46 protein-coding genes and 2 pseudogenes (1 of these 48 cut by a window edge) are annotated in these 57,671 nt (G+C 31.2%); 29 read left to right on the plus strand and 19 right to left on the minus strand.

All coding sequences use genetic code 11. The features are described 5' to 3' along the window. The first annotated feature begins 119 nt into the window (after positions 1-119). The 6 genes from QM746_RS09550 to QM746_RS09575 all read left to right on the plus strand — a co-directional run bounded on the left by QM746_RS09550 (position 120) and on the right by QM746_RS09575 (position 4,473). The gene (locus tag QM746_RS09550; RefSeq protein ID WP_414984013.1) at positions 120-896 is read left to right on the plus strand and encodes an endonuclease; all 777 of its coding nucleotides are present in this window, start codon (positions 120-122) and stop codon (positions 894-896) included. 7 nt (positions 897-903) lie between these two features. Beyond that, positions 904-1,137: a transposase gene (locus QM746_RS09555; RefSeq protein WP_414985141.1), complete on the plus strand. Its 234-nt coding sequence runs from the start codon at positions 904-906 to the stop codon at positions 1,135-1,137. Between the two features lie 77 nt (positions 1,138-1,214). Continuing rightward, the gene (locus tag QM746_RS09560; RefSeq protein ID WP_414984014.1) at positions 1,215-1,685 is read left to right on the plus strand and encodes a T9SS type A sorting domain-containing protein; all 471 of its coding nucleotides are present in this window, start codon (positions 1,215-1,217) and stop codon (positions 1,683-1,685) included. A gap of 332 nt (positions 1,686-2,017) precedes the next feature. After that, positions 2,018-2,824: a hypothetical protein gene (locus QM746_RS09565; RefSeq protein ID WP_414984015.1), complete on the plus strand. Its 807-nt coding sequence runs from the start codon at positions 2,018-2,020 to the stop codon at positions 2,822-2,824. Positions 2,825-2,833: 9 nt separating this feature from the next. Beyond that, the gene (locus QM746_RS09570) at positions 2,834-3,670 is read left to right on the plus strand and encodes a hypothetical protein (protein ID WP_414984016.1); all 837 of its coding nucleotides are present in this window, start codon (positions 2,834-2,836) and stop codon (positions 3,668-3,670) included. 5 nt (positions 3,671-3,675) lie between these two features. Further along, positions 3,676-4,473: a hypothetical protein gene (locus QM746_RS09575; RefSeq protein ID WP_414984017.1), complete on the plus strand. Its 798-nt coding sequence runs from the start codon at positions 3,676-3,678 to the stop codon at positions 4,471-4,473. Here QM746_RS09575 and QM746_RS09580 read toward each other — a convergent pair. The 3 genes from QM746_RS09580 to QM746_RS09590 form a co-directional block, all read right to left on the minus strand. Then, positions 4,470-5,405, minus strand: a complete 936-nt coding sequence (locus QM746_RS09580) for a hypothetical protein (protein WP_414984018.1) — start codon at positions 5,403-5,405, stop codon at positions 4,470-4,472. The genes QM746_RS09575 and QM746_RS09580 overlap by 4 nt on opposite strands. Beyond that, entirely contained in the window at positions 5,362-5,814 is a 453-nt protein-coding gene (locus QM746_RS09585) for a ComEA family DNA-binding protein (protein ID WP_414984019.1), read from the minus strand. Before QM746_RS09585 ends, QM746_RS09580 begins: the two co-directional genes overlap by 44 nt. A 65-nt stretch (positions 5,815-5,879) precedes the next feature. Continuing rightward, entirely contained in the window at positions 5,880-6,224 is a 345-nt protein-coding gene (locus QM746_RS09590; protein ID WP_374363321.1) for a MerR family transcriptional regulator, read from the minus strand. A gap of 80 nt (positions 6,225-6,304) precedes the next feature. Between QM746_RS09590 and QM746_RS09595 the strand changes: the two genes are divergently transcribed. After that, positions 6,305-7,204 carry an SMP-30/gluconolactonase/LRE family protein gene (locus QM746_RS09595; RefSeq protein WP_414984020.1) on the plus strand — a complete coding sequence of 300 codons (900 nt, stop codon included), beginning with the start codon at positions 6,305-6,307 and terminating at the stop codon, positions 7,202-7,204. Between the two features lie 40 nt (positions 7,205-7,244). Here QM746_RS09595 and QM746_RS09600 read toward each other — a convergent pair whose 3' ends face one another. Continuing rightward, complete coding sequence (locus QM746_RS09600) at positions 7,245-8,552, minus strand: DEAD/DEAH box helicase (protein ID WP_414984021.1); 1,308 nt, start codon at positions 8,550-8,552, stop codon at positions 7,245-7,247. Positions 8,553-8,823: 271 nt separating this feature from the next. Here QM746_RS09600 and rpsA point away from each other — a divergent pair, with 271 nt between their 5' ends. From rpsA to rplS, 3 genes are all read left to right on the plus strand, one after another. Next, positions 8,824-10,602, plus strand: a complete 1,779-nt coding sequence (rpsA, locus tag QM746_RS09605) for a 30S ribosomal protein S1 (protein ID WP_414984022.1) — start codon at positions 8,824-8,826, stop codon at positions 10,600-10,602. Between the two features lie 77 nt (positions 10,603-10,679). Continuing rightward, complete coding sequence (locus QM746_RS09610) at positions 10,680-11,669, plus strand: alpha/beta fold hydrolase (RefSeq protein WP_414984023.1); 990 nt, start codon at positions 10,680-10,682, stop codon at positions 11,667-11,669. 125 nt (positions 11,670-11,794) lie between these two features. Further along, positions 11,795-12,148, plus strand: coding sequence for a 50S ribosomal protein L19 (gene rplS / locus QM746_RS09615; protein ID WP_374363309.1), 354 nt, complete (start codon positions 11,795-11,797; stop codon positions 12,146-12,148). Positions 12,149-12,285: 137 nt separating this feature from the next. Here the strand turns inward: rplS and QM746_RS09620 are convergent, their stop codons facing one another. Beyond that, positions 12,286-12,816, minus strand: coding sequence for a helix-turn-helix domain-containing protein (locus QM746_RS09620; protein ID WP_414984024.1), 531 nt, complete (start codon positions 12,814-12,816; stop codon positions 12,286-12,288). Positions 12,817-13,053: 237 nt separating this feature from the next. After that, on the minus strand, positions 13,054-14,142 hold the full coding sequence (locus QM746_RS09625) for a TerC/Alx family metal homeostasis membrane protein (protein WP_414984025.1): 1,089 nt from the start codon (positions 14,140-14,142) through the stop codon (positions 13,054-13,056). Between the two features lie 358 nt (positions 14,143-14,500). Between QM746_RS09625 and QM746_RS09630 the strand changes: the two are divergent. From QM746_RS09630 to QM746_RS09640, 3 genes and pseudogenes are all read left to right on the plus strand, one after another. Continuing rightward, positions 14,501-15,606, plus strand: a pseudogene (locus QM746_RS09630) (M14 family zinc carboxypeptidase). 279 nt (positions 15,607-15,885) lie between these two features. Further along, positions 15,886-18,423, plus strand: a complete 2,538-nt coding sequence (locus tag QM746_RS09635; RefSeq protein WP_414984026.1) for an adenosylcobalamin-dependent ribonucleoside-diphosphate reductase — start codon at positions 15,886-15,888, stop codon at positions 18,421-18,423. A 176-nt stretch (positions 18,424-18,599) separates the two neighbouring features. Beyond that, on the plus strand, positions 18,600-20,009 hold the full coding sequence (locus QM746_RS09640; protein WP_414984027.1) for an APC family permease: 1,410 nt from the start codon (positions 18,600-18,602) through the stop codon (positions 20,007-20,009). Between the two features lie 233 nt (positions 20,010-20,242). Here QM746_RS09640 and QM746_RS09645 read toward each other — a convergent pair whose 3' ends face one another. After that, positions 20,243-21,793 (minus strand): hypothetical protein, encoded by a 1,551-nt coding sequence (locus QM746_RS09645; protein WP_414984028.1) that lies wholly within the window; start codon positions 21,791-21,793, stop codon positions 20,243-20,245. Between the two features lie 107 nt (positions 21,794-21,900). On the opposite strand from QM746_RS09645, the gene QM746_RS09650 reads away from it, so the two are divergent. Next, positions 21,901-22,827, plus strand: coding sequence for a cation diffusion facilitator family transporter (locus QM746_RS09650; protein ID WP_414984029.1), 927 nt, complete (start codon positions 21,901-21,903; stop codon positions 22,825-22,827). A gap of 87 nt (positions 22,828-22,914) precedes the next feature. Here the strand turns inward: QM746_RS09650 and QM746_RS09655 are convergent, their stop codons facing one another. The 4 genes from QM746_RS09655 to QM746_RS09670 all read right to left on the minus strand — a co-directional run bounded on the left by QM746_RS09655 (position 22,915) and on the right by QM746_RS09670 (position 27,200). Further along, positions 22,915-24,321, minus strand: a complete 1,407-nt coding sequence (locus QM746_RS09655; protein WP_414984030.1) for an NAD(P)(+) transhydrogenase (Re/Si-specific) subunit beta — start codon at positions 24,319-24,321, stop codon at positions 22,915-22,917. A gap of 87 nt (positions 24,322-24,408) precedes the next feature. Beyond that, complete coding sequence (locus tag QM746_RS09660) at positions 24,409-24,717, minus strand: NAD(P) transhydrogenase subunit alpha (RefSeq protein ID WP_213189056.1); 309 nt, start codon at positions 24,715-24,717, stop codon at positions 24,409-24,411. Between the two features lie 11 nt (positions 24,718-24,728). After that, positions 24,729-25,865 carry a Re/Si-specific NAD(P)(+) transhydrogenase subunit alpha gene (locus QM746_RS09665; protein ID WP_414984031.1) on the minus strand — a complete coding sequence of 379 codons (1,137 nt, stop codon included), beginning with the start codon at positions 25,863-25,865 and terminating at the stop codon, positions 24,729-24,731. Between the two features lie 189 nt (positions 25,866-26,054). Continuing rightward, positions 26,055-27,200, minus strand: a complete 1,146-nt coding sequence (locus QM746_RS09670; RefSeq protein WP_414984032.1) for a porin — start codon at positions 27,198-27,200, stop codon at positions 26,055-26,057. Between the two features lie 204 nt (positions 27,201-27,404). Here QM746_RS09670 and QM746_RS09675 point away from each other — a divergent pair, with 204 nt between their 5' ends. Both QM746_RS09675 and menA read left to right on the plus strand, forming a co-directional pair. Next, positions 27,405-28,244, plus strand: a complete 840-nt coding sequence (locus QM746_RS09675) for a 1,4-dihydroxy-2-naphthoyl-CoA synthase (protein ID WP_414984033.1) — start codon at positions 27,405-27,407, stop codon at positions 28,242-28,244. Positions 28,245-28,327: 83 nt separating this feature from the next. Beyond that, on the plus strand, positions 28,328-29,257 hold the full coding sequence (gene menA, locus QM746_RS09680) for a 1,4-dihydroxy-2-naphthoate octaprenyltransferase (protein ID WP_414984034.1): 930 nt from the start codon (positions 28,328-28,330) through the stop codon (positions 29,255-29,257). A 23-nt stretch (positions 29,258-29,280) separates the two neighbouring features. Here the strand turns inward: menA and QM746_RS09685 are convergent, their stop codons facing one another. The 3 genes from QM746_RS09685 to pta form a co-directional block, all read right to left on the minus strand. Beyond that, the gene (locus QM746_RS09685; protein ID WP_414984035.1) at positions 29,281-29,469 is read right to left on the minus strand and encodes a hypothetical protein; all 189 of its coding nucleotides are present in this window, start codon (positions 29,467-29,469) and stop codon (positions 29,281-29,283) included. A gap of 93 nt (positions 29,470-29,562) precedes the next feature. Further along, positions 29,563-30,741, minus strand: a complete 1,179-nt coding sequence (locus QM746_RS09690; RefSeq protein WP_374363831.1) for an acetate/propionate family kinase — start codon at positions 30,739-30,741, stop codon at positions 29,563-29,565. A 5-nt stretch (positions 30,742-30,746) separates the two neighbouring features. Then, positions 30,747-32,840, minus strand: a complete 2,094-nt coding sequence (gene pta / locus QM746_RS09695) for a phosphate acetyltransferase (RefSeq protein ID WP_374363832.1) — start codon at positions 32,838-32,840, stop codon at positions 30,747-30,749. Between the two features lie 846 nt (positions 32,841-33,686). On the opposite strand from pta, the gene QM746_RS09700 reads away from it, so the two are divergent. The 3 genes from QM746_RS09700 to QM746_RS09710 are packed head-to-tail and all read left to right on the plus strand — an operon-like array spanning position 33,687 to position 41,623. Continuing rightward, a complete protein-coding gene (locus tag QM746_RS09700; protein ID WP_414984036.1) occupies positions 33,687-40,865 on the plus strand; it encodes a T9SS type B sorting domain-containing protein in 7,179 nt (2,392 codons plus the stop codon). A gap of 2 nt (positions 40,866-40,867) precedes the next feature. Beyond that, positions 40,868-41,260, plus strand: coding sequence for a hypothetical protein (locus tag QM746_RS09705; RefSeq protein WP_414984037.1), 393 nt, complete (start codon positions 40,868-40,870; stop codon positions 41,258-41,260). 15 nt (positions 41,261-41,275) lie between these two features. Continuing rightward, positions 41,276-41,623 carry a phage holin family protein gene (locus QM746_RS09710; RefSeq protein WP_414984038.1) on the plus strand — a complete coding sequence of 116 codons (348 nt, stop codon included), beginning with the start codon at positions 41,276-41,278 and terminating at the stop codon, positions 41,621-41,623. A 69-nt stretch (positions 41,624-41,692) separates the two neighbouring features. On the opposite strand, the gene QM746_RS09715 is transcribed toward QM746_RS09710, so the two are convergent. Further along, positions 41,693-43,462, minus strand: a complete 1,770-nt coding sequence (locus tag QM746_RS09715) for an AMP-dependent synthetase/ligase (protein WP_414984039.1) — start codon at positions 43,460-43,462, stop codon at positions 41,693-41,695. 122 nt (positions 43,463-43,584) lie between these two features. Between QM746_RS09715 and QM746_RS09720 the strand changes: the two genes are divergently transcribed. The 3 genes from QM746_RS09720 to QM746_RS09730 all read left to right on the plus strand — a co-directional run bounded on the left by QM746_RS09720 (position 43,585) and on the right by QM746_RS09730 (position 46,679). Continuing rightward, positions 43,585-44,727 (plus strand): acyl-CoA dehydrogenase, encoded by a 1,143-nt coding sequence (locus QM746_RS09720; protein WP_414984040.1) that lies wholly within the window; start codon positions 43,585-43,587, stop codon positions 44,725-44,727. Positions 44,728-44,924: 197 nt separating this feature from the next. Further along, positions 44,925-45,530, plus strand: a complete 606-nt coding sequence (gene pncA, locus QM746_RS09725; RefSeq protein ID WP_414984041.1) for a bifunctional nicotinamidase/pyrazinamidase — start codon at positions 44,925-44,927, stop codon at positions 45,528-45,530. An 84-nt stretch (positions 45,531-45,614) separates the two neighbouring features. Next, positions 45,615-46,679, plus strand: coding sequence for a DUF2891 domain-containing protein (locus QM746_RS09730; RefSeq protein ID WP_414984042.1), 1,065 nt, complete (start codon positions 45,615-45,617; stop codon positions 46,677-46,679). A gap of 283 nt (positions 46,680-46,962) precedes the next feature. Here the strand turns inward: QM746_RS09730 and QM746_RS09735 are convergent, their stop codons facing one another. Both QM746_RS09735 and QM746_RS09740 read right to left on the minus strand, forming a co-directional pair. After that, a complete protein-coding gene (locus QM746_RS09735) occupies positions 46,963-48,138 on the minus strand; it encodes a DUF4349 domain-containing protein (RefSeq protein WP_414984043.1) in 1,176 nt (391 codons plus the stop codon). A gap of 168 nt (positions 48,139-48,306) precedes the next feature. After that, entirely contained in the window at positions 48,307-49,902 is a 1,596-nt protein-coding gene (locus QM746_RS09740) for a peptide chain release factor 3 (protein WP_414984044.1), read from the minus strand. 301 nt (positions 49,903-50,203) lie between these two features. Here QM746_RS09740 and QM746_RS09745 point away from each other — a divergent pair, with 301 nt between their 5' ends. The 4 genes and pseudogenes from QM746_RS09745 (at position 50,204) to QM746_RS09760 (ending at position 53,667) form a co-directional block, all read left to right on the plus strand. Then, on the plus strand, positions 50,204-51,028 hold the full coding sequence (locus QM746_RS09745) for a lysostaphin resistance A-like protein (protein WP_414984045.1): 825 nt from the start codon (positions 50,204-50,206) through the stop codon (positions 51,026-51,028). 196 nt (positions 51,029-51,224) lie between these two features. Then, positions 51,225-51,793, plus strand: a pseudogene (gene rdgB, locus QM746_RS09750) (RdgB/HAM1 family non-canonical purine NTP pyrophosphatase). A 123-nt stretch (positions 51,794-51,916) separates the two neighbouring features. Continuing rightward, a complete protein-coding gene (locus tag QM746_RS09755) occupies positions 51,917-52,831 on the plus strand; it encodes a ribonuclease Z (protein ID WP_414984046.1) in 915 nt (304 codons plus the stop codon). 71 nt (positions 52,832-52,902) lie between these two features. Continuing rightward, positions 52,903-53,667, plus strand: a complete 765-nt coding sequence (locus QM746_RS09760) for a TIGR02757 family protein (RefSeq protein WP_414984047.1) — start codon at positions 52,903-52,905, stop codon at positions 53,665-53,667. Between the two features lie 28 nt (positions 53,668-53,695). On the opposite strand, the gene QM746_RS09765 is transcribed toward QM746_RS09760, so the two are convergent. Beyond that, the gene (locus tag QM746_RS09765) at positions 53,696-54,625 is read right to left on the minus strand and encodes a magnesium transporter CorA family protein (RefSeq protein WP_414984048.1); all 930 of its coding nucleotides are present in this window, start codon (positions 54,623-54,625) and stop codon (positions 53,696-53,698) included. A gap of 218 nt (positions 54,626-54,843) precedes the next feature. Here QM746_RS09765 and QM746_RS09770 point away from each other — a divergent pair, with 218 nt between their 5' ends. Beyond that, on the plus strand, positions 54,844-55,401 hold the full coding sequence (locus QM746_RS09770; protein WP_374363846.1) for a coiled-coil domain-containing protein: 558 nt from the start codon (positions 54,844-54,846) through the stop codon (positions 55,399-55,401). Here QM746_RS09770 and rsmA read toward each other — a convergent pair. After that, the gene (gene rsmA / locus QM746_RS09775; protein WP_414984049.1) at positions 55,398-56,168 is read right to left on the minus strand and encodes a 16S rRNA (adenine(1518)-N(6)/adenine(1519)-N(6))-dimethyltransferase RsmA; all 771 of its coding nucleotides are present in this window, start codon (positions 56,166-56,168) and stop codon (positions 55,398-55,400) included. The two genes, QM746_RS09770 and rsmA, sit on opposite strands and share 4 nt — an antisense overlap. 356 nt (positions 56,169-56,524) lie before the next feature. Here rsmA and QM746_RS09780 point away from each other — a divergent pair, with 356 nt between their 5' ends. Together QM746_RS09780 and QM746_RS09785 are read left to right on the plus strand one after the other, a co-directional pair. Further along, on the plus strand, positions 56,525-57,424 hold the full coding sequence (locus QM746_RS09780; protein WP_374363848.1) for a cell division protein FtsX: 900 nt from the start codon (positions 56,525-56,527) through the stop codon (positions 57,422-57,424). A gap of 15 nt (positions 57,425-57,439) precedes the next feature. Beyond that, positions 57,440-57,671: the 5' portion of a DUF3098 domain-containing protein gene (locus tag QM746_RS09785; protein WP_414984050.1), read on the plus strand. It continues 47 nt past the right edge of the window; only the first 232 of its 279 coding nucleotides appear in the window; its start codon is at positions 57,440-57,442; its stop codon lies beyond the right edge, outside the window.

Consider the following 57,671-nt stretch of genomic DNA (forward strand, 5'->3'; position numbering starts at 1 on the left):
AAAAATTCATTAGTTTAGGAAGTATTAAATAAAATTCATAATAAAACTTTCAATAATTTGAAATTTATAATGGATAGTATTATTTTTAATTTATAATTTTGCTTCAAGACTTACTATAAATGAAGAAATTACTATTTTTTGCAATTTTGCCATTGGTAAATTTTGCACAAATTCCCTCAGGTTATTATGATGGAACTACCGGTTTAACGGGGTACGCTCTTAAATCTAAAGTTCACGATATTATATCAAAAAAAGTGTATTCTTATACTTATGACGACCTAAAAACGTTACACGGAATTACAGATTTGGATAAATATTATGAAAATGATAATACATTATTAGATATTTATTCTGAAAAACCAAATGCAGCAGATGCTTATAACTATGATTTGTCTAATATTATAAGTTCTGCTTCCGCAGAAGGGCTTGGATGGAATAGAGAACATGGGATGCCTCAAAGTACTTTTTATGGTATATATCCAATGTATTCGGATATGCATTGTATTATCCCTGCTGATGCAAGAATCAATCAATTAAGAAGTAATTATCCTTACGCAAGAAATAATGGAGCTGCTAATGATTGTAATAGTCCTAATACAACTCCTTGTACTGCAACCAATGGAAGTAAATTGGGTAAATCTACCACTCCAGGTTATACCACTCCAGTTTATGAGCCATTAGACGAATTTAAAGGAGATGTTGCAAGATATCTTTTGTATTATGTGGTGAGATATGAAGGACATCTGGGGAATAATAATTATTTATTAGCTACTTCGCCTTTAGATGGAAACGAGGAAAGAGGATTTGAAGATTGGTATATCAATTTATTCGAAGAGAATACCTCGAGGTCAATGAGGAAAAGTTTGAAAAACGGATGGTTTTTCATAGCACTATGAAAAAAAAATCAGTGAAATTTGTATGAAAGTAAAAAGTATAACAGCGAAGGAAATATTTAGGAGATTTCCTGAAGTCAAGTTAAAATTATGGGGTGGGAATTTTTGGACAAGTGGTTATTATGCAAATACGGTTGGACAATATGGAAACAAAGATGTTATCAAGAAATACATTGAGAATCAAGGAAAAGAAGTGAAATATCAAAAAGTGTACGATGGACAACTTACACTTTTTGACGACTAATACTTCGGGGCTCTGCCCCGGGGTAGTTTATTACAAATTCTCCGCCACTTACTTATACGGGAAGTCAATATGTAGAATTGGCTTACGGACAAAAATATTTAAAAACAATTTCTACTAATAATTATGATATGGGCTTTGAAACGGTAGATGGTGTTGGTTTACCCGATGTGAGTAATTCTAATGGAAATATGTCTTTATATAGAAATACCAATGTTAAAGACCCTAATTTAAGTTTTACCATGACAGAGTGGACTGGCTATCCTTCTAATTACACAATAGGTTTAGGAACTTTTTTAGCGACAAGCGAATCAATTGTTAAAGGATTAAATTTATCTATATATCCTAATCCTACATCTAATTTGATATATGTGAAAGGAGAAAATTTAAATAGAATTTCAAAAGCAGAAGTTTACGATTTTACAGGTAAATTAATTATGAAATTAGATAAGCCTTTTACTGTTGATAATTACATAGATGTTTCTTCATTGAGCTACGGTAATTATATTTTGAAAGTAGACGAAGAATCTTTTAAATTTATTAAGAAATAATTTAAATATATAATTTCTATTTATATATTTGTATTAAATTGAATTTAAAATACGTAATATTGCGTATTGAAATAGAAAAGAAAATTTTAGAAATTTGGTTAAATAATTAAACTCAAATTATTTAATTGTAAAATATACATCTTTATTTCTTTACATTTAAAAGAGAATAGAAGATTGTTTTTATTGGTTTTGATTTTGAATAGCTGCTTTTCGCAGCTATTCTTTTTATTTATTAAATTACGTAAAAATACGTATTGTGTTACAAAATAAAAATTTTGTACCTTTGTGGCAAGATTTTTGATTAAGTCTTAAAAACACAAAAAAACACACAAATGATGAATAAACTATACTCTGGTATAGCAAGTCTTGTATTTGCTATGTCAAGTGCACAACATGTTGGTATAGGAGCACAAATTTTTGATGATTCAGAAGTTTTAAAAGTTGCTTCTAACGACAAAGGAGTATTAATTCCTAATATTGATATTCCAAATCTAAATGCAGGTACTCCTGTTAATTCTCCTGCTAATTCTCTTTTAGTTTATAATACTAATGTTTCTTCTGGAAAAGGCTTTTATTATTGGAAAGATAATAAATGGAATCCTTTGGTAGATTCTTCTAATATTTACAAGTTACTCGGTATTACACGTTCGGAAAGTGTAGTTTCTACAAGTGGTATTACGGATAATTCATATAATGGAGCTCAAACTTATTCTATAGGAGAAAGCCCTTCTTCACATGATTGGCAATTAATACCAGGTCTTACAAAATCATTTAATATTTCATCAGCAAACAATAGCGTAAGTGTTGCTTCTAGTGGAATTTTGCAAGTGAATTCTTCTGGAAATTCTCTTACCTATATTTCTTATTCTATAGGAGTGTTTTTGGATGGTAAACTTGCTGGGCAAAAAAATTTCATCATTAATGGTACTGCAAATTGTCTGTTTAATGATTATAATGTTTTCTTAACACTTACAAATCTTAGTTCTGGTGATCATACAATAGCAGTTTATGAAACCAGTAGAGTAAATTTTGGTAGCTCTTCCGAAACGATTACTTATGGTGGAAAGGTTTCTAGTTGCAGTAATATTAGCAACAGTATGGATAAGTCTATTCTTAACATTCAAATAACTGAAAAATAGTAAAGTGTTATGAAAAAGCAATTTTTTTTATTGATGATATTCTTTACTGTTAGTTATTTTTCTCAAGTAGGAATTAATACAGATTCGCCGCATTCTTCCGCAGCTTTGGAAGTATATAGTGATGATATGGGCGTTACATTTCCTAATGTAAGTTTGTCAGATTATACAGATGTATCTACCATTCATAATCCTAAAGAATCTCTTATTGTTTACAATACAAATAATAACTTATATGGCAAGAAAGGTTACTATTTTTGGAATGGTACAAAATGGGATTATTTTATAAATGAAGTTAATCAATCGAATATAACAAACCACACTAGATATTATTCTGGTTTATCTCAAGAGAAATTTACTTTTTATAAATCTTCAAATCAATTTTATGGAGAAGTAAATCATTCAATAGGAGAGGTTATTACAGCAAATCCTACTTGGACAGTAGTTTCTGGTCTTACGAAGAATATTACAATTGATAGAGCTAACAATCAGTCTCTTGTTACAATTACTGGGATGATTCAAGCTAACAATTCTAATGCAAGTGGAAGATTAACAACTAGTTTTGGTTTTTTTGTTGATGATAAACTCGTAGATATAAAGCCTGTTTTTATGGATTTTGACCAGGCGTGTGCTTTTAGAGAATTTACCATTTATGCAATTGTGAACAATCTTTCGGTTGGGAACCATGTTGTTAAATTCGCTATTAGAAATAGAGCTTTAACTTCATCTCAAAATGATTTGAGCGTTACTTTCGGAGGAAAGAATCCTTCTTCTTCTTGTTCTAACGTTTCAGATGATGAAGCTAAGCTAAGTTCGACAATTTATATTAATCAACCTTATCAATTCTAAACACAATGAAAACTAAAATTTCTATATTATTAACAAGTATTTTATTTAACTTATCAATAGCTCAGGTATTAATTACTACCAATGCAGAGTTGTATAATAAACCAGATGATTCTTCAATATTACAGATTGCGGATAATAATAAAGGTTTTTTGTTGCCAAGATTAACATCAAGTTCTAAAATCTCTTCACCTGTAGAAAGTGTAGTTTTTTATAATCTTGCTTCCGGAAAATTTAATTTTTGGTCTCAAAGCAATTGGAATAGAATGTTTGAAACACAAGATGCTGCAAGTATAATAGATGTTACCAGAAATTTTGTGGGCAAATCTAATTCTAAAACTACTATTACAAGCTTTCCTAATACAATGCCAAGCTTTACTTTAGGCTCTGGAACAACTGGCTGGACGGACCTTAATGTTTCTACAACTATAACGGTTAATAAAACTTCAAATACTAATTTGGTAACTGTAGAAGGAATGTCTCAAATTAATAACACCGAAAATGCTTCGTCATTTCAGTTTGCAATAGGGATTTTTGTTGATAATGAATTAAAAGTTGTTAGAAAATTTAATTCTTTTTCATCTAATTCAACTTGTGTTTGGAAGAAATTTAACGTTTCAGGAGTTTTTGAAAACCTTTCTGTAGGAAATCATTCGGTGAAGGTTTATGCTTACAATTTACCTAAAATGTCGAATAATTATTCCAATATTACATACGGAGGAGCAGCCTCAAATAGTTGTGATAATCTGAACGAAGACATGGCAAGAATATTCATTACGGCTCAAGTTGCAGAAACGGGTAATTAATAATTTTGGAGATAAAGCTTCATTTTAGCTTCATCTTCAGGTTTAGCTTTAAGTTTTTTGAAAATTTCTTTCTCACTAGGAAAAGAAACTCTTAAAAATAAAATTTTATTGGCGTAGTATTTAAAATAGGGGTGGTTTTTTAACCATTCCTCCGAAACATTCAAAAGGTTGTATTTGTGAATGTTATCATTAGTTAGCGGAGAGGTTGTAATCAATTTTTCCGCTATATTTTTGTCTATATTATACGTTTCTAAAATCTGATTTTTGTTAACAAAACCTCCTAATTTATTTCTAAAACCAATATAACTTGCTGCCGCTTTTTCGTCAAAGCCAAATTCAATTAATTGTGCAAAAGTAATTTTGTTGAGGTCTGTTTTGCTAAAATCAGTTTTTGAAATTGCTGTTTTTGTTGAATTTGAAGATGTATTTTGTATATTATTTTGAGGAATTATAAGTTTAATATAAGGTTTCAGTTCATTGAATTTTTCAGCAGAAATCACAAAACATTTTTCAATGTCTTCTAAAGATTTGAAGCTTCCTTTCAAGTTTTTGTCTCTATAATTAACAATTACATTTGCTTGTTTTTCGCTGAAGCCTAGTTTTTGCCAACCAATAGCATTTAATTCATTTGGATTGAACTCAAAATAATTTATTTTTGTTTTTTCTGAAACAAATTTTCTTTTATTTTCTTCAAAATTTTCAGGAGTTTTTTCGGGTAAAATAAGGTAAGAATGCAATTTTGAATAGTTTTCGTCACTTATAATGAAGCATTCTTTAAATTTTTCTTTGCTTACGAAGCTTCCGCCCAAATAGTTTTTGTATTTTACAATTGCAGCAGCTTGTTTTTCAGAAAATCCCATGTTTTGCCAATCGGATTCTGAGTATAAATCAGCGATTGAATTTTCTGGAAATTTTAAGTTCTTTTTTCTCAAATTTCGAATAATAATTGTCAGAAAAACCTTTTCGAGATGAGGTTTCTGGTAATAGAATGTAGGATTCTATTTGTTCGAATTTTTCTTCTGAAATTGCATAGCACTTTCTAAGTTGTTCTTTAGATTCAAAGTTTCCGCCAACAATATTTTTGTACTTTAAAATGGTTTTTACTTGTTTTTCAGAAAAACCTAATTTTTGCCATTGTTTTGCATCTAATTCGTTTGGATTGAATTCTGATAAGAGTACAGAATTTTCTGTAGGCGAAGTAAATTCTAATTTTGGGAAATCATTTACTTTTTTAGACTTGTAAAGGTCATAAAATATTTGAAAAATTATTACAAAACCAGCAAATAGAGCTAAGGAAATGTATTGTCTTTTTCTAATTTGGTGAGGAAGTTTTGGTTTCATTTGGTTATAGTTTTATAACCAAAAATACAAATTTTTAGGAATATTGAATCAAAAATCTAAAGAAATTATGCTTCTTCTTTATCTGTTAATGAATTTTTAAGCTTAATTAACTCCGATTTTACGTATTCTAAACGGTCTATCATTTCTACCGCTTCATTTATTTTTTTGTTGGTAGTAAGAGCAATTCTGGCACCATCTAAAGTGTAACCTTTCTCTTTTACCAAGTGATAAATCATTTTTAGGTTTTTGATGTCTTCAGGCGTAAAGTATCGGTTCCCTTTTTTGTTTTTTTTAGGTTTGATAATAGGGAATTCTTGTTCCCAATATCTTATTAATGAAGCATTTACATCAAATGCTTTAGAAACTTCTCCAATAGAATAATAAAGTTTGTCTGGTAAGTTGAGTTTCATTGTGAAATAAAATAGAAATTCAAAGATAAAAAATTTTTTGTTCTTTTGGTCAAATCGTAACTTGCCAAAAAAATTTTATGATGTTTGACAAAATTAAAATCCTATTATTTTCTTCACTTTTAGTGATGAGTTGCACTTCTCAAAAATCGGTTAAATCTCAATCTATAGTAAGTAATAGTGCTGAAATACAGTTGGTTTCAGATAAATTTTCTTTTACAGAAGGTCCAGCTGCAGATAGTTATGGAAATGTGTATTTTACAGACCAACCTAATGATAAAATTTATTTTTGGAATTGGAAAACGAATAAAGTTGAAGAATTTTTAGAAAAAACAGGACGTGCAAACGGAACTTACTTTGACGAAAAAGACAATCTAATTACTTGTTCTGACGAAAGTGGAGAAATCTGGAAAATTAATGAAAACGGTGTTGCAGAAATTCTTACCACAAATTTTGAAGGTAAAAGATTAAACGGTCCAAATGATCTTTGGCTAGATAATGAAGGTGGAATTTATTTTACAGACCCTTTGTATGTGAGAGATTATTGGAAAAATTTTAAGCAAGAAATTTTTGATAAAAATCTATATTACAGAGATTCTGAAGGCAAAATTACAAAATTAGATACTTTTACTCAGCCAAACGGAATTGTAGGAAGTTTGAAATTCAAAAAACTGTATGTTTCTGATATTGATGCCAATAAAACCTTTGTTTATGACATTTTAGGTGAAGGAAAATTGGGAAATAAAAAGCTATTTTGTAATTTGGGTTCAGACGGAATGACGCTAGATAATATTGGTAATCTTTATATTACAGGAAATGGGGTGACGGTTTTTAATAGCAAAGGAGAACAAATTCATCATATTGCTGTGCCTGAAAAATGGACAGCAAATGTAACTTTTGGAGGAGAAAATTTTTCTACTTTATTTATAACCGCTTCAAAATCTGTTTATACTTTGAAAATGAATGTTTCTAAAGTGAAATAAAACTAAAAAGTGCCAAAGAAATTAATCTTTGGCATTTGTTTTAATAAGCGATTTCCATTTTTATTTTCTTGCCTTTTAGTTTTTCGTTGGCGAGTTTTTTCAGGACATCTTTCACTTTATTTCGGGCAACCGCTACGTAAGAAGTATTGTCTTTTACTTCAATAATACCAACGTCTTCTTTGGTTAATTCCCCTTTTTTTATGAGATAACCAACAATGTCAACCTTGTTTACTTTGTCTTTTTTTCCCGCGCTTATATAAATCGTTTGGAAAGGCGTTTTAGCTGGAATTCTATATTTTTCTGTAATGTTTTCTTCAGGAGTATTGCTTTTGATGAAAGGAAAGTTTTCTTCCTCAGTCAAAATTAAATAGGCAAAACCTTTGGCATGCATTCTGGCGGTTCGTCCGTTTCTGTGGATAAAAGCATCTTCTTTTGGTGGCAATTGATAATGTACAATAGATTCTACTTCTGGAATGTCTAAACCTCTGGAAGCCAAATCTGTAGTTATAAGAATTCTAGTAGAATCATTTCTGAATTTTAGCAAAGCACGTTCTCTTTCATCTTGTTCCATACCACCGTGAAAGGTTTCTCTATCAATTCCTTTTTCCTTTAAAAGTTCAGAAATTCTATCTACAGCATCTCTGTGATTGCAAAAAATAAGCGTTCTTTTGTTACCGATTTTGCAGACAAGGTTGAAAAGTGTATCCAATTTTTCTTCGGGAATTGTCATCACTTTTTTTAGTTGAATATTAGGTTTTGCTTCGCCTAATTTTAAAAAATTGATGGTTTTTTCGTTGTCTAATCCTACAAATTTTGGGATATTATCCATTGCAGTAGCAGAAGTAAGGAAACGCTGCGAAATATTTTTTAAAGAATTGATAATGTAGCTCATATCTTCTTCAAATCCTAATTCTAAAGCTTTGTCGAATTCATCTAAAACCAAAGTTTTGATGGTTTTTGTATCGAAATTATTATTTTTGAGATGATAAGCAACTCTTCCTGGTGTTCCTATTAAAACTGCTGGAGCTTGAGTAAGATTATTGATTTCAATTTTTTTATCGTGTCCACCGTAGCAGATAGTTACCTTGAAATCGGTTCCCATATTTTTGAAAACTTGTTCTATTTGTAACGCCAATTCTCTAGCCGGTACTAGAATAATGGCTTGAATGCCAGAAACTTCTTTTTGTAAATTTCTAAGTACAGGAAACAGAAAAGCAAGAGTTTTTCCAGAGCCTGTTGGAGAAAGTAAGATGATATCTTGTTCGTTTTCAGAAGCTTGGTAAGTAGATTTCTGCATTTGATTCATTTCCTGAATTTGCAGTTTTTCGTAGATTGGTTGTAATTCCATTTTGCAAATTTAAGCTAAAGGATTGAGGTAATCTAAAGTGTATTCATTTTAGATGGTAAGAATTGCTGCTATCTTGTTAATTTTAAGCCAATTAATTATTATAAAATAAGAAAAATAATCTATTGTTTATTTAATAAAATTTTGTAATTTTGCACCACTTTTTGTGGGAGTAATTTTGGCGAAGTAAAACATTAATAATTAACATCTTCCGTATTTTTTAGAGTCCACATAATGCCAAAGCTAAAAAAGAAGGAATACAAATTTTATTTTTATGTCTGAATTGACAAACCAAGAAGCGTTATATAACGCAAACGTAGCACCAGAACAATTTGATTGGGATTCTTTCGAATCAGGTCTTGACGCTGATGCAAGAAAAGAAAAATCTGATTTAGAAGAAATCTACAAAGGTTCTCTTAATGATCTTGCAGAATCTGACGTAATCGTTGGTAAAGTAGTAAGATTAACTGATAAAGAAGCGATTGTAGATATCAATTTCAAATCAGAAGGTGTTATTTCTCTTAACGAATTCCGTTACAACCAAGGTCTTAAAGTAGGTGATGAAGTAGAAGTAATGGTTGATAGAAGAGAAGACAAAACTGGTCAATTACAATTATCTCACAAAAAAGCAAGAACGCTTAAAGCTTGGGATAGAGTAAATGAATACCACGAGTCTGGAGAAATCGTTAATGGTTTCGTAAAATCTAGAACTAAAGGTGGTATGATTGTAGATGTTTTCGGTATCGAAGCATTTTTACCAGGTTCTCAAATTGATGTTAAACCAATCAAAGATTACGATCAATTCGTAGGTAAAACTATGGAATTCAAAGTTGTGAAAATCAACCCTGAGTTCAAAAACGTAGTAGTATCTCACAAAGCGTTAATCGAAGCTGATATTGAAGGTCAGAAAAAAGAAATCATCGCTCAATTAGAGAAAGGTCAAGTTCTTGAAGGTACTGTTAAGAATATTACTTCTTACGGTGTATTTATCGATCTTGGTGGTGTAGATGGTCTTATCCACATTACAGATCTTTCTTGGTCTAGAGTTAACCATCCATCTGAAATCTTAGCAGACGGACAAACTGTAAAAGTGGTTATCCTTGATTTTGATGATGAAAAAACTAGAATTCAATTAGGTATGAAGCAATTAGAAGCACACCCTTGGGATGCTCTAGATGCTAACCTAAAAGTAGGTGATAAAGTAAAAGGTAAAGTAGTAGTTCTTGCTGATTATGGTGCATTTGTAGAAGTAGCTCCAGGTGTAGAAGGACTTATCCACGTATCTGAAATGTCTTGGTCTACTCACTTAAGAAGTGCTGGTGATTTCGTTAAAATTGGTGACGAAGTAGAAGCTGTAGTACTTACTTTAGATAGAGAAGAAAGAAAAATTTCTTTAGGAATTAAGCAATTAACTCCAGATCCATGGGCTGATATCCAAACTAAATACCCTGTTGGTTCTCAACACGTTGGTACTGTAAGAAACTTCACTAACTTTGGTGTTTTCGTAGAACTAGAAGAAGGAATTGATGGTCTTATCTACATTTCTGATCTTTCTTGGACTAAGAAAATCAAACATCCATCAGAATTCTGTAACGTAGGTGATAAACTAGACGTTGTAGTATTAGAATTGGATACTGAAGCGAGAAGACTTTCTTTAGGTCACAAACAATTAACTGAAAACCCTTGGGATAAATTCGAAACTAAATATGCTGAAGGTACTGTTCACTCAGGAAAAGCTACAGACGTTTTCGATAAAGGTGCTCAAGTTCAGTTCGAAGATGCAGAAGTAGAAGCTTTCGCTCCTTCAAGATTATTAGAAAAAGAAGATGGTTCTAAAATCAAAAAAGGTGAAACTGCAGATTTCAAAGTAATTGAATTTAACAAAGAATTCAAAAGAGTAGTAGTATCTCACACTGGTATCTTCAGGGACGAAGAGAAAAAAGCTGCAAAAGAAGCTAAACCAGCTGCTAGTTCTTCAAACGAAGAAAAATCTACACTTGGTGATATCGATGCTTTAGCAGAACTTAAGAAAAGAATGGAAGAAGGTAAATAATCTTCCGAAATTTTCATAAATTTAAGCCGTTTTGTATTTTACAAAACGGTTTTTATTTGAATTTATATTTAATTATTATGAAAAAGATTCTTGTTTTATTCTTTAACTTACTGATTTTTATGGTTTTATCTCAAGAAAAACTGAAAAACCTAGATGCTACTTTGTCTAATTACGAATATCCTTTTGAAGTGAAATATTTTAATTTTAAGTCTCAAAATCAAGATTTAAAAATGGCTTATATGGATATTTTACCACAAAAAAGCAATGGTAAAAATGTACTTCTTTTACACGGGAAAAACTTTAATGGCGCTTATTGGAAACAAACGGCTACAGAACTTTCAAAATTAGGCTACAGAGTTATTATTCCAGACCAGATTGGCTTCGGAAAGTCTTCTAAACCTTCTCAATATCAATATTCTTTTCATCAATTAGCACAGAATACCAAACAGATTTTAGATGAGCTTAAAATCGATAAAATTAATGTTTTAGGACATTCTATGGGCGGGATGTTGGCGACAAAATTTGCATTGATGTATCCTGAAACTACAGAAAAATTGATTCTAGAAAATCCAATTGGTTTAGAAGATTATAAAACGCTAACTCCTTATGTTTCTGTTGATAAAATGTATCAAAATGAATTGAAGCAAACTGCTGAAGATATTAAAAATTATCAATTAAAATTCTATTATGATAACAAATGGAAACCCGAATATGATGAATGGATGTATCTTCTTGCTGGTTGGACGGTGAATAAAGATTATCCTTTAGTTGCTTGGAATGTTGCACTTACTTATGATATGATTTTTACTCAACCTGTAGTTTATGAATTTCCAAAATTGAAAGTTCCTACTTTGCTCATCATCGGGACAAGAGATAGAACAGCTCTAGGCAAAGCCAATGCTTCTGCGGAAGTACAGAGCAAGATGGGATTGTATCAAAATCTTGGGAAAGAAACTCAGAAGAAAATTCCAAATTCTCAATTGGTAGAAATTGAAAATATAGGACATCTTCCTCATATTGAAGCATTTGACAAATTTATAAAACCTTTAGTTGAGTTTTTGAAATAGTCAAATTTCTGTAAAAGATATTTGTTTGTTTCGAAGAAAATTAATAATTTTACAGCCTGTTAATCAACCTCTGACGAAAGGCGTGTACGTTGTTTAGCTTTGAACATTTTTTTTTAAATTAAACGATGGATTTAATTAAGTACGTACAAGACAAGTACATTACAAAAAAAGAATTCCCTGAATTCAACACTGGTGATACCATTACTGTGTATTACGAAATTAAAGAAGGTAACAAAACTAGAACACAGTTCTTCAAAGGAGTTGTGATTCAGTTGAGAGGAGCTGGAGCTACTAAAACTTTCACTATCCGTAAAATGAGTGGTGATGTAGGTGTAGAAAGAGTTTTCCCAATCAACATGCCAGCTTTACAAAAAATTGAAGTTGATAGAAGAGGTAAAGTTAGAAGATCTAGAATTTTCTACTTCAGAGATCTTAGAGGTAAAAAAGCGAGAATTAAAGACGCTGCTTACAAAAAGTAATCTCTTCTTAAGAAGAAAAAATAAAAGCATTCCAAATTTATTTTTGGAATGCTTTTTTATTTTATAGAATCAAAGAATTTTGATTCTCGAAATATCACACATGAGAAAATCAGCAAATTGTTACATCATCAAATCAATTAAGGTTCAAAAGCTTCAAATTTTCCATTTTCGTAGAAAAAAACAATTCTTTTAATTTTGTTTTCGGTTTCTTTTGGTTTAAGCTCTTCATTTACAGATTGTTGAGTCTTTGAAATGTCGTTGAAAATTTCTAATCGCTGAGAATCGCTTGAAATTTCTTTTCTAGGACTTGGGAAAGAATTATTCAACTCTCGTAAAGTTTCATTTTGAATGTTATCTTGAACAAAAACTTCATTTTTATAATCTTCATCAATTAATGTAAAAAGGTCTGGCGAAGAATTTTCTTCTTTTTCAGAAAATGGCAAAGGAGTAGAACTTTCTTTCATTTCGCCAGTTCCTAAGATTATCCAATTCCAACTCAGTTCTGGAAATTTAGTTTTAACTTTTGTTACAAATTCTAGGGAAGGTTTATTTCTCCCAGACATAATGTGAGAAATGCTAGAACGCTGTACATCTATTTCGTCTGCAAATTCTGAAGCCGACAAACCAGAATATTCTAATATTTTTGTAATTCTTTCATTGATTTCCATAATTACAAATGTAATAAAATTAATTTACAAAAGTAAATACAGATGTAAATTTAAAATTAGCTTTGCATTTTACAAAAGTAAACATTGTATATAAGGTACTATAAATAAACACTTTTATGTATTTACAAACTTAAATTAAATGATAATTTACATCAAAAATAATTGTTTATAAAAGTAAATTCAAAAAAAATACTCTCAAAATAGAGAGTATTGGTATAAATTTATTACAGAATTAATTTAATAATTATCGTCGTCTTCGTTTAGTTTAATAGTTGGCTTTCTATCTTTCTTTTTCTCAGGAAATAGTAAAGATGTAAATATACTTAGCCCTAAAATGCTAATGATGATAATAAGAGAATCTGTGGTTGTAAAGCCCCATTCTTCAAGATAAATATGGAAAAGCATTTTGAGACCGATAAAGGTTAATAATGCTGCTAAACCTATTTTTAAGAATCTAAATTTATCGATAATTCCTGCTAATAAGAAGAACATAGACCTAAGCCCGATAATGGCAAATATATTTGAGAAAAATACCACATAAGCATCTTTAGTTACCGAAAATATTGCCGGGATGCTATCTACAGCAAAAATTAAATCGGTAAATTCTATAATAATAAGTACTAAAAATAGAGGTGTAATCTTCTTAATACCATCAATTGTTATAAAAAATTTATTTCCTACGAAGCTATGATGTACATTAAAGTACTTATTGGCAAATTTTACTACAGGATGGTTTTTGGAGTCAATTTCTTCTTCTTCGTTTCTATTCCAGAACATCTTAATTCCGGTAAAAACCAAAAATCCACCGAATACATACATGATCCAACTGAATTTAGCAATTAATGCAGCTCCTACAAATATAAATACGAATCGCATCAATATAGCTCCTAAAATACCCCAAAAAAGAACTCTGTGATAATTTCTTGGCGCAACACCAAACGCTGTGAAAACCAACACTATTACAAATATATTATCTACAGAAAGTGCATATTCTACTAAATAACCAGTAAGATATTCTAACCCCAGATTATGATTATATAAGGCTATACTACTTTCTAAATCACCTGGAATGATTTTAACTGGATGATGGTGAGCATTGATTACTTTTTGAAGTTTTTCGATACTATCAATGCCGTGGAGTAGGTGACCGTATGAAGTTAATATAAAGTAAAAACCTATAGCCAAACTGACTACAAAAAAGCTCATTAGCCCTGCTTGTTTTAAAGAAATTTTGTCAGATTTTTTGTGTAAAAGACCTAAATCTAAAGCTAAAATAAAACAAATGAAAATTAAAAAAGATAGCAGAAATATTAGTTCGTTGCTCATGATAAAAATTAAAAATTATTCTTCAAAGATAGCCAAAATAATAAAAATTGAAGAATTTACATTTGTTTCACTATTAATTTAAATTTTAGTTATTCACAATCTCAATGTTTAACGGAATAACTTTACAATTGAGAAATAGCACCATTTTTTCACTTAAAGTCAAATTAAAAATATAGTTTAATTAAATTACATAAATTACTCATTTTAAATAATTTATAAATTTTAATTTAATTATATGTAATTAACAATTTTTTCCACAGACAAAATGTCTTTTTCTTGAGTTTAATTAGTTTACAAATGTCAATTAGGTGATTATTTCTTTTTATCGTATTTTTGAATAATTAAATTTATCCACATAATGAATTCTAGTTTTCAATATCAGAAAAACCCTAATTTTCCCAATCGTTATATTTCGCCCGAAAGTCTTTATAATTTTATTTGTGAGAATCTCAGCGATTACGTTTCAGAAATTGGTAAGTCAACTTTAGGGCTTCCTATTTATAAATTTTCCTACGGAACTGGTAGTATTAATATATTAGCTTGGTCTCAAATGCATGGCAATGAGAGTAATTCTACGCATTGTATGCTAGATTTATGGTACTCTTTAGAGTCTCAACCAGAACTTAAAGAAGAAGTTTTTAGTAAAATTTCTCTTGATTTTATATTTATGCTCAATCCAGATGGTTCTAAAGTTTGGACGAGAAGAAATGCGTTGGATGTGGATATGAACAGAGATTATTTGCAAGGTGCAAGTTGTGAAATGCAACTTTTAAAAGAAATAGCTTTTTCTAAAAAGTATGATTATGGCTTTAATCTTCATGAGCAAAGAACACTTTTTTCAACTGATGGTAAGAATCCAGCAACTTTGTCTTTTTTAGCGCCTTCTCAAGATTTCGATAGAACAGTTACAGAAACCAGAAAAAAAAGTATGGCGGTTATTTCTGAAATTTATGAAGCTTTAAAAACTCAAATTCCTAATCAAATTGCAAGATATTCTGATGAATTTTATCCTACTTCTACAGGAGATAATTTAATGAAAGCTGGTATTCCTGTGGTTTTGTTTGAAGGAGGGCATTTTCCTAATGATTATCAAAGATTTGGAACTAGAAAATATTATACTATTGCATTATATACTGCGCTTTCTACGATAGGTAAGTTAGAAAATGATACGCTTGGTTTCGAAAGATCTTTGAAATTCCAGAAAATAAAGAATCTCATTTTGACATTATCTATAGAAATTTAAAACTAAATACCGATTTTGAATGTATTTTAGATGTTGCTGTTCAGTTTAAAGAAGAAATTAGAGAAGGAAATAAAGAAATTTCTTTTGTTCCAATTGTGGTGGAAGTTGGAGATTTACATCGAAAAAAAGGTTGGAAAGAAATAGACTGTACAGGAAAAAGATTTGTTTCTCAGAATAAATTTCCAAAATTAGACGCTGTTCAAAATTTCACAATAGAATAGTAGATTTTTGTAATAAATTTTAAAATATATTTTTAGACCTGACTTTTTTTTGAAAATTAGTCAGGTTTTTTTATAACCAAAAATAATCAATTGATTAATCTTATTATTGATATTAATCATAAAAGTTTACAAATATTTTAATTTAAAATATTGTAATTCAAATATTTAAGTAATTTTATTTATTGAAAAGTTTACAAAAAATAAATTTTGATGTAAAAATTAATATATAGTAATTGTATTTTTATTTATTTTTGATAAGTAAAAAATTAAATTAAAATTATGGAGAAGATAACTAATAATTATGCTTATGAAGAAACTTTAAAATATTTCAAAGGAGACGATTTGGCTGCTAGAGTTTGGGTGACAAAATATGCCTTAAAAGATTCTGATGGAAATATTTATGAAAAAACGCCGGATGATATGCATCACAGAATTGCCTCCGAAATTGCAAGAGTTGAGCAGAAGTATCCAAATCCATTATCTGAAAACGAGATTTTTGATTTAATAAAAAACTTTAAATATATTATTCCGCAAGGAAGCCCAATGACGGGAATTGGGAATAATTTCCAGATTGCTTCACTTTCAAATTGCTTTGTAATTGGCAACGGAACGGATAGTGATTCCTACGGAAGTATAATGAAAATAGACGAAGAACAAGTTCAGCTGATGAAACGAAGAGGCGGAGTTGGGCATGATTTGTCTTATATTCGTCCAAAAGGCTCTGCTGTGAAGAATTCAGCGCTTACTTCAACAGGTTTAGCGCCATTTATGGAGCGTTACTCTAATTCTACAAGAGAGGTGGCGCAAGATGGAAGAAGAGGCGCTTTAATGTTGTCGGTTTCAATTAATCATCCAGATGCTGAAGATTTTATCAATGCCAAATTAGAGCAAGGAAAAGTTACTGGAGCTAATATTTCGGTGAGAATTGATGACGAATTTATGAAAGCTGTAAAATCTGATTCGGAATATGTTCAGAAATATCCTGTTTTTAGCAAAAATCCAAAATTTACCAAAATAATTTATGCTGAAGAACTCTGGAAAAAAATTGTTTATAATGCTTGGAAATCTGCAGAACCGGGAATTTTATTTTGGGATACTATTATCAAAGAATCTTTGCCAGATTGTTATTCAGATTTAGGTTTTGAGACCATTTCTACCAATCCTTGTGGCGAAATTCCGCTTTGTCCTTACGATTCTTGTAGATTAATTGCGATAAATCTTTATTCTTACGTAGAAAATCCATTTACCAAAAAAGCTAAATTCAATTTTGAATTATTTAGAAAACACGCTGCTTATGCGCAAAGGATGATGGATGACATTATTGATTTGGAGATGGAAAAAATTGATGCAATTCTTGCTAAAATTGAAAAAGACCCAGAAAATGAAGAAATAAAACATACCGAAAAACATCTTTGGGAGAAAATTCGTAAAAAAACATTAGAAGGACGTAGAACAGGTGTTGGAATTACTGCAGAAGGCGATATGTTGGCTGCATTAAATTTAACCTATGGAAGCAAAGAAGCAAATGAATTTTCGGTGGAAGTTCACAAAAATTTGGCACTTTCTGCGTATCATTCTTCGGTGGAAATGGCGAAAGAAAGAGGTGCTTTTGAAGTTTATGATGCGGAAAGAGAGAAAAATAATCCTTTTGTTTTGAGGATTAAAGAAGCTGATGAAGATTTGTATCAAGAAATGGTAAAATATGGTAGAAGAAATATTGCGTTATTGACAATTGCACCAACTGGAAGCACAAGTTTAATGTCTCAGACTACATCGGGAATTGAACCTGTATTTTTACCGGTTTACAAGCGCAGAAGAAAAGTAAATCCGAATGATAAAGATGTAAAAGTTGATTTTGTGGACGAAGTTGGCGATTCTTGGGAAGAGTATATTGTTTTTCATCATCATTTTAAAACTTGGATGGAAGCAAATGGTTTTGATACTTCTAAAGATTATTCAAATGAAGAAATTCAGGAATTAATTGCAAAATCTCCTTACTATAAAGCAACTTCTAACGATATTGATTGGCTAAGTAAAGTAGAAATGCAAGGCGCAATTCAAAAATGGGTAGATCATTCTATTTCGGTAACTATTAACATTCCGAATGAAGCAACCGTTGAATTGGTGAATGAATTGTATATCAAAGCTTGGGAAGTTGGTTGTAAAGGTGTTACAGTTTACAGAGATGGTTCTAGAAGTGGAGTTTTGGTAGCTGCGGATGATAAAAAAGAGGAAGAAACTGAAGAAGCACATCAAAATCTTGAAGCTTTTCCTACGAAAAGACCTCAAATTCTAGAAGCTGATGTGGTGAGATTTCAAAATAATAAAGAAAAATGGATTGCTTTTGTTGGATTGATTGACGAAAGACCTTACGAAATTTTTACAGGTTTGGCAGATGACGAAGAGGGAATTATGCTTCCACGTTGGGTAAATGAAGGTTTAATTATCAAAAACAGAGACGAAAGTGGTGTTTCTCGATACGATTTCCAATTTAAGAATTTGAGAGGTTATAAAACCACGATTGAAGGACTTTCTCATAAATTTAATCCAGAATTTTGGAATTATGCTAAATTGATTTCAGGAACTTTAAGACACGGAATGCCAATTGAAAATGTGGTGGAATTAATCAACAGATTAGAATTAGATTCAGAATCTATCAATACATGGAAAGCAGGTGTTGCAAGAGCTTTGAAACGATATATTGCAGACGGAACTGAAGCAGACGGACAAAAATGTAGCAATTGCGGTTCAGACCAAGTAGTTTACCAAGAAGGTTGCTTAATTTGTAAAAATTGTGGAAGCTCGAAATGTGGGTAAAATTTTGGATGTTTACAAAGCAATTGTTCATTTTGATTTTCTATAGGAAGCTAAATGATTTTATATAATTTATAAACAATGAGCCACAGTTTTTTGTGGCTTTTTAATTTTATAATATCTTTGATAGTTTTAAAATTCTAAAAATTTTGAATTTTAACTTTTGAATTAATTAAACTATGAATAAAAAACTAAAACTTTGGGACGCAACCATGTTGGTGATGGGGTCTATGATTGGAAGTGGGATTTTTATTGTCTCCGCAGATATTATGAGAAATCTCGGTTCTGGATATTGGCTCATCGCAGTTTGGGTAATTACAGGAATTATGACGGTGGCAGCAGCTCTCAGTTATGGCGAACTTTCTGCGATGTTTCCAAAAGCGGGCGGACAATACACTTATATCACCGAAATTTTCGGAAAAAAGTTGGGATTTTTGTACGGTTGGGGAATGTTTACCGTAATTCAAACCGGAACAATTGCTGCTGTTGCGGTAGCTTTTGGTAAATTTTCGGCATATCTTTTTCCTGCCCTCAATGATGCGGCGCCAATTTTTCAAAGTGGTGAATTTAAAATTACTTGGATTCAAATACTTGGTATTGCGGTGATTTTATTGCTTACTTACATTAATACTAGAGGTGTAGAAAGTGGAAAATTATTGCAAAATTTATTCACTGGGTCTAAAATTATAGCACTTTTCGGACTGATTTTTTTAGGATTTATTCTGGTTAAAGATTCATTTTTGAGTGATAATTTAAGTTTCGGATGGGATGCTTTTAATAATATTGCTAAAGATGCCAAAGGTAATTTTCTTCAATTAGGTTGGAAAGAAATCTCTGGAGCTACCGTTTTTGGCGGAATTGCAGCAGCAATGGTTGGTTCGGTTTTTAGTTCTGTAGCTTGGGAAAACGTAACTTTTGTTTCTGGAGAAATAGAAAATCCACAAAAAAATGTGGTAAAAGCAATGGTTTTGGGAACCATTTCTGTGATGGTTTTATATTTATTGGTGAATTTTGTTTATCTGAATGCTCTTGACAGAGATTCTATTGCTTTTGCAGCAAATGATAGAGTAGCAGTTGCTGCTTCGGAAAAAATGTTTGGAAGTGTGGGAACGATTATTATGGCAGTTTTGGTGATGATTTCCACTTTTGGTTGTGTGAACGGAATTGTTTTGGCAGGAGCTAGAGTTTTTCAAACGATGGCAAAAGACGGACTTTTCTTAAAATCTGCTATTGAAAACAACAAAAATGGCGTTCCCGAAAAATCTCTTTGGATGCAAGGAATTTGGGCTTCTCTTCTCGCTTTGAGCGGACAATACGGCGATTTATTAGATATGATTTCTTTTGTAATTGTCTTATTTTACATGATTACCGTTTTTGGCGTAATCTACATGAGAATTAAAAAACCAGACGTAGAAAGAAGTTACAAAACGTGGTTGTATCCTGTTACACCCATTATTTATCTGTTGATTGGAACAGCTTTTTGTGTGCTTTTATTTATTTACAAACCGAATTACACTTGGCCAGGATTACTACTTATTTTAATTGGTTTACCAGTGTATTACGTGATTAATAAAAGGAATTCTGATTAGAAAATAAAGAAATTATTGAAAAGAGTCGGGCTTTTGTCCGACTTTTTTATTGGGGAATTTCATTTGGTTCAAGCTGTTTTTTTGCTTTTGGAATCACATCTTCAAAATATTTTGGTAAAAACTTTCACGATTTAGTAAAAAAACATACAAAAATATAAATGAAAAAATTTTTGCACGTATTTTTTATAATTTGAGGGTATTCATTCAATTTTGCAGTTTTAGGTTTAGACTTTTTATTTTCGTATGTATTCTTTTCCTATAATTTTCTTTAGGTTGCTGAAAGTTTCAGCATCGTTTAAATTCTGCCAATGCTTTTCAAATGTTGGTTTGAAACGATTGAAATTATTATCTATTTCTTTGTAAATAATAATCCTGTCTTTGTCGCAAATAGCAAATATTGTTGCTCTCATCATTCTCGCATATGATAAGGCTTGGTTATATGATTTCATTCTTTCTATACTAGAGCTCATGTCATATTTTGCTTCTATCACTAATGGAGCATTTTGAAAATGAATTTCTCCTTTTGGGAAAAAGACAAAATCTGGAATTGCTTTTTCTTTTCTTCCTGCCTTTTGTGATAATTGACGAGTCCAATCATTTTCTGAATATTCTAATTTTGAAAGTAAAGGTATTAGTAAAAATTCTTCTACATCTTTTTCATTTTTAATATTCAATTCAATTTCAAGATTAGGATTATAAAGTTGAGGAAGACATGAAGTATTAAATCCCTTTGATATTAAGATGCGCTGTAGTTCCATATAATCTTTTGCGGAAAATTTGACTCCATTTACACCTTGAAAATTTTTACGAACAATTGGTAAATTTTTGAAATATTCATCATTTCTTAATTCATTAATTGTTATTTCAGGTATAATTACTCCATTTGTTACTTTCGTTCTGCTATTGTAATAATTGAAAGGTGTAAAAACTCCATCAGTATTTGCTCTCCAAATTGATTGAATACAGCTATAAGGAGATAAAACATACATAACTATTATGTCTCCTCGTTTTGTTTTTTCATTACAAGTCCAAACAGATTGAGCATTTTCAGATGGATTTTTTAAAAAAGTTTCATAATCAGACTTGCTTCCACCAGTTAACCAAATATTTGTTGGTTCAGGTAAATCAGAAATATTTTCCAAGTCTTCTGCAAGTAACATTTTAGCAAAATCATAAATGCAAGCGCAGGTTTCAGCTGGTGTTAATTCATTTGTTTTGGCAAAATTGATAATATTTTCGCAGAGATTATTATAAAACATTAACCTTCCTCTTTTATCAATTGTAGTTGGTAATTGTGGAAATTCAATGTTTAACACATCTAATAAATTCATTAATTTATCAAATCTTTCAGAAAAAAGAATTGGTAAAAATGATTCAGGATATTGGAAATATAGAAATAAGGAAATTTCAGTAGTTATAGAACACAAACTTTTATAGTCTTTTTGTTTTATAAATGGTTTCTCACTTAGAACTTTAAATAAGTCTCCAGATTCATTTTCTTCGATTACTGCAATTTCAAAATTGTCAATAAACCTCTCAAAAAAAGAATTTATTTTTTCATTTTCTTTTAAAGACAATTGACTAACAGAAATATTTTCATAAACGCTAAACAGGGTATTTATGAAATCTTCTTTTTCCGAAATATCTCCCATGAATTCACTACAAAAATCATAAATTTTTGTAGTTTTATCAAATAAATCATCATCTTCATTAAAATTAAAAATCTCTATTGCATTTTGACCTCTTTCAGAGTCCTTGTAAAGGCTCCAAATATTTCTATTCATAATCAGTTTTTAGTATTAGTTTTAATAAGTTTGAACGTCAAACAAATATACACAACCAACAACAATTTTCTCAAAAAAAATCCCGAAATTAGCTCAAAATTTCTTTCATGTCGCATTCTCACGATCACAGTCATAGTCACGTTCCAGCATTGGATTTAAACTCTAAAAAACTAAGAAACGCTTTTTACATTGGGATTTTCCTTAATTCAGCTTTTGTGATTATAGAAGCAGGAGTTGGTTGGTCTCAGAATTCATTGGCTTTGCTTTCGGATGCGGGGCATAATCTTAGCGATGTGATAAGTTTGGTTTTATCTTTAATTGCCTTTAAGTTAATGTATTCAAAAGCTACACAATCATATACTTACGGATATAAAAAAGTAACGGTTTTGGTGGCTTTGTTCAATGCTTTACTTCTTTTTGCAGCAGTAGGCGGAATTATCTACGAAGCAATTTTTAGATTTTATAATCCTCAACCTTTACAAGGAAAAACAATGGCAATTGTAGCGTTTGTTGGTATTATTATCAATTCTCTTACTGCTTACTTTTTTATGAAAGACAAAGATGCAGATTTAAACGTGAAAGGTGCTTATCTTCACATGGCAGCAGATGCTTTGGTGAGTTTGGGAGTTGTAATTGCAGGTGTGGTGATTATTTTTACCAATTGGTTTTGGCTAGATGCAGTAATGAGTATTGTAATTGCTTTGGTAATTCTCTATGGAACTTGGAGTTTGTTTACCCAAAGTTTGAAATTGGCTCTTGATGGAGTTCCGGAAGGAGTAGATTTCAATAAATTGAAAGAAGAAATTTTAGGAATTGACGGTGTAAAAGATTTTAAACATTTACATATTTGGGCTTTAAGTACCACTGAAAATGCTCTTACGGCACATCTTCAAGTCGAAAAAAGTCTTTCTCTTGATGAGATTGAAACGTTGAAAGATAAAGTAAAACACGAACTTGAACATTTTAACGTTCAGCATATTACATTAGAAATTTATTTTAACGATAGAGAATTCAAAGAAGAGGAAATGCTGTAAAAGTTATAAATTATAAGTTTTGATTTAATCATAAAAAACTCCTGTTCAGATTCTGAACAGGAGTTTTGTTTTTATAGTTTATGAATTTTACAGATTTTTAATCTCAGAAATTAAGTCTTGCAAAACTTTCTTTGCATCTCCGAAAAGCATTGAGGTTTTTGGTCTATAGAACAATTCGTTTTCAATTCCTGCGTAACCAGGTTTCATGCTTCGTTTGTTTACGATAACATTTTTTGCCAATTCAACTTCCAAGATTGGCATTCCGTAGATAGGAGAAGATGTGCTTTCTTTTGCTGCCGGATTTACTACATCATTTGCACCTAAAATCAACACCACATCAGCCGTTGAAAACTCTTCGTTGGCTTGTTCCATTTCCATTAATTTTTCGTAAGGAACATCGGTTTCAGCTAAGAGTACATTCATGTGTCCGGGCATTCTACCAGCAACGGGATGTATCGCGTAGAAAACATCTACACCTTTGCTTTCTAATAATTTTTCTAATTCGTGACAAGAGTGTTGAGCTTGTGCAACAGCCAATCCGTAACCTGGTACAATCATTACTTTGTTGGCATAAGTCATTAAAACAGCGGTGTCACTCAATGTAACTTCTTTTACTGTTCCTCCGCTTGAAGAAGTTGCGCCTTCCGTTTTTTTATTTCCACCAAAAGAACCAATCAATACATTCAATAAAGAGCGATTCATGGCATTACACATCAAAATGGTTAATAAAGTTCCTGCTGCGCCCACTAAAATTCCTCCGGTTAACATTACTTTGTTGTCATACAAAAATCCTCCACAAGCTGCTGCAACTCCTGTAAATGAATTTAACAAAGAAATTACAACGGGCATATCTGCGCCGCCAATCGGGAATACAAAAAGTAATCCGTAAAGTAGTGATAATATGAAAATTATAAAAAATAAGTTTGAATTTTCTGGAGAGAAATTCAATACTAAAAATATTGATAATCCCAGAATTGCAAGTAAAATTCCGATGTTGACGAATTGTTGTCCCAGAAAAGAGAAATCTTTCTTAATATTTCCGTTCAATTTTCCCCAAGCAATCATGCTTCCGGAAAATGATACAGAACCAATTATTAATCCTAAAAGAATAATTGAAAGCATTCCTAAATTTACAGAACTTTCTGAATTGTGAACCAAATGATTGAATTCAACTAAAGAAATAAGAGCTGCACAAGCGCCACCCATTCCGTTGAAAATACTTACCATTTGTGGCATTGCCGTCATTTTTACTTTTTTGGCTGCGAAAGATCCAATTATTGTTCCGATGAAAATTCCTCCAAAAATCCAAGCATAATTTCCTAATTTTTTGCCTTCATCGTCCTGATAAAGAAAAATTGTTCCTAATATAGCGATGGTCATTCCGGCTGCTGCAATTAAGTTTCCTTTTCTTGCAGTTTTGGGATTCGAAAGCATTTTTAGTCCTAGAATAAAGGTAATAGAACCTATTAAGTAGAGTATTGTAAGTAATTCCATGATTTTGACTTTATTGATTGATGCTGGATGCTGGGAGTGGGATGTAATTTTGAAACACCCATCATCAAGCATCATACATCCTGCATATTATTTTTTCTTTTTACTAAACATTTCTAGCATTCGGTCTGTTACCACAAAGCCTCCAACTACGTTTAATGTTCCTAAAATCACTCCCAAAAAACCTAAAATTAATGCCAGATAATTGTCTGGTTCGGCTTTTCCCATTACAATAATAGCTCCAATTATTACCACACCGTGAATGGCGTTTGCACCACTCATTAATGGTGTGTGTAAAACACTTGGTACGTGTCCTATCACTTCAATTCCTACAAAAATCATCAAAATTACAATGTAAATAATTTGTTGATATTGAGAAATCCACTCTATAATATTCATAAAAATTAAATTTAATTATTCATTGAAGGAGAGAGTATAGATTTTACTCTGTCGTTAGTAATTTCGCCGTTGTGTGTAATGCAAGCGCCTTTTACCAAATCGTCTTCCCAATTTAGATTGAGATTTGCGTCTTTATCAATAATAAGTTGAAGAAAATTGGTAATATTTTTTCCGTACAATTTACTTGCGTCTGAAGGCATTGTAGATTGTAAAGAAGAATTTCCTATAATAGAAACACCGTTATGATTTACGGTTTCATTGTTTTTAGTAAATGGAGTATTTCCACCTGTAGAAGCTGCTAAATCTATAATTACAGAACCGTTTTTCATAGAATTGAGCATTTCTTCTGTTATCAATATTGGTGCTTTTCTCCCAGGAATCTGTGCCGTAGTGATAATAATGTCAGATTTTGCAACACTTTCAGCGATACGTTGTTGTTGCTTTTGTTTGTACTCTTCGGTTTGTTCTACGGCATAACCACCGGCTGTGCTTGCGTCTGCAGCGCCTTCTACTTCTACAAATTTAGCTCCAAGGCTCATTACTTCTTCTTTTACAGCAGGTCTTGTATCAAAAACTTCTACTACAGCTCCTAACCTTTTTGCGGTAGCAATTGCTTGTAAACCAGCTACTCCGGCACCTAAAATAAGAACTTTGGCAGGAGCAATACTTCCCGCAGCCGTCATAAACATCGGGAAATATTTTCCGTAAGAATTGGCGGCCAATAAAACGGCTTTGTAACCTGCAATATTAGCTTGAGAGCTCAAAACATCCATTGCTTGAGCTCTGGTAGTTCTTGGGAGCATATCTAAAGAAAAAGTAGTAATTTTTCTTTCAATAGATTTTATAATATTTTCTCCGTTTGAAAGAGGTTGATAAACGCCCAATAAAATTTTAGAATTTATTTTTGAGAAATCTTCATCAGAAATAGGGTTTATAGAAAGTAAAATTTCTGCTTGTGCTAGAACTTCGTTTCTGGATTTTATTTCGGCACCAGCTTTTTCGTATTCTTGGTTGCTGTTGAATGCTTTTTTTCCAGCGTCTGATTCTACAATTACAGAATTTCCTTTTTTGATGAGTGCAGCCACAGATTCGGCAAGAATTGAAACTCTGGTTTCAAAATTCGGTTCTTTTAAAACACCAATAATCATTTCTTTATATTTTTAATGATACTCAAATTTATGGTAACATTCTGATATAAAAAATATGATTTTGATTATGTTTTAAGGCTCTTTATTTTTGGTTTTTGAATAAAAGTATTTTTAAATTGAAAATAATATAATTCTAGTTGCATAAATTTTAATGTAACTATTTACGATAAGTAAAATGAAATTTAAATACTAAAATCTGATTTGATATTGCAATAGTAATAAGTTAGAACTGTATTGTGTGCTGTTTGCAACATCTTTGTTATAGTCTGAAATTACACCAACTAAAGAAATTTTAGATGTATAATCTTCTCCCATTACATAGCTTAACATTGGAGTGTAAAATCTTCCTACATTCCCGTTTTTGTTTACATCTTCTAGATATTCGTATCGGCAAGTAAATTCAATGAAACTTTTATTACTTTCATTAATTGCTCTGGAAATAAATGGAATAATATAAAAACCTGTCATTTTATAATCTGAAACGTCTTTTCCTGCGAGAGTAGCAGCGCTGAAAGCATAAATATTAGTTCCGTATTTGAATTCTGTATTAAAACCGGCTTTCCAAAGTTTAGAAAGATTAGCGTTGTACGAAATATCTGCTCCAAACATACTTGCATTTTGATTATCAATTTTTGTAAGTGCTTTGTTTACGCCTAATTGTAATTTAGGCAAAAGGTCGTATTCTAATCTTAAAGCGTGGTTTTTAGCATCGTCGTTATCTTGCACTTGGTTTTTACCATTTCCGTTATAGAAAGTATAATAATATCTTAATGGAATTTTTTTCTTGCTCAAAGAACCAGAAACAGCAGCACCAATTTGGAAACTTTCCCAGTTGCTTTTTCCTAAAAGAGAGTATTGATTAGACCAAGCATAAGATTTCATTATTTCTGCAGGATACATATCTTCCAAACCAAAATAAGGTCTAAATTGTCCTACTTGTACATTAAAATAAGTACTTGGAGTCCATTTTAAAGCAGCAATTTCTAAAACTTTGTTTTTTGGGTCGTTTTTGAAATCAGCAAAGTTTACTAAAATCTGTGCAGAAAGTTTATCATTAATAGCGAATTTTCCGTTTACTCTGAAATACACCAAGTAAAAACCATTGTCTGAAGCTGTAGGATTGTGCTTCCCGTTCATATCAACATCTTTGGTAAGAGAATTGGCATAATCGCCCACCAATAATGCACCAATAGTTGCTTTTTTGTTGAAAATTTTAAATTCTTTTGGTTTGGGAGCTTCAGATTTTAAGGAATCTTTTTTTTCTTGTGCGTTTGCTACTGAAACAGAATTCAATGCAATGAAACTAAATAATAAAGGTTTCCACATATTTTTCATACCTACATTTTTTACACTTGCAAAGGTACTCAAGTCTCTATTTTAAACGCTTTTGATAAGGTATGAATAAAATCATTTTCTTGTAAATTTTATTTATTCTCTATAATAATCCGAAGAGGTAATAAAGAGTTTTTTCGTCTTAATAATCATGATTTCAATTAAAAATTGGTCAATAATCGTTATCTTTACGCAAAATTTTTTTCTATGAATATTGATTGGCAAACCGTAAAAGAATACGAAGATATTACCTATAAAAAATGCAATGGCGTTGCCAGAATTGCAATTAACAGACCCGAAGTAAGAAATGCTTTTCGTCCAAAAACTACTTCAGAATTATACGACGCATTTTACCACGTTTCAGAAGACCCTTCTGTAGGGGTAGTTTTGTTAACAGGTGAAGGACCAAGCCCTAAAGATGGCGGACATGCTTTCTGTAGTGGTGGAGACCAAAAAGCACGTGGACAAAAAGGGTACGTAGGAGAAGACGGAAGACATAGACTTAATATTTTAGAAGTTCAACGTCTTATCAGATTTATGCCAAAAGTGGTGATTGCTATGGTAAACGGTTGGGCTGTTGGTGGTGGGCATTCGCTTCACGTGGTTTGCGATTTAACTTTGGCGAGCGAAGAGCACGCGATTTTCAAACAAACTGATGCTGATGTTACCAGTTTTGACGGTGGTTATGGTTCTGCTTATTTAGCTAAAATGGTGGGGCAGAAAAAAGCCAGAGAAATTTTCTTTTTAGGAAGAAATTATTCGGCTAAAGAAGCGGCAGATATGGGAATGGTAAATGCAGTAATTCCTCATGCAGAGTTAGAAGAAACTTCTTACCAATGGGCGCAAGAAATTTTGGCAAAATCTCCAATGTCTATCAGAATGCTGAAATTTGCAATGAATCTTACAGACGACGGAATGGTTGGCCAACAAGTTTTTGCGGGAGAAGCTACCAGATTGGCTTATATGACGGAAGAAGCTAAAGAAGGAAGAAACGCATTTTTAGAAAAACGTAAACCAGATTTCGGAGAAAATCAGTGGATTTCTTAACTTGGTTGATGGTTGTTTGTTGATAGTTGACAGTCTTATGAAATTATTTACCAACAACCAACAACTGATAACTAACAACTAAAATGATTGATTGGATAAAAGCAGCTAGGCTGCGTACTTTACCGCTTTCTGTAAGCGGAATTATTATGGGCTCTTTCATCGCAAGATGGAAACTCTTAGAACAAGGAAAAACTTGGGATTGGACTATTTTTGCTTTGGCACTTTTGGTAACTTTGTTGTATCAGGTTTTATCAAATTTTGCTAACGATTACGGAGATGGCGTAAAAGGAACCGACCAAAATAGAATAGGAGAGGCAGAGCAACGTGCTGTAGCTTCTGGTAAAATTACTGCCCAGCAAATGCGAAATGCTGTTATTTTGTTTTCTGTTTTGTCTTTAGTTGCAACTTTGGGATTGCTTTACAAAGCATTTTTTCCAAATTTTATTAATGAATTTTATACTTTTATTGGTTTAGGTGTTGCTTGTATTTTGGCGGCAATAGGCTATACTGTTGGCAAAAAACCTTATGGCTATCTAGGTTTAGGAGATATAATGGTTTTTATATTTTTCGGGTTGGTGTCTGTATGCGGAAGTTATTTTCTTTTTACAAAATCTTTTGATTGGGATATTCTTTTGCCAGCTTCTGCCATAGGATTGCTAAGCGCAGGTGTGCTAAACCTCAACAATATGAGAGATATAGAAAACGACGAAAAATCTGGTAAAAAAACTTTAGCATTAAGATTAGGTTTCAAAAATGCGATGATTTATGAAATGGTAATTCTAATGTTGCCACCAATTTTGGTTTTAATTTATATGATGATAAATCATTTGCAAGAACAAGGGAAATATTATGCGTTTATCTTTTTTGTAACCATATTTCCATTAACTTCTTTAAGGAGAAAAATAATTGCCGTAAAAGAGCCAAAAGAACTAGACCCGTTTTTGAAACAAGTAGGCATTATAACGCTTTTGATGAGTGTTTTGGTAGCCGTTGGTTTGAATTATTTCAACTAATTTTATTTGAAATAACATTTAGATTAAACTAAAAGCAATTGAATTTTATTTAAAACAAGGTTGATTGTAATCTCCTGCAGTTGCATTTCATTTAAAACAGGGTTGTTTGTAATCTCCTGCAGTTGCATTTCATTTAAAACAGGGTTGTTTGTAATCTCCTGCAGTTGCATTTTATTTAAAACAAGGCTGTTTGTAATCTCCTGCAATTGCATTTCATTTAAAACAAGGTTGATTATAATCTGGCGAATAATACAACAAAAAAAGAGAAGCAATATTGCTTCTCTTTTTTAATAATCTGAGTTTGATTAATTTAATAATCCATAAACCTGACGAGCAATTTCTAGCTCTTCATTGGTTGGAACTACTAATATTTTGGTATTGGAATTGTCTCTGTGGATGGCTCTTATTTCTTTAGATCTAAGGCTGTTTTTCTCTTCATCTATTTCAATTCCGAAGAATTCCATGTCTTTACAAACAAGGTTTCTAAGGTAAGCAGAATTTTCTCCAACTCCCGCAGTGAAAACAATTGCATCTAATCCTCCCATTGCAGCGGTGTAAGCCCCAATGAATTTTCTAATTCTGTATGCATTCATTGCAAGGGCAAGTAGGCAATCTTTGTTTCCTTCTTCAGCTAATCTTTCAATATCTCTTAAATCGCTATAACCGGTAAGTCCTAGCATTCCGCTTTTCTTTTGAAGTAAATCACTAATTTCTTTTACAGAAAAACCAAGGTCATTTAAATAAAATACTACAGAATGGTCTATATCTCCACTTCTTGTACCCATTATTAATCCGTTTGCAGGACTGAATCCCATGGAGTGGTCTATACTTTTGCCGTCTTTTACAGCAGTGATGCTACAGCCATTACCAAGGTGAATGGTGATGATTTTAGATTCTTTAACTCCTAAAAACTCAATTGCTCTTTCTGATACAAATTTGTGACTTGTACCGTGGAAACCGTATTGTCTGATGTGATATTTCTCTGCAATGTCATTAGGAATTGCATATTTGTGAGCTACTTCTGGGATGGTTTGAAAGAAAGCGGTATCAAAAACTGCGATATGTTCTGCATCAGAAAAAATTTCTTCTGCTACATTAATACCTTGTAAGTGTGCAGGATTGTGAAGAGGAGCAAGTAAGAATAAATCTTTAATTTTTTCTTTTACTTTTTCGGTGATTTTCATTGGGTCCGAAAATCTTTCTCCGTGTACTACTCTGTGTCCTACAGCTGCTATTTCGGAAGTATCTTTAATTACTCCAATTTTTGGGTCAATTAATAGTTCAGATATTTTTTTTAATCCTGCTTCGTGATTGTCTATATCTAAAACTTCTTGAACTTTAGTATTTTGGGTTTCGTAAACTAGATTAGAACTTCCCAATCCAATTCTATCTACCAAACCAGAGCAAATTACCTTTTGGTCTGGCATAGCAAGCATTTGGAATTTAATAGAAGAACTTCCTGTATTGATGATAATAATATTCATATAAATTATAATTTTTGAGCTTGAATTGCAGTAATAATTACTGTATTAATAATGTCGTCTATGGTGCAACCTCTACTAAGGTCGTTTACAGGTTTGTTAAGACCTTGTAACATTGGGCCTATTGCTACAGCACCAGTTTCTCTTTGTACAGCTTTGTAAGTATTGTTACCTGTGTTAAGGTCTGGGAAGATTAATACACTAGCTTGCCCAGCAACTTCAGAGTTTGGTAATTTGCTTTTTCCTACGGTCATATCTACAGCTGCATCATATTGAATTGGACCTTCAATTTTTAAATCAGGACGTTTTTGACGAACAATTTCAGTGGCATTTCTCACTTTATCTACATCGTCACCTTTGCCAGAGTTACCAGAAGAGTAAGATAGCATTGCAATTTTTGGCTCGATACCGAAAGCAACACTAGAGTCTGCAGAAGAAATTGCAATTTCTGCCAATTGTTCTGCTGTAGGATTTGGATTGATGGCACAATCTCCGAAAATAGAAACTCTGTTTTCTAAACACATAAAGAAGATTGAAGAAACGATTTTGCATTCGGGTCTTGTTTTTACAAATTGTAAAGCTGGTAAAATGGTGTGTTGTGTAGTATGTGCAGCGCCAGAAACCATACCATCTGCATGACCTTTGTAAACCATCATTGTACCATAATAAGAAACGTCTTCCATTAAATCTTGTGCCATTGCAAGCGTTACGTTTTTCTGTTTTCTAAGCTCGTAATAAGTCTCAGAATAGCTTTGGTAATTAGGAGATTCGTGTGGAGATACAATATTAAGTTTAGAATAATCGATGTGAATATTAAGCTCCGTAGCTCTTTTTTCGATTTCTTTTTTCGAACCAATTACAGTAAGATCTACTACGTCCATTTCTTGCAATCTGGAAATTGCAATCAGAATTCTATCGTCATTACCTTCTGGTAAAACAATGTGTTTTCTTTCTTTTTTAGCTTGTTTCAATAAGTTGTATTGGAACATACGCGGTGTAATACCATCTACTTCGAAGGTTACTAATTTCTCTGAAAGTTCTTCTAGATTTACATATTTTTGGAAAACTTGGATAGAAGTTTCAATTTTTTGAATGTTATCTGCGTAGATTTTAGATTTTATCGCTCCAATTCTGTTGGCAATTAAATAAGTTCCATCTTCTACAGAAGCTACAGGAACAATATCTGAAGAACCTTCTATCAATTTCATAATAGTATCTTCAGGAACGATTCCTCCTGTTAAAATAATTCCAGAAACAGAAGGGTAGTTGGCAGATTGATTGGCTAATAATGCACCAAGGATAATATCTGCACGGTCTCCCGGAGTGATTACCAAACCTTTTTCGGTGATGTGTTGAAGATAATTTCTAAGTTGCATTGCTCCAACGCTGAAACTCTCAACAGGGTTATTTACGTTTTTTTCTCCGAAAAGTAATTTTCCATCTAATTCTTTTACAATTTCCATGAAAGTAGGGCTGTCTAAACCTTTTACTACAGGAATTTCGAATTTAAGAATATCTTCTGAGAACGTATTTTTAAGTTTTATATTGATTAAATCTTTGTCTTCGGCAAGTACTTTATTGGCGATAATAGAGATAACTTCTACGTCTTTTTCTTTGAAGGTATTATAGGTAAGATTAAGTGTATCTACCAATTCTTCAATGCTTTTGTTCTCTCCAGAACCTACAATTGTTACTGGGATACCAAGATTTTTAGCAATTAATACATTTATATCTAATTCAATAGCTGTTCCTTCGCCAGAGAAGCTGGTTCCTTCTACCAATACAAAATCAAACTTATCTTCTAGAGCTTTGTATTTTTCTATGATGAGGTCTATAACCGAATCTATATTACCGCTGTTTTTCTCTTTTATCAACTTACTTTTTGTAATGGCATAAGCGTCTTCGTAAGGAATATTAAGCTTAAAATAATCTATAACCGTTTGTATGTGGCTGTCTATTTTGTCGTCTTCGGTATCTTCTATAATCGGACGAAAATAGCCCACTTTAGTTGCTTTACCAATCAACATACTCATCATACCGAGTGTAACGGTAGATTTTCCACTGTGAGGTTCGTTTGTGGTGATATAAATTGCTTTACTCATTGGATAATTTTTACTTTTTGTATTGTCTTTTTAAAGAATTAATGGAGGCAATACTTTTAATTGTTTCTAATCTAAATTTATATTGGCAAAATTACGAATATTAAAAATAATTTCCCATTGAGATATATCACAATTAATATTAAAACCAAATTATTAATAAAAATAATAAAATATTAAATTTTAAAAATCTTCTTTATAAAATTAATATAATGCATTGAATAATAAACAACTAAAGTAATTGCTGTATAAATATCTACTTAAACCTCAATGGATAAAAGTACATTGCAAATTATTTTAAATGAGATAAATCATAATTTTTTAGATTGAAAAAATTGCATTTTTCACATTTAATTGATGTTTTTGTGTAAAAAAAGTTAATTAAATTAACATTTACTTGTTTGGCATTTTATAAAATAAAAGCCTCATCAGCTAATGACGAGGCAGATAAAGTATAAAAATTAGTGTTTCACCCTTAAAATTTATACCCTGCAAATCTAATAAAAATGTTTTTTCACTTGCAAATAAATTCTATTGATATTGGTCTCCTTTTACGATTTGTTAATTTTCAGTTTATTGAAAAAATACTTATTTTTACAAAAAAAACATAGCCAAGTTCTGATATATAATTTTCATCTTCTTTACATCATTATTTTTTTTCTGTTAGAAAATAAATTAATCAATAAAAAAAGAGTATTTATAATCATTTATTAGGTTATAATTATGCTTGTATAATGTGTTTATAATAAGAGATTTACAAATTTATTTTTATTATTTATTTACATAGAAGTATTGTTTTTTTTTTGAGAGAATTTATTAAGGTGTTATAATTGAAGATATTATTATTTTATGAAAAAACTTTACTATTTAATTTTATTAGTTTTTGGTATTTATTATTCTCAAAATGTTACTAATGAGGGGAATAGATTGTATGATGATGTTAATGGTAAAATTATTACTAACCCAAATATCATAAAACAGATAGAAAGTAATAAGAGCAAGGAAAGAGCAAGTCTTAAGCAGGGTAATAACAGAATTTCTGCAGATCAAAAAGCTGTTGAAATGTGTTCTAATAGTGGGTTCGAGCAATATGAAACATCAGGAGGTAATACTTTTCTTAAAAATTTTCTTTATACAATTGGCGATCAAATGGGACCAACACAGTGTAAAGCAATATCTAATAAGGCAAACGAAAATATTAAAATTTACGATCCTTCTGCTACAGATGTTATGGCTTCTACTGTACCTGCTAATTATATTGATAAATATATTGGTGATATTAAAGCGTTTGACCAATATGCTCTGAAAATAAATTACGAGTATTCTAATACTACAAGTTCTTCTGTACAAGCTAAAAGGTATAAGAGCAATAATGAAAATTTTGTAAAATTCAATTACAAAGCTGTTTTGCAAACAGTTTATGATAATGGACATAAAGATAATCAACCGTTTTTTAAAGCAAGAATTATTAATAAAAATGGAGATGTTGTAAGTGAGTTTTGTATGATAGGGGACGAAAAGAATTGTATTTTTAGTAAAGTTCCTTCAGGTTGGGCATATGCGGTTACTCTTTATACTGCTAATTGGCAATCTGGCATGTTAGATATATCTTCGATACCAAATAATGAAGAATTTACAATAGAATTTATTGGTTCTAGATGTGGTTTTGGGGCTCATTTTGGTTATGCTTTTATAGATGATTTATGTATTTTGCATTCTGATGAAAATATACAAGGAACGGTAGATTTAGACCCAATTAATGCATTGTGCCCAACGTTACCAATTTCGGTTTGTGGTAGTTATACTATTCCTAATTCTGGTGGTCAATCTGCAATTGTAAAAAGTATTACTTTAAATGTTTATGACACTTCTAATAAAATAATATACACAACTAGCAGTCCTACATCTCAGGATAATACTAAAAAAAGGTTTTGTTTTAATTTAGATTCTAAAGTATTTCCAAATATAACCAATGCTAATTATAATGTTGGTGTAAAAATAGATTATGACATTTCTGGGACAAGTTGTAGCGGTACTAGTTTTGCATCTGCAACGGATAATGATGCTAATTCTGGTTGGGATATTTCGTTTATGAATTGTACTTCAGATTGTGATATTGATTTGCAAACAGCAAAGTTAACTATCTGTGATTCTGATTATAATGGAAGTGAAGATTTTAATTTAACAGATTTGAATTCTAAATTAGTTTCTAATACTTCGGGATATACTTTTAGTTATTTTAAAGATTATAACGATGCATTATCTAATACTAATAGCATAACTAATATTACAAAATACAATAGTCCTTCTGCTACGATATATGTAAGAGTAAGCAAAAGTACTACTTGTTTCAAAATTATTCATGCTACATTAGAGCTTAAAAATCCTACAGCTAATATTTCTGGAATTTTAAATGTCTGTTCCGGGAGTACAGTTCTCACTGCTTCTTCTGGAGCATCTTATAAATGGAGTCCAAATGGAGAAACTACGCAAAGTATTACTGCCACTTCTATAGGTACTTATAGTGTTACTATAACAGATTCTTATGGCTGTATAAGTACAGCAAGTGTAAATATAGAAGCTTCTCAAACAGCTGTTTTGCCCACTTTAGAAGTTACGCAACCTTCTTGTAATTCTTCTTCGGGAGGTATAAAAGTAACATCTCCTGCAAGTGAGTATAGTTTTGATAATGGAGTAACTTGGGTTAAAAATAATACATTAAACAATCTATATCCTGGAACTTATAAAGTAAAAATAAAAACAGTAAATGGTTGTATATCTTACGCACAAGTTGTAGAAATAGTTGCACCAGCTTCTACATATCCTTCTTACAGCTATACAGTGCCGAAATATTGTGGAGATAAGGGGAGTATTACAATTACAACAGAATCTGCATATTACAGTTTTGATGGAGGAGTAACTTGGCAAACAAGTAATTATTTAGACAATCTTTCTCCTGGAATTTATAAGATTAGAACAAAAGATATAAAAGGATGTGAATCTTATATTGACAATGTTTATTTAAATGGAGTTTCTCTTGGTAATCCAAACTATTCTTTAATACTCCCAGCGTGTGATGTTGATGGTTCTATTACCATAGGAGATAAATCAGATTTTTATACTTTTGATGGAGGTACCACATGGGTTACAAGTAATGTTTTGACTAATGTTAAAAAGGGGAATTATTCTATAGGATTTAAAAATAAATTAGGATGTACTTCTTATTTCTTAAATATTTATGTAAATAGTTTAGAACAATCTTATCCTGACTATAGTACAATTCAGCCTTCATGTGGAGTTAATGGTTATATTTATATTTCAACAATAGGAGATCAATATAGTTTTGATGGAGGTAAAACATGGGGTACTAGTAATATCAAAGATGATTTGCCAGCTGGAATTTATTTAATTCAAGTAAAAGATAAAAATGGCTGTGTTTCGCTTCAAAACTCAGTATATTTATATGAACCTCATTTAGATTCTCCAATTTTTACTGTAGAACAGCCAACTTGTGGAAACAATGGAACTATTACAATAAATACTCTTAGTGATTATTATAGTTTTGATAATGGAGTAACTTGGACAACGCTTAATAAAAAAAGTTTTCCGGCTGGATATTATTCTATAAAAATTAAGAATAAGATTGGTTGCGAATCTTACTCTAATTATGTTTATCTAAATAATCCAGAAATTCCATTAACAGATTATAAAGTTATTCAGCCTACTTGTGATGCGCAAGGAAGCATTACAATTAATACAGTAGCTGATTATTATAGTTTTGATGGAGGTAATACTTGGGGTACTAGTAATACAATAACAAATTTAACGCAGAATTACTACAATGTTAGAATTAAAAATAAAGAGGGGTGTATGTCACAAAGTTATTCTGTTTATATTTATTCGAGTCGTCTAGATAAACCAGATTATGAAGCCATATCGCCAAGTTGTGGTAATATTGGGAGTATTACTTTTAAAACAAAAGCAGATTTTTATAGTATAGACAACGGTTATACTTGGAGTACTAATCCTGTCTTTACTCCTCTTAAAAGTGGATACTATACACTTGTTATAAAAAATAGTAAACAATGTATTTCAGAATACATTAGTATTTATTTGGATGATAAGAAATTATTTACTCCTAATGTTACTACTACACAACCAACGTGTACTACAAAAGGAAGTATTGTAATTAATACAAAATCAGATTATTATAGTATTGATGATGGCTATACTTGGAGTACTAGCAATACATTTAGTAATCTTACGCCTAGTCATTATTACGTTTTAATTAAAGATAAAAATGGTTGTATTTCTAATGTAAACTATGTACAAATAAAAGAATACTATTTAGATAAGCCAAATTATACATTTACAGACCCTACTTGTGATAATGGAGGAACCATTACTTTTAATACTGTTTCAGATTTTTATAGTATTGATAATGGCACTACTTGGTCTACTAGCAATACTTTTACAAACTTAAAAAAAGGATATTATTATATCAGAATAAAAAATAATTTAGGATGTACATCAGATCCTTATGGTATATCTGTTTACCTTAAAGATTATTACCTTCCAACACCAGATTATACATACGAACAACCAACTTGTGGCAAGCTTGGTAGTATTACAATTGCCACTGTTGCAGATAAATATAGTTTTGATGGAGGTAACACATGGACGACAAATTCTACACTTTCTGGCATTACTTCGGGATATTATAATCTCATGGTAAAAAATTCTAAAGGATGTACTTCTATCCCATATGTTATTAGTATTAGTATAAATAAATATTATATACCAACTCCGATTGTAAAAATTGTAAACCCTAGTTGTGGTATTGATGGTAGTATTAGTGTTCTTTCATCTGCTTCTGAATATAGTTTTGATGGAGGTACAACTTGGGGAACTAATCCAATTATTACCAAACCAATACCTAATAAAACATATTCAATAGTAGTAAAAAATAGTCAAGGATGTACATCTTATCCTTATTATGCAAATGTTAGTACTTATAATTTACCATCTCCTAATGTTAGTACTGTACAGCCTACATGTTCTGAGCCATACGGAACAATATATATTAATACTTATTCAGACCAATATAGTTTTGATGGAGGAAAAACCTGGAGTACAGATTCTGTAAAATCTAATTTATCATCAGGAACTTACTATGTAATGATAAAGAATTCTTTGGGGTGTATTTCTCAATATCAGTATGTTTATATAAGTTCTCCGCCATCAATTCCTGCAGCGCCATTAGTTACTGTAAAACAACCTTCAGCATGCGGAGTAACAGATGGAAGTATAGTTATCAATACATCAGCAGCAAGTTATAGTTTTAATGATGGCGCAAGTTGGACTACTAGTAACTCCAAAATAAATCTTGGAGCTGGAACATATATGATAAAAATAAAACAAAATTCTTATAGTTGTGAGTCTCTTACTACAGTAGTTAATCTTTCTTCGGGAAGTACCATTGCAGCACCAGATGTTAAAGTTACGCAACCAACTTGTAGCATTTCTACAGGTAGTATAAACATTACTTCTGATGGTGATAGTTATAGTTTTGATAATGGGCTAAGTTTTGTTTTTTCTAATACTAAATCAGATTTACCACCAGGAACTTATAATATTAAATATAGAAATAAAATTGGCTGTGTATCGGATGCTATAACGGTTGTTATTAATAAACAATCAGATTTACCAGCGCCAGAATATATTGTTAATCAACCAGATTGTGATACTAAAACAGGAAGCATTACATTTAAGACTAAAGCAGCACTTTATAGTTTTGATAAGGGTATAACTTTTAGTACCAGTGATTCTCTTAACAATTTACTTCCAGGTACTTATGATTTGATGATAAAAGATAGTTCAGGATGTATTTCTTTGGTATCTTCTGTAACGATTTCTCCACCTCCAGTAGTTCCAGATGCTCCAATTTATTCGGTAACACATCCATCTGGTTGTAGTTCTAATATTGGTGTAATAAAAATTAACACATTTGCAGATGAATATAGTTTTGATGATGGAAAAACATGGGGAACAAATCCTGTTGCTAATTTACCAACTGGTACATATTATCTTAAAGTAAGAAAATTAAATGGTTGTGCTTCTGTTCAATCTGTTGCAGTAATTAATGCTCCAGCCAATGCTCCAAGTTTACCAGTGGTTAATGTTATTCAGCCATTAAGTTGTACTAATCCTTTTGGTAGTATTTCTATCACCAGTTCTGCCTACGAATATAGTTTTGATAATGGGAAAACGTATTCTACCAATTCTGCTTCAAATAATTTAGCACCAGGTGAATATTATTTAAAAGTTAGGAATAATTTAGGATGCGAATCTACTGCATTGAAGGTTACAATTAATATACCTACAGACTATCCGCCAACTCCAATTGTAAATATTGAACAAATAGATTGTTTGCACTCTTCGGCAACTATTACGATTACAAATTTAGCAGCTTTTTATAGTATTGACGGAGGTAAAAGCTGGCAGGCAAGTAATGTTTTTAATGGTTTAAATCCGAGTAAATATTACATTTTAATTAAAAATAATTTAGGATGTATTTCGGAGGTTAAAGAAGCAATTGTAGATGTTTTTGTAAATCCAACTCCAAAACCTACAGCCAATAATTTGCAAAGTTTTTGTATCCAAGAGAATGCTAAAATTTCTGATTTATCCATTTCTGGAAGTAATATAAAATGGTACGATTCTGCTACAGGAGGTAATCTTATTTCTTCGAGCCAAATATTAGCAGATGGAAGTACTTATTTTGCCTCTCAAACAATTGGAAACTGCGAAGGAGAGAGAATTTCTGTAAAAGTGAGTGTTTCTGCAACAGTTCCGCCTATTGCTAATTCTTTACAAGTTTTTTGTATCAATCAAAAAGCTACTTTATCTTCAATTTCAATAAATGGAAATAATATAAAATGGTATGACAGTGCTATTGGTGGTAATTTAATGCTTGCTTCTACATTGTTAAAAGACGGCGTTACTTATTATGCTACTCAAACATCTAATAATTGCGAAAGTGTTGGTAGAGCTCCAGTTAAAGTAAGTTTGGTAACAACTACTATCGTTGCTAATGATTATTCGGATAAGTTATGCGATGATAAAAACGATAATAAAGAAATTGTTAATTTAAAAAATTATAATTCTAATATTATTTCTAATCCTAGTGCATATAATTTTATTTACTATGATGAACAGATGAAGGTTATTAATAACCCAACTTATTATAATATTTCAATTGGTAATAATAAAATATATGTAAACATTAATTCCACTCAAGGATGTGATAAAATGGTAACCTTAGATTTAGTACTTAATAATATTCCTAATGTTGATTTACCGCCTTCAATAGAGTATTGTATAGACAATCCTATTACTTTAGACGCTGGTGTAGGTTTTTCTTACGAATGGAAACTTAATGGCGTTTTTTATAGTGACAAGCAAGTTATTTATCCTACTCAAATAGGAACTTATTCCTTATTGGTTACTAATTCTTCTAATTGTTCTACATCTACTTCTACAGAGGTGGTTTCTCCTGTTCTTCCTATTATAAAAAATATTGAAATTAATAATTCTACTGCAATTATTTTAATGGCTATGTCTGGTAATTATGAATTTTCTTTAGACATGGTTAATTGGCAATCTTCTAATACATTTACTAATCTTAAAAATGAAATTTATAACATCTATGTGAGAATAAAAGACAAAAAATGTAGTCTCACTTCTTCCCAGTTTACAATATTCGACATTCCAAATACGTTTACACCTAATGGAGACGGACAAAATGATAAATGGAAAATACAAGGTTTAGAATTTTATAACGGTTCTCAAATTAAGGTTTTAGACAGATATGGAGTAGTAGTATTAGATAAAACTATTAATGGATCTTTTGAATGGAATGGTCTTTATAACGGACGTGTTTTGCCAACAGCTACTTATTATTATATTTTAAAATTGTCTGACGGAAGAATTTTAACAGGATATTTGTTAATTAAAAACAGAAATTAATAATGAAAACAATAGAACTTCAAAATATTTTAGATAAGCAGCCTTCGGTTTCTGGTAATACTTTTTTTATATTTTTGGTTTGGGGAATTTCTTGGCTTTTAGCCGTTTTCTTTTTTGTTCTAGGAATAGGGCTTTTGCTAGAAAGTCTTCTGCATTACAAAATATTTTTAGATTTTGTTTCTAGGCAAATTCATTTGATATTAGACGAACAACAGCGCTGGAAAATTTCTACCAGTTTTGGTCTTATTTCTTTCGTTTTATGTTTTATATTTGTTGGGATGATTTTTATTTGTAAAATGGTTTTAGTAAGAAATCACTTTATTATACAAATAGAAGATTGGCTTATTTCGGAGGTTAAAGAAATAAAATTAAAACCCCGAAAATCTAGAAAATGATAAATTGCAAATATTATGAAAACAATTATTAAACTTCTCATTACAGCTTTGGTAGCATATTTTTTACCAAGAATTCTAAGTGGAGTACATGTAGCAGATTTCACTTCTGCGATTATCTTCGCGATAGTTTTAGGATTGCTAAATCTAATTGTAAAACCTATTTTACAGTTATTTTCGTTGCCTATTACAATTATTACTTTAGGACTTTTTTCTTTAGTAATTAATGCTTTAATCACCTTATTAGCAGCACGTTTTACAGATGGAATTCATGTTGATGGATTTTGGTGGGCGTTTATTTTTAGTATAGCACTTTCCATTATTACATCAATTTTAGAGAGTATTTTTATAAGCAAAGAAGATTAATTTTTTAATAAAAAATATCTATTTTAGATTGAAAAAAGAAACCGCCTCAATGGAGACGGTTTTTTCTGTTTATGCTCTGTCGTATAATTTATCATAAAGCTTTATAAAAGCTTCTTTAATTATTTTTCTTTTCAGTTTCATGGTTGGGGTTAATAAACCATCTTCAATAGACCATACTTTTGGGGTAAGTTCTATTTTCTTAATTTGTTCCCATTTTCCAAGATTGTTATTAAGTACAGCAATATCTTTTTCTATTCTTGCTTTCAATTCAGGCGAATTGGCAATTTTTTCTGGTGTTGTTCCTATTTTTATATGTTTTCTATTTGCCCAAAGTTGTGCAAATGCAAAATCTGGCTGAATAAGAGCACATGGCATTTTTTCGCCATCACCTACTACCATTATTTGTTCTATAAATTTAGAAGCTTTGGCAAGGTTTTCTATTGCTTGTGGCGCAACATATTTACCACCAGAAGTTTTGAACATTTCTTTTTTACGGTCTGTAATATGCAAGAAACCTTCGTTGTCGATATGTCCAATATCACCCGTTTTGAAATAACCATCTTCTGTAAAAGCTTCTTTGGTTTTTTCGTCGTCGTTATAGTAACCTTGCGTAATAGAAGGTCCTTTTACGGTAATTTCTCCATCTTCTTGAATTTTTACATCCAAATTATTAAGAACATGACCAACCGTTCCTATTTTCATGTGTTGGAAACTGTTTACAGCAATTACTGGCGAAGTTTCGGTAAGTCCATATCCTTCTAAAATAGGAATTCCTGCTCCTTGGAAGATTCTGTTTAATCTTTGAGATAACGCTGCAGAACCCGAAACTAAGGTGGCAATATTTCCTCCTAAGCCTTCTCTCCATTTCTTGAAAACAATTTTGTCTGCAATAATATGTTTTAGAGATTTTGGTTTTTTGGGGTCGTAATTTTCAACTAATGAAAGAGCCCAGAAGAAAATTTTAGATTTTAAACCTCCAGATTCGGCTCCTTTATCTACAATTTTGTCGTACACTTTTTCAATCAAACGTGGTACAACCGTCATAATCTGAGGCTTTACTTCTTTTAAATTATCGCCAACTTTATCAATACTTTCTGCAAAATAAATAGAAAAACCATGGCTCACATAAAGATAATAGAGCATTCTTTCAAAAATATGACAAATAGGCAAGAAGCTTAAACTTTTCAGTTCGTCTAAACCTTTGGTAACATCTGTTATTATAGGTGCACAAGCTGTAACGTTTGCTACAATATTTTTATGAGTAAGCATTACTCCTTTTGGTCTTCCAGTTGTTCCGGAAGTATAAATAAGTGTTGCTAAATCTTCTGTATTAATTGTTTTCGAAATATCTTCAACTTCTTGCTGATTTTCGTTGTTTTCGCCTAAATCTAATATTTCTTGCCAATTGGGTGCTCCAGGAATGTTATCAAAAGTGAAAATTCCTGTCAAACTAGGAACATCATTTTTTACTTGTAATAGTTTTTCGTACAAATCTTTATCCGAAACAAAACAATACTTAATTTCTGCATTATTAAAGATATAAATATAATCTTCTACTGAAATTGTAGGATAAACAGGAACGTTTATAGCTCCAATTTGAGAAATACCAAGATCCATCACACACCATTCAGTACGATTGTTGCTAGAGATAAGCGCAATTTTGTCTCCGGGCTTTATTCCTATTCTTAATAACCCTCTGGAAACTTTATTTCCTTTGTTTACGAACTCTTGCGTGGAAGTTTTGGTCCAAACTCCGTTGTATTTTGTTACTAATAAGTCTTCTTTAGGATGTTGATTTGCAGCTTCATGGGCGAAATCAAACAATCTGGTTGCAGTCATATTTTTAAAATTTCAACTTTTTGTAAAAATAAGATTTTTTTGGAATTAACAAACGGTTAACATTAATTTTTAGCAAATGTCTAAAAAATGTATATTTACGAGCATAAAAATTATAAACTAAAATGGATTTTAATTTAACAGAAGAACAACTGATGATTCAGCAAGCAGCGAGAGATTTTGCGCAAACTGAACTTTTACCTGGCGTTATAGAAAGAGACGAACACCAGAAATTTCCATACGAACAAGTAAAGAAAATGGGAGAATTAGGTTTCCTAGGAATGTTTGTAGATCCTAAATACGGTGGCTCTGGGATGGATTATGTTTCTTATGTAATTGCAATGGAAGAAATTGCTAAAGTAGATGCTTCTGCGGCGGTGGTAATGTCGGTTAATAATTCTTTGGTATGTGCTGGTTTAGAAAAATTTGCCAGCGAAGAACAAAAACAAAAATATTTAGTTCCTCTAGCAAAAGGAGAGGTAATTGGTGCTTTTTGTCTTTCGGAACCAGAAGCTGGTTCTGATGCTACTTCCCAAAAAACTACTGCAGTAGATATGGGAGATTATTATCTACTTAATGGTACTAAAAACTGGATTACCAATGGTGGAAATGCACAATATTATATCGTAATAGCACAAACTTATCCCGAAAAAAAACACAAAGGAATTAATGCATTTATTGTAGAAAAAGGTTGGGAAGGTTTTGCAATTGGTAAAAAAGAAGAAAAACTAGGAATTAGAGGTTCTGATACGCATTCTCTAATGTTTACAGATGTTAAAGTTCCTAAAGAAAATAGAATTGGAGAAGATGGTTTTGGATTTAATTTTGCAATGGCTGTTTTAAACGGTGGAAGAATCGGTATTGCTTCTCAGGCGTTAGGAATTGCTTCTGGTGCTTATGAACTGGCACTAAAATATGCTAAAGAAAGGAAATCTTTCGGTACAGAAATTATTAATCACCAAGCAATTGCTTTCAAATTGGCAGATATGCACGTTAATATTACGGCTGCAAGAATGCTTTGCTACAAAGCTGCTGCAGAAAAAGCTGCTGGTTTAGATATTTCAGAATCTGGTGCAATGGCAAAATTATACGCTTCGCAAGTTGCGATGGATACTACAATAGAAGCGGTGCAAGTGCACGGCGGTTATGGTTATGTAAAAGAATATCATGTAGAGCGTATGATGAGAGACGCTAAAATTACTCAGATTTACGAAGGAACTTCAGAAATCCAGAAAATTGTAATCTCCAGAAGTATTGCCAAGAAATAATTCAATTTAAGATACACGATTTTAGAATTACGATTTCTGTAAATCAATTAACTACCAAAGCTCAGATTTTTCTGAGCTTTTTTCATTTTAAAATATCTTAAATCAAAAATTTCAAATCGTAAATTGAGAATTTTTGTCACAAATTGGTTTTTTGGATAGATTTTTGTCTTTATTTTTGAAATTCAAATCTAAAAATTATGAAAAAAGCGCTGATTGTAGTAGATGTTCAAAATGATTTTTGCGAAGGTGGAGCATTAGCCGTTCCAGAAGCTAATAGCATCATTCCTTATGTAAATCTTTTGATGGAAGATACTACGTATGACGAAATAATCCTTACCCAAGATTGGCATCCTGCAAATCATAAAAGTTTTGCTTCAAACAATGGCAGAAAAGTAGGAGAGGTTATCAATCTGAACGGTTTGCCTCAATTTATGTGGCCAGACCATTGTGTACAAGGAACTTCGGGTGCTGAATTTCATCCAGATTTGAATATAAAAAATGTAACTCACATTGTTCAAAAAGGTAAAAATACAGAAGTTGACAGCTATAGCGGATTTCAGGATAACAACCATTTTATGAAAACTGATTTGGAAGATTATTTGAAATTCAAAGACATAGAAATTGTAGAAATTGTAGGTTTGGCATTAGATTATTGTGTGAAATATACTTGCCTTGATGCTGCAAATGCAGGTTTTATTACTTGTCTGCATTTTAAAGGAACAAAAGCCGTAAATGCACAACCCGGAAACGATAAAGATGCAATTTTTCAACTTTTAGAAAATAATGTGACGATTTTGTCATAGAATTTATAAACACTCAATCATTTTAAATACTTCCTGCTCAGTTTTTTGGGCGGGATTTTTTATATTTATACAAAATTTGAATAAATGAAGAAATTTTCTGTGTTTTTAATTTTGATTTCGATGGGTTTTTCTGCTCAAATTCCTACACTTACCGAAGAAATTGCAACGAGCTTATCCGAAAAACCTTTGCATTGCATCAACCAAGAATATCCTAATAAAACTGCACATGTTATTAATAATGAGATAGATGTGAAACTTACGCCAAAAGAATTGCACCCAAGTTTTTATGGCTGTTTCGATTGGCATTCGTCGGTTCATGGACATTGGATGCTTGTAAAATTACTGAAAGACAAACCTTTCTTAAAAAATAAAGAAGAAATTATTAATATTTTGGATGGTTCTTTTCAACCCGAAAAAATAAAAACAGAAGCAGAATATTTTAATAAATATCAAGTAGCGAAAGGCTTTGAGAGAACTTATGGTTGGGCATGGCTGCTGCAATTAGATGCAGAATTGGTAACTTGGGACAATCCAAAAGCGAAAATTTGGCACAAAAATTTAAAACCTTTAACAGATGAAATTCTTACGCTTTGGAAAGATTATTTGCCTAAACAAACCTATCCTAATAGAACTGGAGTACATCCTAATACAGCATTTGCACTTAGTTTTGCCATAGATTGGGCGAGAGCAACTGGAGAAAAAGATTTTGAAAATCAACTGATAGAAAAAGCAAAATATTTTTACTTAAAAGACGAAAAAACGCCTGCTTATTTAGAACCAGATGGAAGCGATTTTTTCTCACCAAGTTTAGAAATTGCAGATTTAATGACGAGAATTTTACCTCAAAAAGAATACGTAAAATGGTTTAATAAATTCTATGAAAAGCGAAGTTTAGAAAATATTTCTCAACTCCCAATAATTTCGGATATTAATGATTATCAAACCGTTCATTTGGTTGGTTTAAGTTTTACTAGAAGTTGGTGTATGAAAAATATTGCCAAAGTTTTACCAGAAAATCACCGATACAAAAAACATTTTGAAGAAACTTCTGCCAAGTTTTTAGAAAATGCATTGCCTTTAGTTTTTAAAGGAAATTATGGCGGCGACCATTGGTTGGCGAGTTTTGCGGTGTATGCTTTGAGTAAGTAATAATATTTCAATTATAACAAAAGAGTTTATAATATTAAGCCTTATCTCATTAACAACTTTTGCTGTAGCAATTTATTTTATTAATAAAGATGTCAAAAAATTAAAAGGAAAATCTAAAGAAGAAATTCAACAATATATTGATAAAAAACTTGATAATGCATCAACAGGAACTATTTTGAAGAATATTTTAAAATTTTTTAGTGATTTATTTTTCTAGAAAAAATCCTTCAGAAAATTCTGAAGGATTTGAATTTTTTAGATATTATAATTCTTTAATTTTTCATTACTCTTTCGGAAGATATTTAGAAATATCATCGTCGTTTTTTTGTTCTTCTGTAGTTGGTTTTTCTACGTTTTCTTGGGTTTTAATTTCTTGATTTTCTGATTTTTCTGTGCTTTTCAGCTTTTCTTTTTCTATTGCCAATTGTCTTTGGAACTCTTCTTCGCGTTTTTTCTTATTCTTTTTCGCTACAAAATACCAAACAATTCCTGCAATTAAGAATATTGGCCAGAATGGTAATAATGCCAAAAATAAACTTCCTATGACACCAAATCCTTTCATAAATGCACCTTCAGATTTGTCTCCAAAAGTTTCATCTTTCTTTTCGTCTCCGTTTACGATGTTCAAATCTTCTGCGGGAGTTACAGAAGAATTAGAAATAGAATGATCTACCAGTGTAATTTCTACATCACACATTTGATTAGAGTCATAATCTTTTCCTCTAGAATCGGTAGTTTTGGTTTCTACGGCTCCTAAATTTGCTAAATTATTAACCAAATTATTAAAATTGTACAAAGGAACTTTTGCAGTAATATATTCTTTTGCAATGCCTTCGTTTTCAGAATAACTTTCGGTAACTAAATCTCCGTTGGTATTTCTAAGTTCTTGTTGGAGCATTTCTTTTGCCCCCGAAATATCTTCCACCAAGATGTTTAATCTAGCGGTTTTTACTATAGGAACAATTTCTGTTTTTTGTGATGAAATTTTTACATCATTTTGAGAAATTTTTGGTGCAGAAGGTTGAGAATTCTCGTTAGAATGTTTCAGAATTTTATTGGCAGATTCTAAAAGATTTTTAACTTTTGTATTTTCAGGATTGGCTTCAGCAACGGAAGCTACAGAATCTATCGCTTTTTTTATTTCTTCGTTTTGTTGAGCTTTTGCCTTTATTTTATCAAATTCTCTTTGAACAGAATCTATACTGATATTTCCTTTTTTAATGGCATCTTCTATAATTTCTTTATGTTTATCTATTTCTGGAATAATTACTTTTCCAATGGTGCTGTTAGAATCTTTTACAGCTTTCGAAATAGAATCTAAAGTATTGTAGCCTTCTTTAGCTTCTTGGAAAAGACTATCCGCATTTTTGATGGTGTCAGATGCTTGTTTCATGTCAGATTTATTACAAGCTACCAATAGGATAGAAGCGGTGAAAATGCTAAAAATTAATTTTTTCATAATTTTATTTTGTTAGTGCCAAACTTAATACAAAAAATATTCCCTAAAAATAGGTAAAAAATCGTATTTGTATTACAGATTTGAAAATCAGTGAATTGTAAAATAATTTACGAAGTTTTTACAAAAAAAATCTCCAAGTTTCCTTGAAGATTCATTTAAAATTTATAATTATTTTGCATTATTCCATTCACTTATGAAATGTAATTTCACATTCGGGAATTTTTCTTGCGTCATGTGAATCGTAAACGCCGAATCTGCCAAGAAAACCATTTGTCCGTGGTTGTCTCTCGCCATAAAACGTTGTTTCAATCTTGCAAATTCTTTAAATTCTTCAGATTTTTCATCGGCTTCAATCCAACAAGCTTTGTGAATTCCTATTGGTTCATAGGTGCATTTTGCGCCATATTCGTGCTCTAATCTGTACTGAATTACTTCGTACTGAAGTGCGCCCACAGTTCCAATAATTTTTCTGCCATTCATTTCTAGAGTAAACAATTGCGCTACACCTTCGTCCATTAATTGGTCTATACCTTTTGCCAATTGTTTTGCCTTCAAAGGATCATCATTGTTAATATAACGGAAATGTTCTGGTGAAAAACTAGGAATTCCTTTAAATAGAATTTTTTCTCCAGCTGTTAAAGTATCTCCAATTCTGAAACTTCCGGTATCGTGAAGCCCAACAATATCTCCCGGGAAACTCTCATCTACCACTTCTTTTTTATCTGCAAAGAAAGCATTGGGAGAAGAAAATTTCATTTTTTTGCCTTCTCTCACCAAAAGATAATTTTCGTTTCTTTTGAAAGTTCCAGATACAATTTTCACGAAAGCCAATCTGTCACGGTGTTTCGGATCCATATTAGCATGAATTTTAAACACAAATCCTGTAAAATTCTTTTCTTCGGGGTTTACAAGTCTCTCATCAGATTCTTTAGGCTGAGGCATTGGTGCAATTTCTACAAACGCATCTAGCAACTCTCTAACTCCAAAATTATTAAGAGCAGAACCGAAAAACACCGGTTGTTGTTCGCCAGTAAGGTATTGTTCTCTGTCGAATTCTGGGTAAACAGATTCTATCAGTTCCATTTCTTCTCGAAGAGTAGAAGCGGCTTTTTCGCCGATAATTTCGTCGATAGAAGCATCGTTAATATCTTTAATCACAATACTTTCTCCAACTTTTTGCTTTTTTTCTTCTAAAAATAACTGAATGTTTTTTTCCCAAATATTATAAATTCCTTGGAAATCACTTCCCATACCAATCGGAAGCGAAAGCGGAACCACTTTTAAACCTAATTTTTGCTCTACTTCGTCTAATAAATCAAACGCATCTTTTCCTTCTCTATCGAGTTTATTAATGAAAACCAACATTGGAATTTTTCGCATTCTACATACTTCTACCAATTTTTCAGTTTGCTCTTCCACACCTTTTGCAACGTCTATCACTACAATTACAGAATCTACTGCCGTAAGTGTTCTGTAAGTATCTTCTGCAAAATCTTTGTGACCTGGTGTGTCTAAAATATTGATTTTCTTTCCTTTATATTCAAAAGCTAAAACCGAAGTTGCCACGGAGATTCCTCTCTGTCTTTCAATTTCCATGAAATCGGAAGTTGCTCCTTTTTTAATTTTATTGGATTTTACAGCACCCGCTTCTTGAATTGCACCTCCGAAAAGAAGTAATTTCTCTGTCAAAGTAGTTTTACCAGCATCTGGGTGAGAGATAATCCCGAAGGTTTTACGTTTTGATATTTCGTCTAATAAGCTCATTTCTAAATTTTGAAAGTGCAAAAATCGTGATTTTTAACGAGAAATGAAAATTTTAAAAATTTTGACAGCGTAGTAATACAATATATTTTTTAAAAACTTCCGACTTCTGACTTCCAGCTAAATATTTATCTTTGATGAAAATTTCAGTGATTTCAAAAACGTCTCTTATTCTCAAACGGATATTTCTATGAAATTTTAAAATTCTTCTAATCCAGAATACCAATAATCTGTGAAAAGAATCGTTTCTTTGCTGGGAAAATAGGTTTAGATTTCAGTTTATTATTTTTTTACTTTAAATTTTATGAATAATTCGAAATATAGAAATTACATTTTAGACAGTTACGGTGCAATAGTGATGATTCTTGCATTGGTTTTCTCGTCTTCTCTTATTGGAGTTATCGTGAAATTGTCTTTTGATTATTTTCGAGTAGATATTAGATACAATGAAGCATTTAATATTTTGAGTTATTTATTTACTTTTTTACCTGTAATTTGGGCTTTTGATTATTTTGTAATGAGAAGAAAAGGAAAAGTTCTCAATTTTAATATGCAAACAAGACCTTTTCATGTTTATTTACTCATTTTCCCAATGATGTTTGGGATGATGCTTATTGCAGAATTTACCACTTCACTTATTCCAATTTCTGGACCTGTTTTTGGAGAATGGTATCAGCTTTTTTCGGAACAGATGGAAGCAATTTCAGATAATACTTTTATGGTTTTTCTATTGGTGAGCTTTTTTGCACCAATTATAGAAGAAATTATTTTCCGAGGAATTATCCAAAAAGGAATGATTAATAACGGCGTAAAACCTAGAAATGCAATTCTTGTTTCTGCCCTTATTTTTGGTATTGTTCATTTCAATCCTTGGCAATTTATTGGTGCTTTTCTTCTGGGAATTGTTTTGGGAGTGGTTTATTTCAGAACGAAATCTTTATTAATGTCTATTTTTCTACATTTTTTTAATAATACAATTGCTGCAATAATGATGAAGTTTTATGATACAGACAGTTTTGCAGAGTTGTTACAAATTCCTAATTATCTTATTTTATTTATTGGAATTGTTATTTTTGCCGTTTTTTACTACTTATTTATGTATAAAAATAGAGTATATTATCGAGAATGAATTTTAGGGCAGCTATTTCCGCAAGAGTTTATCCTGAGCATGTCGAAGGATTCCCAATCTTTTTTTGCCAAAGCTTTGCCAAAACAAAAAAAAGGATTTTCACTCAGGTCGGGCTGCAAAAAATGAACATATTTAAAATTATGAGACTTTATAAAATTACAAATTTCAATCAATCATCAACCATCAATTATAAAAAATGGAAATCTTAGTTGCAACACACAATTTACACAAGAAAGAAGAAATTCAACAAATTCTTGGCGAAAAATATAAAATCACTTCTCTTACAGATTATAACATCCACGACGAAATTATAGAAGACGGAAATTCCTTCCACGAAAACGCTTTAATTAAAGCCAAGTTTTGCTTCGAAAAAACAGGAAAACCAAGTTTGGGAGACGATTCTGGTTTGGTGGTTCCGGCGCTAGACGGGAGACCCGGAATTTTTTCTGCTCGTTACGCAGGAGACCACGATTTTGATAAAAACATTGAAAAAGTTTTAGAAGAAATGCAAAATGAAGAAAGCCGAGAAGCTTATTTTATTACCGTTTTGTGTTTGCACGATGAAAATTCAACTCATTATTTCGAAGGAAGAGTTTATGGAAATCTAAGCAAAGAAAGAAGTGGCAAAAAGGTTTCGGCTACGACCCGATTTTTATTCCAGAAAATTATGAAATTTCTTTTGCAGATATGCCTTCAGAAGAAAAAAACGCCATCAGCCACAGAAAAAATGCATTGGATAAATTTTTGCAATTTTTAGAAAAATAAATCTTTAGAAAATTCAAAAATGTATTTTCTAAAACAATTTTTTTATTTTTCGTGAATTCGTGGCAAAAGTCATAAATTTGCAAAACACCAAACACCTATCATCAACACCCAATATTCAACAATTTGAGTACTTATTTAACGATTCTCGGCTTTAATTCTGCAATTCCAACAGTGAAATCTGCTCCCACCTCACAGTTTCTTGAAATGGAAGAACGTTGTTTTCTTATTGATTGTGGCGAAGGAACGCAGGTGCAGCTAAGAAGAGCTAAAGCAAAATTCTCAAAAATTAATCATATTTTTATTTCTCATCTTCATGGCGACCACGTTTTTGGTTTGCCAGGTTTAATTTCTAGTTTCAGACTTTTAGGAAGAGACACGCCGCTTAATGTTTACGGGCCAAAAGGAATTAAAGCAATGATGGAAACTATTTTTAAATATACCGAAACGTATCAAGGTTTTAAAGTAATTTTCCATGAACTTTCTTCTAAAAAATCTGAGAAAATTTTCGAAGACAATAGAGTAGAAGTTTATACCATTCCGCTAGACCACAGAATCTATTGCAACGGTTATCTTTTTAAAGAAAAACCAAAAGAAAGACATCTTGATATGAAAGAAATTTCTAAATATCCAGAAATAGAAATTTGTGATTATCATAATCTTAAACGAGGAAAAGATTTTATTTTGAGTGATGGTTATGTCTTGAAAAACGAAACACTTACAAAACCCGCAGAAATGCCCGTTTCTTACGCTTTTTGTAGTGATACCAGATATTCTGAAAGTATTGTTCCGATTATTAAAAATGTAGATTTGTTGTATCATGAAGCTACTTTTTTGCACGATTTGAAAGAAATGGCAGAATATACAGGACATACAACAGCGCTAGAAGCTGCCAAAATTGCCAGAAAAGCCAAAGCTAAAAAATTGATTTTAGGACATTTTTCTAACAGATATGCAGATTACAATGTTTTTCTAAAAGAGGCTTGTGAGATTTTTCCAGAAACGTACCTTCCAAAGCAATTAGAACCTGTAAAGATTTAGGATTTACAATTTTTGATTTTATTTGTATTGATTAAAATCAAATATCATCCATTAATAGTCAATTATAATCAATGAACGAACAAGAAATCTTTGATTTTTTGAACCAAAAAGCAGAACAATACAATCATTTGGATTTTATTGAGCTAGACCCAATTTCTATTCCTCACCAGTTTTCATTGAAGCAAGATATAGAAATTTCGGCGTTTTTTTCGGCTACAATAGCTTGGGGAAATAGAAAATCTATCATTACTTCGGCTCAAAAAATCATCAATTTTATGGGGAATTCTCCTTATGATTTTGTGATGAATGCTTCTGAAAAGGATTTAGAAAAATTAGATAATAAAGCCGTTCATAGAACATTTTCTGGTGAAGATTTTAAACAATTTCTTCTCAATTTAAAAAGAATTTATACAGAATCTGAAAGTCTCGAAAATCTATTTTTACTTCAAGAAAACGAAGAAAATTACTATCATTCCATCGAAAGATTTAGAAATCATTTTTTAGGTGAAACGCTTCACAGAAGTCATAAACACGTAAGTTCGCCTTATAAAAATTCGGCTTCAAAAAGATTGGTAATGTTTCTGAGATGGATGGTTCGTCAAGATAAAAAAGGAGTAGATTTTGGGATTTGGAAAAATGTACCTCAAAAATATTTATCAATTCCGCTTGATGTTCACACGGCGAATATTTCCAGAAAATTAGGAATTCTCAGCCGAACTCAAAATGATTGGAAAGCAGTGGAAGAATTAGACAAAATGATTAGAAAATACAATTCCAAAGATCCTGCAATTTATGATTTTGCACTTTTCGGAATTGGTGTTTCTAAAGAGTTTTAATTCTTATTTAAAAACGTAAAATGATTTTTTAAAACCATTTTTTCTTTAAAAATACCCAAACTCCAACAATCGAAAGAATAATAGAACCGAAAAGAATTAAATAAATTCCGTTTGGATTATTTTCTAGATGATTGGTAACGTTCATTCCGTAAATACTGGCGATAAGTGTAGGAATCATCAAAATAATAGAGATAGAAGTTAATCTCTTCATTATTACGTTCAGATTATTAGAAATAACAGAAGCATAAGCGTCCATCATTCCGCTAAGGATATCACTAACGATATGAGAAGAATCAATGGCTTGTTTTAGCTCAATTTCTACGTCTTCTAGAAGTTCTTCGTCTAAAATATTTTTAATTTTTCTTTGATTTTTGAATCTGTAAAGCAAAATTTCGTTACTTCTAAGTGATGTACTGAAATAAACTAAAGACTTTTCTATATTAAATAGCGTTTGCAAATCTTCATTTTTGATAGAACGTTCCAAATCGTTTTCTGCATTTTTAATTTGGATGTTGATTTGTTTCAAATATTTCAAAAACCAAACACTTGCGCTAAGATGAAATCTCAAAATAAGGTTTAGATTATCTGTTTCTACTATAGATTTTCTGGTAGAATAGTAGTTTACAAAATCTTGTAACAAATCTGTCTTATAAAAAGTAATGGTTACAAAATAATCATCATTGTAAACAATACCTAAAGGAATGGTTATAAAGGGAGATTTTTCGTTGGTTGTTTTATAAGGAATACGAAGCAGAACAAAAGTCCAATCGTCTTCCACTTCAATTCTTGGGCGTTCGTCTATATCTTCAATATCATTATAGAAAGCAGCAGGAATTTTTAATTCGTCTAAAAGAAAATTTTTGTCTTCGGTAGAAGGTTCTTCTATACTTATCCAGGCTCTTTTTCTTAGTTCGTTTTCTTTATTTATCTTTTTTTCTATGTAATAAATGTTTTTCATTTCTAGATTTTTTTTGGAATTAAAGATTAAACTTAACTAGAACCTTGCACTTTTGGTAGCCCAAATTTCATTCAGAGAATTGATTTTTTGCATCTTATAAATGTGCCGAAATCAAAATCTTTGCAAATTTACGAAAATTAGTACTGAAAACCCATTGTGAATTTTTATTAATACAATTTTAAAGAAATTTTAATTGTAAATTTGTAAAAAATTAGAAAATGAAATCAAAAGATTTGAAGATAAAAAAAATACCAACAATTATTGATAAATTTTCGGATAAAGCTATTGTATGGATTGGTTCTATACAATCTTTAATAGCACATACTTTTGGATTTATTATATCATTTTCACTTTCTGTTTTTGGTTTGGTAGAGTTTGATAAGATGTTGCTGGTTCTTACCACTGTTGTTTCTTTAGAAGCTATTTATTTGTCTATTTTTATTCAAATGTCTGTAAATAAAAGTCATGAGCATATCGAAGATTTGAAAGAAGATGTTACTGAAATTCAAGAAGATATAGAATATATTCAAGAAGATATTGAAGAAATTAGCGAAGATATTGATGAAATTCAAGAAGATATAGACGAAATTCAAGAAGATATAGATGAAATTGCTGATGATGACGATGATGATGATGACGAGCACAAGGAAAAAGCCAAAAAAGTAATCCTAAAAAGCAATGTTTCTAGCAATACCAGCGAAATAAAATCTTTGAAAAATAGAATCAACGAATTACAAGCTCAGCTAAAAGAATTGATAGAAGACGACGAAAATTAATTTGCAGATTTCCACTCTTTTGTAAAATTAATAAAATCTTCTACGCTTAATTCTTCAGCGCGTTTGTCCATAAAAGTGTGATTTTTTAAGCTTTCTGGGATGTTAAGAGGTTTTAGAGCGTTGCTCAATTTTTTTCTTCTTTGATTAAAGCCAGTTTTCACAATTTGTTTAAAAAGTTCTTCGTTTCCTTCTAAGCCTTCTTTTCTGTTTCTGGTCAATTTTATAACGCCAGATTTTACTTTTGGAGGCGGATTGAAAACGTTTTCGTGAACCGTAAAAAGATATTTTACATCATAATAAGCCTGCACCAAAACGGTGAGAATTCCATAATCTTTGGTTCTTGGTACAGCAGCAGTTCTCTCGGCAACTTCTTTTTGGAACATACCCGCCATTTCTGGAATTTGTTGGTAATTATCAATAATTTTAAAAAGAATTTGCGACGAAATATTATAAGGAAAATTCCCAATTACAGCCACTTCATTATCAAAAATATTACTTAAATTAATTTTTAGGAAATCACCTGTAAAGTGTTTGTTTTCAAGTTTTTGATAATTTATTTTTAGATATTCTATAGATTCTGTATCAATTTCTGCAACGTAAGTTTCGGTAGGTTTTTCTAATAAATATTTGGTAAGAACTCCTGTGCCAGGACCAACTTCTAATACATATTTGTACTCTTGAAAATCAAGACTATCTACAATTTTTTTAGCGATATTTTCGTCTGTAAGGAAATGTTGACCGAGGTGTTTTTTGGCTTTTACGTTCAAGATTTTAAAATTTTTGTAAAGATATGAATTTTGTCTTTAACATAAATTTAGATTCCAATTCAACGTTATTTTTTTATTCTGAATTAGTTTTTTTTGATAAGAATGATGTTGTTGGTTTTGTTTTCTGCGTGAGTGCGAAGCGATGTGTTTGAGCTCTTTATATTTTTTTGAATGGGTTTGGAGCGTTGGAAAAAATATAAAAGCGAGTGAGCGAAGAACGACCTTTTTTGTAGAGGAGAAGCTTGGCAAAAAAGGGCACGCCCAAATAAGTTTTAAGATTTTTTAACACAGTTTAAGACTTCTACAAAGGCGAGTTTCGGAGTTTTTTTTCTATTTTAGCAGAAAATTTTTTATTGATGGCAAAATTAGCAGACGATTTAAACAAAAAACGACTTCGTTCTAGTAACATTACAGTATCAATAAGTATTGCATTAGTTTTATTTTTGGTAGGACTTTTCGGGCTTATCCTTATTAATGCTCAGAGATATTCTGATTATATTAAAGAGCAATTGGTGGTAGAAGCGTACTTTGATGAACATCTTGACCCAAAAGATTCTGCAAAAGCAGATGAATTGAATAAAATTACTTACGAAAGAATAAAACTTCTTCCTTTTGTTAAAAAAGCGAAATTTATCTCTCAAGAAGAAGCTACTTCTATTGCTAAAACTCAATTGGGAATAGATTCTGAAGCTCTTTTTGAAGGAAATATTTTTCCACCATCTGTAGAAGTTACCTTAAAACCAGAATTTGTAGACCCAGCTAAAATTGATGCTGTAGTAAAACAAATTAGCGATGTAGAAGGTATAAAAGAAGTAAAAAATGATAGTAAACTTACCATTGAAGTATATAATAATCTGAATAGAATTCTTACTTGGATTTTAGGTTTTTCGGTCTTATTTTTAATTGTTGCAATGGTTTTAATTAATAATTCTATAAGACTTAAAATTTTCTCTAAACGATTCATTATCAAGACTATGCAATTGGTAGGAGCAAAGAGAAGGTTTATCTTAAAACCGTTTATAAAAGAAGCGATAATCTTAGGAATTGTAGGTGCTGCAATTGGTCTTACGGCATTATTTACAGGTTGGTACTTCTTTACCAGTGAAATAGGAACTCCTTTTGTTCAAGATACCAATAAATATGTTTGGTTGGTATTTATTGTAGTAGGAATTGGAATTCTAATAACTACTATTAGTACAATATTTGCAACTTGGAGATTCTTAGCTTCTAGTGTAGATGATCTTTATTATTCATAGAAATTGATATAGAAAATGTCTAAAAATAAAACTTCAGTTCAAACTGAAAACAAAGAAAAAAGTCCTTTTTATTTTGGTAAAAAAAATTATCAATTAATGATTATTGGTTTGGTGCTTATTGCATTGGGATTTGTTTTGATGATGGGAGCAGACGCCAATACTGTAGATGGAAAATTTGATCCAAATGTTTGGAATGACGATATTTTCTCTATTAGAAGAATCAGAATTGCACCTCTTTTGGTAATTT

This window comes from Cloacibacterium sp., from assembly GCF_047601505.1.
Lineage (GTDB): Bacteria > Bacteroidota > Bacteroidia > Flavobacteriales > Weeksellaceae > Cloacibacterium.

Bases quoted from the DNA above. Each gene is read 5' to 3' on its own strand.
- QM746_RS09710 (WP_414984038.1), top strand. From the start codon at position 41,276: ATGAAAACAATTATTAAACTTCTCATTACAGCTTTGGTAGCATATTTT.
- QM746_RS09610 (WP_414984023.1), top strand. From the start codon at position 10,680: ATGAAAAAGATTCTTGTTTTATTCTTTAACTTACTGATTTTTATGGTT.
- rplS (WP_374363309.1), top strand. From the start codon at position 11,795: ATGGATTTAATTAAGTACGTACAAGACAAGTACATTACAAAAAAAGAA.
- QM746_RS09715 (WP_414984039.1), bottom strand. From the start codon at position 43,462: ATGACTGCAACCAGATTGTTTGATTTCGCCCATGAAGCTGCAAATCAA.
- pncA (WP_414984041.1), top strand. From the start codon at position 44,925: ATGAAAAAAGCGCTGATTGTAGTAGATGTTCAAAATGATTTTTGCGAA.
- QM746_RS09760 (WP_414984047.1), top strand. From the start codon at position 52,903: ATGAACGAACAAGAAATCTTTGATTTTTTGAACCAAAAAGCAGAACAA.
- QM746_RS09740 (WP_414984044.1), bottom strand. From the start codon at position 49,902: ATGAGCTTATTAGACGAAATATCAAAACGTAAAACCTTCGGGATTATC.
- QM746_RS09660 (WP_213189056.1), bottom strand. From the start codon at position 24,717: ATGAATATTATAGAGTGGATTTCTCAATATCAACAAATTATTTACATT.
- menA (WP_414984034.1), top strand. From the start codon at position 28,328: ATGATTGATTGGATAAAAGCAGCTAGGCTGCGTACTTTACCGCTTTCT.
- rpsA (WP_414984022.1), top strand. From the start codon at position 8,824: ATGTCTGAATTGACAAACCAAGAAGCGTTATATAACGCAAACGTAGCA.
- QM746_RS09685 (WP_414984035.1), bottom strand. From the start codon at position 29,469: ATGCAATTGCAGGAGATTACAAACAGCCTTGTTTTAAATAAAATGCAA.
- QM746_RS09675 (WP_414984033.1), top strand. From the start codon at position 27,405: ATGAATATTGATTGGCAAACCGTAAAAGAATACGAAGATATTACCTAT.
- QM746_RS09645 (WP_414984028.1), bottom strand. From the start codon at position 21,793: ATGAATAGAAATATTTGGAGCCTTTACAAGGACTCTGAAAGAGGTCAA.
- QM746_RS09745 (WP_414984045.1), top strand. From the start codon at position 50,204: ATGAATAATTCGAAATATAGAAATTACATTTTAGACAGTTACGGTGCA.
- pta (WP_374363832.1), bottom strand. From the start codon at position 32,840: ATGAGTAAAGCAATTTATATCACCACAAACGAACCTCACAGTGGAAAA.
- QM746_RS09600 (WP_414984021.1), bottom strand. From the start codon at position 8,552: ATGGAATTACAACCAATCTACGAAAAACTGCAAATTCAGGAAATGAAT.
- QM746_RS09700 (WP_414984036.1), top strand. From the start codon at position 33,687: ATGAAAAAACTTTACTATTTAATTTTATTAGTTTTTGGTATTTATTAT.
- QM746_RS09780 (WP_374363848.1), top strand. From the start codon at position 56,525: ATGGCAAAATTAGCAGACGATTTAAACAAAAAACGACTTCGTTCTAGT.
- QM746_RS09765 (WP_414984048.1), bottom strand. From the start codon at position 54,625: ATGAAAAACATTTATTACATAGAAAAAAAGATAAATAAAGAAAACGAA.
- QM746_RS09770 (WP_374363846.1), top strand. From the start codon at position 54,844: ATGAAATCAAAAGATTTGAAGATAAAAAAAATACCAACAATTATTGAT.
- QM746_RS09640 (WP_414984027.1), top strand. From the start codon at position 18,600: ATGAATAAAAAACTAAAACTTTGGGACGCAACCATGTTGGTGATGGGG.
- QM746_RS09570 (WP_414984016.1), top strand. From the start codon at position 2,834: ATGAAAAAGCAATTTTTTTTATTGATGATATTCTTTACTGTTAGTTAT.
- QM746_RS09575 (WP_414984017.1), top strand. From the start codon at position 3,676: ATGAAAACTAAAATTTCTATATTATTAACAAGTATTTTATTTAACTTA.
- QM746_RS09690 (WP_374363831.1), bottom strand. From the start codon at position 30,741: ATGAATATTATTATCATCAATACAGGAAGTTCTTCTATTAAATTCCAA.
- QM746_RS09720 (WP_414984040.1), top strand. From the start codon at position 43,585: ATGGATTTTAATTTAACAGAAGAACAACTGATGATTCAGCAAGCAGCG.
- QM746_RS09735 (WP_414984043.1), bottom strand. From the start codon at position 48,138: ATGAAAAAATTAATTTTTAGCATTTTCACCGCTTCTATCCTATTGGTA.
- QM746_RS09705 (WP_414984037.1), top strand. From the start codon at position 40,868: ATGAAAACAATAGAACTTCAAAATATTTTAGATAAGCAGCCTTCGGTT.
- QM746_RS09550 (WP_414984013.1), top strand. From the start codon at position 120: ATGAAGAAATTACTATTTTTTGCAATTTTGCCATTGGTAAATTTTGCA.
- QM746_RS09665 (WP_414984031.1), bottom strand. From the start codon at position 25,865: ATGATTATTGGTGTTTTAAAAGAACCGAATTTTGAAACCAGAGTTTCA.
- QM746_RS09585 (WP_414984019.1), bottom strand. From the start codon at position 5,814: ATGAAACCAAAACTTCCTCACCAAATTAGAAAAAGACAATACATTTCC.
- QM746_RS09620 (WP_414984024.1), bottom strand. From the start codon at position 12,816: ATGGAAATCAATGAAAGAATTACAAAAATATTAGAATATTCTGGTTTG.
- QM746_RS09625 (WP_414984025.1), bottom strand. From the start codon at position 14,142: ATGAGCAACGAACTAATATTTCTGCTATCTTTTTTAATTTTCATTTGT.
- QM746_RS09650 (WP_414984029.1), top strand. From the start codon at position 21,901: ATGTCGCATTCTCACGATCACAGTCATAGTCACGTTCCAGCATTGGAT.
- QM746_RS09655 (WP_414984030.1), bottom strand. From the start codon at position 24,321: ATGGAATTACTTACAATACTCTACTTAATAGGTTCTATTACCTTTATT.
- QM746_RS09590 (WP_374363321.1), bottom strand. From the start codon at position 6,224: ATGAAACTCAACTTACCAGACAAACTTTATTATTCTATTGGAGAAGTT.
- QM746_RS09565 (WP_414984015.1), top strand. From the start codon at position 2,018: ATGATGAATAAACTATACTCTGGTATAGCAAGTCTTGTATTTGCTATG.
- QM746_RS09635 (WP_414984026.1), top strand. From the start codon at position 15,886: ATGGAGAAGATAACTAATAATTATGCTTATGAAGAAACTTTAAAATAT.
- QM746_RS09670 (WP_414984032.1), bottom strand. From the start codon at position 27,200: ATGAAAAATATGTGGAAACCTTTATTATTTAGTTTCATTGCATTGAAT.
- QM746_RS09595 (WP_414984020.1), top strand. From the start codon at position 6,305: ATGTTTGACAAAATTAAAATCCTATTATTTTCTTCACTTTTAGTGATG.
- QM746_RS09730 (WP_414984042.1), top strand. From the start codon at position 45,615: ATGAAGAAATTTTCTGTGTTTTTAATTTTGATTTCGATGGGTTTTTCT.